At 74.0% G+C, this 57671-nt stretch carries 42 protein-coding genes and 1 pseudogene (1 of these 43 running past the window's edge); 18 read left to right on the forward strand and 25 right to left on the reverse strand.

Annotation, left to right across the window (positions count from 1 at the left end):
- Positions 1-740 (reverse strand): glycoside hydrolase family 27 protein (locus tag ACWEFJ_RS31725; RefSeq protein WP_449715990.1); only part of this gene is annotated, 740 nt, incomplete at its 3' end.
- Positions 741-929: 189 nt separating this feature from the next.
- Positions 930-1958, reverse strand: a complete 1029-nt coding sequence (locus tag ACWEFJ_RS31730) for a LacI family DNA-binding transcriptional regulator (protein WP_378097384.1) — start codon at positions 1956-1958, stop codon at positions 930-932.
- Between the two features lie 170 nt (positions 1959-2128).
- Here ACWEFJ_RS31730 and ACWEFJ_RS31735 point away from each other — a divergent pair, with 170 nt between their 5' ends.
- The 5 genes from ACWEFJ_RS31735 to ACWEFJ_RS31755 are packed head-to-tail and all read left to right on the forward strand — an operon-like array spanning position 2129 to position 10107.
- Positions 2129-4303 (forward strand): alpha-galactosidase, encoded by a 2175-nt coding sequence (locus ACWEFJ_RS31735; RefSeq protein ID WP_449715991.1) that lies wholly within the window; start codon positions 2129-2131, stop codon positions 4301-4303.
- Positions 4300-5190 (forward strand): carbohydrate ABC transporter permease, encoded by an 891-nt coding sequence (locus ACWEFJ_RS31740; RefSeq protein WP_449715992.1) that lies wholly within the window; start codon positions 4300-4302, stop codon positions 5188-5190. The genes ACWEFJ_RS31735 and ACWEFJ_RS31740 overlap by 4 nt, the downstream gene beginning before the upstream one ends.
- Before the next feature lie 10 nt (positions 5191-5200).
- Positions 5201-6091 carry a carbohydrate ABC transporter permease gene (locus tag ACWEFJ_RS31745; protein WP_449715993.1) on the forward strand — a complete coding sequence of 297 codons (891 nt, stop codon included), beginning with the start codon at positions 5201-5203 and terminating at the stop codon, positions 6089-6091.
- A 34-nt stretch (positions 6092-6125) separates the two neighbouring features.
- Positions 6126-7472: an ABC transporter substrate-binding protein gene (locus ACWEFJ_RS31750; protein WP_449715994.1), complete on the forward strand. Its 1347-nt coding sequence runs from the start codon at positions 6126-6128 to the stop codon at positions 7470-7472.
- A 31-nt stretch (positions 7473-7503) separates the two neighbouring features.
- Positions 7504-10107: a hypothetical protein gene (locus tag ACWEFJ_RS31755; protein WP_449715995.1), complete on the forward strand. Its 2604-nt coding sequence runs from the start codon at positions 7504-7506 to the stop codon at positions 10105-10107.
- A gap of 56 nt (positions 10108-10163) precedes the next feature.
- Here the strand turns inward: ACWEFJ_RS31755 and map are convergent, their stop codons facing one another.
- Positions 10164-10934, reverse strand: a complete 771-nt coding sequence (map, locus tag ACWEFJ_RS31760) for a type I methionyl aminopeptidase (protein ID WP_378097830.1) — start codon at positions 10932-10934, stop codon at positions 10164-10166.
- A gap of 82 nt (positions 10935-11016) precedes the next feature.
- Here map and ACWEFJ_RS31765 point away from each other — a divergent pair, with 82 nt between their 5' ends.
- The gene (locus ACWEFJ_RS31765; protein ID WP_378097827.1) at positions 11017-11286 is read left to right on the forward strand and encodes a helix-turn-helix transcriptional regulator; all 270 of its coding nucleotides are present in this window, start codon (positions 11017-11019) and stop codon (positions 11284-11286) included.
- Positions 11287-11387: 101 nt separating this feature from the next.
- On the opposite strand, the gene ACWEFJ_RS31770 is transcribed toward ACWEFJ_RS31765, so the two are convergent.
- The 7 genes from ACWEFJ_RS31770 to ACWEFJ_RS31800 all read right to left on the reverse strand — a co-directional run bounded on the left by ACWEFJ_RS31770 (position 11388) and on the right by ACWEFJ_RS31800 (position 22718).
- Positions 11388-12440 (reverse strand): lytic polysaccharide monooxygenase auxiliary activity family 9 protein, encoded by a 1053-nt coding sequence (locus ACWEFJ_RS31770; protein ID WP_449715996.1) that lies wholly within the window; start codon positions 12438-12440, stop codon positions 11388-11390.
- A 504-nt stretch (positions 12441-12944) separates the two neighbouring features.
- Positions 12945-15605, reverse strand: a complete 2661-nt coding sequence (locus ACWEFJ_RS31775) for a hypothetical protein (protein WP_449715997.1) — start codon at positions 15603-15605, stop codon at positions 12945-12947.
- 311 nt (positions 15606-15916) lie between these two features.
- The gene (locus ACWEFJ_RS31780; RefSeq protein WP_378097160.1) at positions 15917-16879 is read right to left on the reverse strand and encodes an anti-sigma factor RsbA family regulatory protein; all 963 of its coding nucleotides are present in this window, start codon (positions 16877-16879) and stop codon (positions 15917-15919) included.
- On the reverse strand, positions 16876-17997 hold the full coding sequence (locus tag ACWEFJ_RS31785) for an MEDS domain-containing protein (RefSeq protein ID WP_449715998.1): 1122 nt from the start codon (positions 17995-17997) through the stop codon (positions 16876-16878). Before ACWEFJ_RS31785 ends, ACWEFJ_RS31780 begins: the two co-directional genes overlap by 4 nt.
- Before the next feature lie 316 nt (positions 17998-18313).
- Positions 18314-18823 carry a general stress protein gene (locus ACWEFJ_RS31790; protein ID WP_449715999.1) on the reverse strand — a complete coding sequence of 170 codons (510 nt, stop codon included), beginning with the start codon at positions 18821-18823 and terminating at the stop codon, positions 18314-18316.
- Between the two features lie 91 nt (positions 18824-18914).
- A complete protein-coding gene (locus ACWEFJ_RS31795; RefSeq protein ID WP_449716000.1) occupies positions 18915-19361 on the reverse strand; it encodes an Hsp20/alpha crystallin family protein in 447 nt (148 codons plus the stop codon).
- 174 nt (positions 19362-19535) lie between these two features.
- Positions 19536-22718: a LamG-like jellyroll fold domain-containing protein gene (locus ACWEFJ_RS31800; RefSeq protein ID WP_449716001.1), complete on the reverse strand. Its 3183-nt coding sequence runs from the start codon at positions 22716-22718 to the stop codon at positions 19536-19538.
- Between the two features lie 294 nt (positions 22719-23012).
- Between ACWEFJ_RS31800 and ACWEFJ_RS31805 the strand changes: the two genes are divergently transcribed.
- Both ACWEFJ_RS31805 and ACWEFJ_RS31810 read left to right on the forward strand, forming a co-directional pair.
- Positions 23013-23630, forward strand: a complete 618-nt coding sequence (locus ACWEFJ_RS31805) for a flavodoxin family protein (protein WP_378097174.1) — start codon at positions 23013-23015, stop codon at positions 23628-23630.
- Positions 23631-23672: 42 nt separating this feature from the next.
- Positions 23673-24080, forward strand: coding sequence for a four-helix bundle copper-binding protein (locus ACWEFJ_RS31810; RefSeq protein WP_378097176.1), 408 nt, complete (start codon positions 23673-23675; stop codon positions 24078-24080).
- Between the two features lie 69 nt (positions 24081-24149).
- On the opposite strand, the gene ACWEFJ_RS31815 is transcribed toward ACWEFJ_RS31810, so the two are convergent.
- The 4 genes from ACWEFJ_RS31815 to fdh all read right to left on the reverse strand — a co-directional run bounded on the left by ACWEFJ_RS31815 (position 24150) and on the right by fdh (position 31051).
- Positions 24150-25511 carry a sensor histidine kinase gene (locus ACWEFJ_RS31815; protein ID WP_449716002.1) on the reverse strand — a complete coding sequence of 454 codons (1362 nt, stop codon included), beginning with the start codon at positions 25509-25511 and terminating at the stop codon, positions 24150-24152.
- Between the two features lie 280 nt (positions 25512-25791).
- Entirely contained in the window at positions 25792-26805 is a 1014-nt protein-coding gene (gene nrfD, locus ACWEFJ_RS31820; RefSeq protein ID WP_449716003.1) for an NrfD/PsrC family molybdoenzyme membrane anchor subunit, read from the reverse strand.
- On the reverse strand, positions 26805-27701 hold the full coding sequence (locus tag ACWEFJ_RS31825; protein ID WP_378096049.1) for a 4Fe-4S dicluster domain-containing protein: 897 nt from the start codon (positions 27699-27701) through the stop codon (positions 26805-26807). The genes nrfD and ACWEFJ_RS31825 overlap by 1 nt, the downstream gene beginning before the upstream one ends.
- Before the next feature lie 29 nt (positions 27702-27730).
- The gene (gene fdh / locus ACWEFJ_RS31830) at positions 27731-31051 is read right to left on the reverse strand and encodes a formate dehydrogenase (RefSeq protein WP_449716004.1); all 3321 of its coding nucleotides are present in this window, start codon (positions 31049-31051) and stop codon (positions 27731-27733) included.
- 273 nt (positions 31052-31324) lie between these two features.
- On the opposite strand from fdh, the gene ACWEFJ_RS31835 reads away from it, so the two are divergent.
- From ACWEFJ_RS31835 to ACWEFJ_RS31845, 3 genes are all read left to right on the forward strand, one after another.
- Positions 31325-32104, forward strand: a complete 780-nt coding sequence (locus tag ACWEFJ_RS31835) for a CPBP family intramembrane glutamic endopeptidase (protein WP_449716005.1) — start codon at positions 31325-31327, stop codon at positions 32102-32104.
- Positions 32105-32401: 297 nt separating this feature from the next.
- The gene (locus ACWEFJ_RS31840; protein ID WP_378096038.1) at positions 32402-33301 is read left to right on the forward strand and encodes a DUF6801 domain-containing protein; all 900 of its coding nucleotides are present in this window, start codon (positions 32402-32404) and stop codon (positions 33299-33301) included.
- A 279-nt stretch (positions 33302-33580) separates the two neighbouring features.
- Positions 33581-34006, forward strand: coding sequence for a hypothetical protein (locus tag ACWEFJ_RS31845; RefSeq protein WP_378096035.1), 426 nt, complete (start codon positions 33581-33583; stop codon positions 34004-34006).
- 10 nt (positions 34007-34016) lie between these two features.
- On the opposite strand, the gene ACWEFJ_RS31850 is transcribed toward ACWEFJ_RS31845, so the two are convergent.
- Positions 34017-36506, reverse strand: coding sequence for a hypothetical protein (locus ACWEFJ_RS31850; protein ID WP_449716006.1), 2490 nt, complete (start codon positions 36504-36506; stop codon positions 34017-34019).
- A gap of 359 nt (positions 36507-36865) precedes the next feature.
- Between ACWEFJ_RS31850 and ACWEFJ_RS31855 the strand changes: the two genes are divergently transcribed.
- A complete protein-coding gene (locus ACWEFJ_RS31855) occupies positions 36866-38326 on the forward strand; it encodes an RICIN domain-containing protein (protein WP_449716007.1) in 1461 nt (486 codons plus the stop codon).
- Positions 38327-38467: 141 nt separating this feature from the next.
- Here ACWEFJ_RS31855 and ACWEFJ_RS31860 read toward each other — a convergent pair whose 3' ends face one another.
- On the reverse strand, positions 38468-39778 hold the full coding sequence (locus ACWEFJ_RS31860) for a poly(ethylene terephthalate) hydrolase family protein (RefSeq protein ID WP_449716008.1): 1311 nt from the start codon (positions 39776-39778) through the stop codon (positions 38468-38470).
- Positions 39779-40136: 358 nt separating this feature from the next.
- On the opposite strand from ACWEFJ_RS31860, the gene ACWEFJ_RS31865 reads away from it, so the two are divergent.
- A complete protein-coding gene (locus tag ACWEFJ_RS31865) occupies positions 40137-41123 on the forward strand; it encodes a PaaX family transcriptional regulator (RefSeq protein ID WP_378097741.1) in 987 nt (328 codons plus the stop codon).
- Positions 41124-41420: 297 nt separating this feature from the next.
- On the opposite strand, the gene ACWEFJ_RS31870 is transcribed toward ACWEFJ_RS31865, so the two are convergent.
- The gene (locus ACWEFJ_RS31870; protein ID WP_449716009.1) at positions 41421-43910 is read right to left on the reverse strand and encodes an ATP-binding protein; all 2490 of its coding nucleotides are present in this window, start codon (positions 43908-43910) and stop codon (positions 41421-41423) included.
- Positions 43911-44013: 103 nt separating this feature from the next.
- Between ACWEFJ_RS31870 and ACWEFJ_RS31875 the strand changes: the two genes are divergently transcribed.
- Positions 44014-45234, forward strand: coding sequence for a hypothetical protein (locus tag ACWEFJ_RS31875; RefSeq protein WP_449716010.1), 1221 nt, complete (start codon positions 44014-44016; stop codon positions 45232-45234).
- Positions 45235-45685: 451 nt separating this feature from the next.
- Here ACWEFJ_RS31875 and ACWEFJ_RS31880 read toward each other — a convergent pair whose 3' ends face one another.
- The 6 genes from ACWEFJ_RS31880 to ACWEFJ_RS31905 form a co-directional block, all read right to left on the reverse strand.
- Complete coding sequence (locus ACWEFJ_RS31880) at positions 45686-46798, reverse strand: ARPP-2 domain-containing protein (protein ID WP_449716011.1); 1113 nt, start codon at positions 46796-46798, stop codon at positions 45686-45688.
- Complete coding sequence (locus ACWEFJ_RS31885) at positions 46798-48201, reverse strand: hypothetical protein (protein WP_449716012.1); 1404 nt, start codon at positions 48199-48201, stop codon at positions 46798-46800. Before ACWEFJ_RS31885 ends, ACWEFJ_RS31880 begins: the two co-directional genes overlap by 1 nt.
- 168 nt (positions 48202-48369) lie before the next feature.
- Complete coding sequence (locus ACWEFJ_RS31890) at positions 48370-48957, reverse strand: TetR/AcrR family transcriptional regulator (RefSeq protein ID WP_378096881.1); 588 nt, start codon at positions 48955-48957, stop codon at positions 48370-48372.
- 31 nt (positions 48958-48988) lie between these two features.
- Entirely contained in the window at positions 48989-50365 is a 1377-nt protein-coding gene (locus ACWEFJ_RS31895) for an MFS transporter (protein WP_449716013.1), read from the reverse strand.
- 104 nt (positions 50366-50469) lie between these two features.
- Positions 50470-51699 (reverse strand): amidohydrolase family protein, encoded by a 1230-nt coding sequence (locus tag ACWEFJ_RS31900; RefSeq protein WP_449716014.1) that lies wholly within the window; start codon positions 51697-51699, stop codon positions 50470-50472.
- On the reverse strand, positions 51696-51962 hold the full coding sequence (locus tag ACWEFJ_RS31905) for a hypothetical protein (RefSeq protein WP_449716015.1): 267 nt from the start codon (positions 51960-51962) through the stop codon (positions 51696-51698). Before ACWEFJ_RS31905 ends, ACWEFJ_RS31900 begins: the two co-directional genes overlap by 4 nt.
- A 122-nt stretch (positions 51963-52084) precedes the next feature.
- On the opposite strand from ACWEFJ_RS31905, the gene ACWEFJ_RS31910 reads away from it, so the two are divergent.
- Both ACWEFJ_RS31910 and ACWEFJ_RS31915 read left to right on the forward strand, forming a co-directional pair.
- Positions 52085-54256: a putative bifunctional diguanylate cyclase/phosphodiesterase gene (locus ACWEFJ_RS31910; RefSeq protein WP_449716016.1), complete on the forward strand. Its 2172-nt coding sequence runs from the start codon at positions 52085-52087 to the stop codon at positions 54254-54256.
- A gap of 64 nt (positions 54257-54320) precedes the next feature.
- Positions 54321-55631 (forward strand): APC family permease, encoded by a 1311-nt coding sequence (locus ACWEFJ_RS31915; protein ID WP_449716017.1) that lies wholly within the window; start codon positions 54321-54323, stop codon positions 55629-55631.
- A gap of 207 nt (positions 55632-55838) precedes the next feature.
- On the opposite strand, the pseudogene ACWEFJ_RS31920 reads toward ACWEFJ_RS31915, so the two are convergent.
- A pseudogene (locus tag ACWEFJ_RS31920) lies at positions 55839-56378 on the reverse strand (DUF488 domain-containing protein); the annotation flags it as partial.
- 25 nt (positions 56379-56403) lie between these two features.
- Between ACWEFJ_RS31920 and ACWEFJ_RS31925 the strand changes: the two are divergent.
- On the forward strand, positions 56404-56784 hold the full coding sequence (locus tag ACWEFJ_RS31925) for a hypothetical protein (RefSeq protein ID WP_449716018.1): 381 nt from the start codon (positions 56404-56406) through the stop codon (positions 56782-56784).
- A gap of 198 nt (positions 56785-56982) precedes the next feature.
- Positions 56983-57147 carry a hypothetical protein gene (locus ACWEFJ_RS31930; RefSeq protein ID WP_449716019.1) on the forward strand — a complete coding sequence of 55 codons (165 nt, stop codon included), beginning with the start codon at positions 56983-56985 and terminating at the stop codon, positions 57145-57147.
- A gap of 67 nt (positions 57148-57214) precedes the next feature.
- On the opposite strand, the gene ACWEFJ_RS31935 is transcribed toward ACWEFJ_RS31930, so the two are convergent.
- Positions 57215-57671, reverse strand: the 3' end of a protein-coding gene (locus ACWEFJ_RS31935) for an SPFH domain-containing protein (protein ID WP_449716020.1). The gene runs 503 nt beyond the window's last position; only the last 457 of its 960 coding nucleotides appear in the window; its start codon lies off the right edge, out of view — the gene reads right to left on this strand; it ends in the stop codon at positions 57215-57217.

The following is a 57671-nucleotide window of genomic DNA, read 5'->3' on the forward strand; positions in this document are numbered from 1 at the left end:
ATCGGGTAACTGTTGACGTTCCCGTTCTGCCAGATGTCCAACAAGTCCTCGGTCGTCCGCCACAGATCGGCGACCTCACCCCAGTTGTACTTGTCGCCGGTGATGGCGTGCAGGCTGTTGGGGTTGATGCTGTAGACGATCGGCCGGCCGGTGGCCCGCAACGCGTCGCGCATGGCGGTGAACCGGGCGACCTGCTCGTCGCGCGTGCCCCAGGGGTTGCACCAGTCGTACTTCAGGTAGTCCACGCCCCAGGACGCGAACGTCCGGGCGTCCTGCGCCTCGCGGCCCCCGCTGCCGGTCGAGCCGGGGTAGGTGCCGACCCGCTGCGCGCAGGTGCGGTCGGTCGGGGCCATGTAGATGCCGAACTTGAGGCCCCGGGCGTGGATGTAGTCGCCCAGCGCCTTCATGCCGCTCGGGAACCGGCCGGCGTGCGCGCGCAGGTTGCCCGCGCCGTCGCGCTCCGGCTCGTACCAGCAGTCGTCCACCACCACGTACTGGTACCCCGCGTCCCGCATCCCCGAGGACACCATCGCGTCCGCCGCCTGGCGGATCAGGCCCTCGTTGATGTTGCAGCCGAACGAGTTCCACGAGTTCCACCCCATCGGGGGCGTCAGCGCGGGGCTGCCGGGAGCGGCCGCGGCGGTGTCCGGGGCGGGCGGCGCGGTGGTCACCACGGCCGCCAGGGCGGCGGCGGCCGTGAGCAGGTGCAGGAGTCGCCTCCGCGGTCGAGTGGGCGTCATTGCCTCTCCTTGACTCTCGTCGCCCGGTGCGGGCAGGAGGTCTGCGGTGTTCTGTTAGCGCTAACAACCACTGCCGACCGGTCGGGCGACTCGACCGGTGCGCCGGGTGATCAGGTGGACATTGAACGTTACATTAGAGAGCGCGCCCGGCGGTGTCCAGGCTTGGGCCGAAGCCGACCGGGCCGCCGGTCAGGCGCTGCCGCCCCGCACGAGGTCGGTGGGCAGGAGCAGGCCGGGCTCGTCGTCGTGACCGTGCTCGACCTGGCGCAGGCAGCGGGCGACGAGTTCGTGCGAGATGCGCTCGACGGGGATGCGGGCGCCGGTCAGCGTGGGCTCGGTGACCAGGCCGACCGCGCCGCCGTCGAAACCCGTGATCGCCACGTCGTCGCCCACCCTGAGCCCGAGCGAGTGCGCGACGTTGACCACGACCGCGGCGACCGCGTCGCTGCCGGTCACGATCGCGCTCGGCGGGTTCTTGCCGGTCAGCAGTTGCCGCGCGCGGCGGCGGACGCCGCTGTCGGGGCCGCGGAACACCGAGGTCTTGGGCAGGCGGATGCCGTGGTGGGCCAGGCGCCGCACGACCCCGTCGAGCCGGTCGAGCTTCCAGTACTGGTCGCCGTCGGCCCCGAGGTAGGCGAACCGCCGGTGGCCCTCGGTGACGAGCAGGTCCACGATCTCGCGCATGCCGGCCGCGTTGTCGACGTCCACCCAGCGCTGCGGCAGGTCGGGCGCGAGGCGGCCGAAGCAGGCGAACGGGATGCGGCTGTCGGCCAGGAAGCGGGCCCGCTCGTCCTCGACGGTCGACTCCGACAGGATGATCGCGTCCACGGCGTGCCGGGCGACGAGGTCCTTGAACACGCCCAACGGGTCGTCCCGGCGGTGGGTGAACACCAGGACCTGGTGGTCGACGTCGGAGGCGGCCTTCACCAGGGACTGCAGGAAGTGCAGGGTGAAGCCCTGCGCGCGGTCGAGCTGCTCGCCGAAGATGTGGTAGCCGAGCTGGTTGGTGCGGCGCGAGCGCAACGTCTGCGCGGCCCGGTTCGGCTGGTAGCCCAGCGCCCGCATGGCGCTGGTGACCTTCTCGTACGTGGCGGTCGAGTAGTACTCGTCCCGCCCGTTGAGGACGTTGGACACGGTCTGCCGCGAGACGCCCGCGGCGGCGGCCACGTCCACGATGCCGACGCGCCGCCTCTCCTGATCAGCACCGCCTCGGGACACCGGTCCGCCCTCCTGTCGTCACCCGCCATCTTTCACCCTACGTGACGGGCTCGACACATTGAACGATCAATGTTGCCGACTCGTTACCGCGGTCGCCGTTGACCGCGTCGGGGTGCCGCTGACATCGTCCATGGAACGTTCAATGTGATGCCAACCCCCTGGAGGGCTGTGTGTCCACCGCGCCACCGGTCACCGCGCCGGCCGCCGACCACCCCGATGCCGCCGACCGGATCGTCCACCTGCGAGCCGGGGGCGTGAGCCTGGTGTTGCGCTGCAAGGACTCCCGGCTGCCGCACGTCCTGCACTGGGGCGCCGATCTCGGTCCCGGGGCGGATCCGGACGCGGTCGCGGCGGCGTCCGCGCCGGCCGTGGTGCCCAACGCGACCGACGTCCCGAGCGCCGTGGCGGTGGTGCCGGAGCACGCGACGGCCTGGCCCGGCCTGCCCGGCCTGCGCGGCCACCGCGACGGGCGCGACTGGTCGCCGCTGTTCACCGTCGAACGGGTCGCGGAGAGCGGTGGCACGTGCCTGGTCGCCGCGGCCGACGCGGAGGCCGGGCTCGCGCTCGACCTGGAGATCGGGCTGACCCCGGCTGGCCTGGTGCGGATGCGGGCCACCGTGCGCAACACCGGCGACACCCCCTACACCCTGAACGGGTTGGCGCTCACGCTCCCCGTGCCCGCCCGCGCGAACGAACTGCTCGACCTCACCGGGCGCTGGGGCCGCGAGCGCACGCCGCAGCGCAGGCCGTTCGGCGTGGAGGCGCACGTGCGCGACGGCCGGCGCGGCCGGACCGGGTCGGACGCCACGCTGGTCCTGGTGGCGGGGGAGAGCGGCTTCGGGTTCCGCCGGGGCCGGGTGTGGGGCGTGCACGTCGCGTGGAGCGGCAACCACCGCACCTACGCCGAGCGCGTGCCCACGGGGGAGGCCGTGCTCGGCGGCGGCGAACTGCTGCTGGACGGCGAGGTCCGGTTGGGGCCGGGGGAGACCTACACGACGCCCGAGGTGTTCGGCTCGTGCGGCGACGGCCTGGACGAGCTGTCCGCCCGCTTCCACCGGCACCTGCGCTCCCGGCCGCACCACCCGGCCGGCCCGCGGCGCGTGGTGCTCAACACCTGGGAGGCCGTGTACTTCGACCACGACCTGGACCGGCTGCGCGACCTGGCCGACCGGGGCGCGGCGGTCGGCGCGGAGCTGTTCGTGCTGGACGACGGCTGGTTCCGGGGCAGGCGCGACGACACCGCCGGCCTGGGGGACTGGCACGTGGACGAGCAGGTCTGGCCGGACGGCCTGCACCCGCTGGCGGACCACGTCCGGTCGCTGGGCCTGGAGTTCGGCCTGTGGGTGGAACCGGAGATGGTCAGCGCGGACTCGGACCTGCTGCGGGCGCACCCGGACTGGGTGCTGGCCACCGGCGGTCGCCGCCCGCCGCTGGTGCGCGGGCAGTACGTGCTCGACCTGACCCGCCGCGAGGCGTGGGAGCACGTGCTCGCGCGCCTCGACGCCCTGGTCGACGAGTACCGGCTGGCCTACCTCAAGTGGGACCACAACCGGGACCTGGTCGACGCGGGCGACTCGCGCACCGGCCGCGCCGCCGTGCACGCCCAGACGCTGGCCGTCTACCGGCTGTTGGACGAGCTGCGACGCCGCCACCCCGGCCTGGAGGTCGAGTCGTGCTCGTCCGGCGGGTCGCGGGTGGACCTGGGCATCCTGGAGCGCACCGACCGGGTGTGGGCCAGCGACTGCATCGACGCCCTGGAGCGCCAGGGCATCCAGCGCTGGACCGGCCTGCTGCTGCCGCCCGAGCTGGTGGGCGCGCACGTCGGCGCCGACCGGTCGCACACCACGGGCAGGCGGCACGGCTTGGCGTTCCGGGCGGCCACCGCGCTGTTCGGCCACCTGGGCATCGAGTGGGACCTGGCCGCCGCCGACGAGGCCGAGCTGGCCGAGCTGGCGCGCTGGGTGGCGTTCTACAAGGAGGTCCGCGGCTGGTTGCACCGCGGCCGGGTGGTGCGGGCGGACTCCCCCGACCCGGCCGTCCTGGTGCACGGCGTGGTGGCCGACGACGACGCGCAGGCGTTGTTCGCCGTGGTCGCGATCGCCTCGGGGACGACCACCTCGCCGGGTCGGGTCGCGGTGCCCGGCCTGCCACCCGACGTCCGCTACCACGTCCGTCCGGTGGACCACGGCGGCCTGCCGCCCTCCACCGCCCTGGTCCAGGTGCCCTGGCTGGCCACCGGCGTCCGCCTGTCCGGTCGGGAACTGGCCGAGGTGGGGGTGCAGGCCCCGCCGCTGCACCCCGAGCAGGCCCTGCTGCTGCACCTGGTGCGGGAGGAGCGCGCATGACCGCCGCCCACCCGGTCCGACGCCGCGGCGACCTGCGGGCGGCCGTGCTGTTCCTGCTGCCCGCGGGCTTCGGCTTCGCGCTGTTCTACGCGTGGCCCGCGCTGCAGACGTTCTACCTGAGCTTCACCGACTACAGCCTGCTGGCCACGCCGAACTGGGTCGGGGCGCAGAACTACCGCGACGCGCTGAGCGACCCGAAGTTCGGCAACGCGCTGCTGGTCACCGCCGAGTACGTGGTGATCAACATCGGCGTGCAGACCGTCGTGGCGCTGCTCATCGCGGTCCTGATGCACCGGTTGACGAAATCCTCGCTGGTGCGGGGACTGTTGCTGCTGCCGTACCTGATCGCGAACGTGGTGGTGGCGCTGGTCTGGTACACCATGCTCGACGCCCAGCTCGGCATCGTGAACGCGATGCTGTCGTGGGTCGGGATCGACCCGGTGGCGTTCTTCGGCGAGACCTCCACGGCCATCCCGACCATCGCGCTGGTCAACGTGTGGCGCCACATGGGCTACACCGCGCTGCTGCTCTTCGCAGGGCTCCAGGCCATCCCCAAGTCGGTGTACGAGGCCGCGGCCATCGACGGCGCGTCGGAGTGGCGGGTGTTCCGCAGCGTCACGTTGCCGCTGCTGCGGCCCGTGCTCGCGATGGTGCTCGTGCTGACGGTGATCGGGTCGTTCCAGATCTTCGACACCGTCGCCGTCACCACCCGCGGCGGCCCGGTCGACGCCACCCGCGTCATCTACTTCTACATCTACGAGAAGGCGTTCCAGCAGTTCGACTTCGGCTACGCGGCCGCGCTGTCGGTCGTGCTGTTCCTGATCCTCGCGGGCCTGGCGGTGGCGCAGCTGCGCCTGCTGCGCGCGGGCAGCTCGGACCTGGACTGAAGGAGCCGTGATGACCTCGACGACGATCGGCCCGCGGTGGCGGCGGGCGCTCGGCTGGGCGGTGCTGGCCCTGCTGGTGCTGATCACGCTGTTCCCGTTCTACTGGATGCTGCGCGTGTCGCTGTCGGACAACCGGGCGCTGGCCGCCAACGCCGACTCGCTGCTGCCCGCCGGGTTCACGTTGGGCGCGTACGAGCGCGTGCTGGGCCTGGCGTCGCTCGCGGAGGCCCGCGCCCAGGGCGGTTCCGGCGCGTCGATCGACTTCTGGCGCTACCTGCTGAACTCGGTGCTCACCTCGACGGTCATCACCGCCGGGCAGGTGCTGTTCAGCTCGATGGCCGCGTACGCGTTCGCGCGGTTGCGCTGGCGCGGGCGGGAAGCGGTGTTCTTCGTCTTCCTGACCGCGCTGATGATCCCGCCGATCTTCACCGCGCTGCCCAACTTCGTGCTGATGCGCGACCTCAAGCTGCTCAACACCTACGCGGCGGTCGTGCTGCCGTTCTTCTTCATGACCCCGTTCGCGGTGTTCTTCATGCGCCAGTTCCTGCTCGGCCTGAGCCGCGAGGTCGAGGAGGCCGCGCGCATCGACGGGGCCGGGCACCCGAGGATCTTCTTCCGGATCGTGCTGCCGATGAGCCGGGCGCCGCTGGCCACGGTGGCGCTGCTGGCCTACATCACCGCGTGGAACGAGTACTTCTGGCCGCTGCTGGTCGGCCAGGGTGAGGGCGTGCGCGTCCTCACGGTGGCGCTGGGCGTCTTCCGCTCGCAGACACCGCAGGGCAGCCCCGACTGGGCCGGCCTCATGGCCGCCACCCTGCTCGCGGCGCTGCCGGTCATCGCGCTGTTCGCCGCCTTCGGGCGCCGGATCGTCGACTCCATCCAGTTCTCCGGCATCAAGTAGCCGTCCGGACACGGGTGGGACAAAGGAGTTCACCGTGCACAACAAGTTGTCCAAGCCGGCCGCCCTGGCCGCCGCCGTCTCGTTGGCGCTCGCGGGCTGCGCGGGCGCGCCGGGTGGGGGCAGCGGCTCCGACGAGATCACCTACTGGCTGTGGGACGCCAACCAGCTGCCCGCCTACCAGGCGTGCGCCACGTCGTTCCAGCAGGCCAACCCCGGCACCACCGTGAAGATCGAGCAGTTCGGGTGGGCCGACTACTGGAACAAGCTGACCACGGACCTCGTGGCGGGCACCGCGCCGGATGTGTTCACCAACCATCTCAACTACTTCCCGACCTACGCGGCCAAGGACCAGCTCCTGCCGCTCGACGAGTTCGTGGCCCGCGACGGCGTGCCCACCGACGTCTACCCCAACGGCCTGGCCGACCTGTGGACCACCCGGGACGGCAAGCGCTACGGCCTGCCCAAGGACTTCGACACCGTCGCCCTGTTCTACAACAAGAAGATGCTCGCCGACGCCGGCGTCGCCGAGGCCGACCTGGCCAACCTCACCTGGAACCCGCAGGACGGCGGCACCTACGAGAAGCTCATCGCGCGGCTCACCGTGGACGCCAACGGGGTGCGCGGCGACGAGCCCGGCTTCGACAAGTCGAAGGTGGCGGTGCACGGGCTGGGCCTGGACGAGAACAACGTCGCGGGCGTGGGCCAGCAGATGTGGAGCATGTACGCGCTGAGCACCGGCTGGACCTACACCGACGAGAACCCGTGGGGCAGCCGCTTCAACTACGACGACCCCCGCTTCCAGCAGACCATGGCCTGGTTCCGCGGCCTGATCGACAAGGGCTACCTGCCCAGCCTGGCCACCGCGCGCTCCGGCACGAGCGTCAACGACGGCTTCGGCGCGGGCAAGTACGCGCTGAGCACGAACGGTTCGTGGATGATCAACAGCTACTTCGGCTACGACGGCGTCGAGGTCGGCGTCGCGCCGACCCCGACCGGCCCGTCCGGCAAGCGCGCCACCATCTTCAACGGCCTGGCCGACTCGATCTACACGGGCACCGACAACCGCGAGGGCGCCTGGAAGTGGGTCAGGCACCTGGCCTCCGCCGAGTGCCAGAAGGCCGTGGGCGAGCACGCCGTCGTGTTCCCGGCGCTGCCCGAGGCCCTGGCCGTGGCCAAGGAGCGGTTCGCGGCCAAGGGCGTGGACATCACCGCGTTCACCCGGCCGCTGGAGGAGGGCGCGACGCACCTGTTCCCGATCACCGACCACGCCCCCGAGATCTCCGCCGTCATGGGCCCGGCCATCGACGCGGTGCTGGCCTTCCAAGCCGACCCGTCCTCGTTGACCCAGGCCAACGAGCAGGTCAACGCGCTGTTCCGGTAACCACCCACCCCGGTAACCCTGTGGAGCGACGATGCGACACCGACCGGCAAGACCCCGACTCCCGATCGGCGCGGTAGCCGCCGCGCTGCTGCTGGCGACCCTGTCGCCGACGACCCCGACCGCCGCCGCCCGGACCGAACCCGCCGCCGAGACCCTGCGCGTGGACCTCGCCGCCCCCACCGGGGCGTTCCGCGGCGGCGCGACCGGCATCCTCTACGGCCTGGGCGACCCCGGCGTGCCGTCGCGCGACCTCATCGCCGGCATGAAGCCCCGCACCATCGCCCAGAAGCCGCCGGACGGCGAACAGCACCCCAACGGCGACGCCCTCGTGGTGGCCGACGACCTCTTCGCCGCCGGCGGCGCGGACGTCTTCATCAACTCCCAGGACATCTACAGCGCCTGGCCCTACCAGGACCTGGGCATCGACGACTACATCGCCCGGCTGCGGCCCCAGCTGGAGAAGGTGGCCGCGCGACCGGACCGCGACCGGTTCGTGTGGACGATCTTCAACGAGCCCGACTGGATCTGGTACGGCGACTGGGCCACCAAGAAGGACAAGTTCCTCGCCGACTGGACCAAGGTCTACCGGACCGTCAGGTCGGTGCTGCCCACCGCGCGCATCGACGGGCCCGGCGAGGCGAGCTACAACCCGGGCAGGCTGCGCGACTTCCTCGCCTACGCCAAGGCGAACGACGTGCTGCCCGACATCGTCACCTGGCACGAGCTGAGCCCGGACTCCCTGAACCACTACCGCGCCCACTACGAGGACTACCGGGCCCTCGAGAAGTCCCTGGGCATCGGACCGCTCCCGATCAACATCACCGAGTACACCAACCGCCGCGACACCTCCGTGCCCGGTCAGCTGATCCAGTGGATCACCATGCTGGAGGACACCAAGGTCGACGGGCAGATGGCGTACTGGTCGCTCGCCGGCAACCTCAGCGACCAGGCCGTGCGCACGGGCCGCGCCAACGGCGGCTGGTGGCTCACCAAGTGGTACGCCGACCTGTCCGGCGACACCGTCCGCGTCACCGCGCCCCGCCCCAGCACCCGGGACACGTTGCAGGGCCTGGCGACGCTGGACCGCGCCGACGCGAAGGCGACCGTGCTGCTCGGCGGCACGGCCAACCCGGTGGACGTCGCCGTCACCGGTCTGGACCGGCGGTTGTTCGGCGGTCACGTCGACGTGCGCGTGTCCAAGACCACCTGGTCCGGCTACGAGGGCGACGCCGGGCAGCCACCGGTCGTCGCGGCCTCCCGCGTCCGGGTCTCCGACGGCGAGCTCACCGTCAAGGTGCCCGGCGGCGACCCCCTCGCCGCCTACCAGGTGATCGTCACCCCGGCCGGCCTCGCCCCGGCCCCGGTCGCCGACGCGCCCTGGACCTCCCGCCACGAAGCCGAGTCCGGCCTGGTGGAGAACGCCTCCGTGGTCGACCAGTCGGACCCGTCGGGTTGGCGGTACACCACGTCCGGCGGCAAGGACGTCGGCTACATGAACAACGCCGGCTCGCGGGTCACCGTCGAGGTGGACGTGCCGCGCACCGGGACGTACCGGCTGGGCGTCCTGTACGGCACCAACGGGTTCGTCGGCAGGCAGGCCCTCTACGTGGACGACGCCCACGTCACCACGCTGACCTTCCCGGCCACGCTGAACTGGCAGTACCGGGGCAGGCTCGACACGCCGGTCCAGCTCGCCGCCGGCCGGCACCGCATTTCCCTGCGCACCAGCGACCCCACCGGGTTCCTCGGCCGCCCGGCCGACATCGCGCTGGACCGCATCGACCTCACCGAGGTCACCGGTCCGGAGAAGGCGAGCTACCCGTTGGCCGACGCGCGCCGCACCGGTGGTTCGGTCGACCGCGGGGTCCGGGCCCTGCGGGCGCTCGTGCCGAACGCCGTGGTCCTGCGCCCCGGTGACGCCGTGACCGCCTACGTGTCCGCCGCGGAGGACGGCTACTACGCGTTGTCCACCACCTGGTTCGGCACCGGCCACAGCGCACTGGGCCTGACCCTGTCCGGCCGCCGCGTCGCCGGCGGCGACCTGACCGCCGACCGGGCGGGCGCGTGGACCGGCCGCGCGACGGTGCACCTCAAGGCCGGGATCACCGAGGTCGTGCTGTCCAACGAGGGCCGGAGCCCCCTGGTCGTCGGCACGCTCGACCAGGTGCGCGCCCAGGACGCCGACCGGCGTGCGGTCCGCGTCGAGGCGGAGACCGGGCGGCTCGGCGGGGGAGCGGCGACGGCGACGGGCCCGTGGGCCTCCGGCGGCAGCTACGTCGGGTGGCTGGGCAACGGCGGCACGCTCACCGTGCCGCGGCCCGAGGGCGTTCGCGGGGCGGGCCAGTACAACCTGACCGTCGCCTACGCGCAGGCGGAGAAGAACACCGGGCACCCGTACAACACCGACGCGATCACCCGGTACCTCGACGCCACCGAGGCCGGCGGCGGCACGACCCGCGCGCCGTACCGGCACAACTACACCTGGGACGGCTTCTGGCCCGAGACCTCGCCGCTCGACCTGGTCACCGACGACGGCGACCTCACCTTCGGCAACGCCGGCGGCTGGGGCCCGAACGTGGACTGGGTCCAGCTCGCCCCGCTCGTCGCCGGGAAGGCGGTGACCTCGCGGGGCTGACCGACGCGGTGTCCCGGCCGGGCGCGAACCCGGCCGGGGCACCCGCCTGTCCGGCTCTACGCCTCGTGCCGGGTGAGCACGAGAGGTTCGTCGTCCGTGATGGCGATCGTGTGCTCGGAGTGCGCCGTGCGCGAGCCGTCGGCCGAGCGGATCGTCCAGCCGTCGTCGTCGTAGACGATCCGGTCGGTCGTGCGGGTGAACCACGGTTCGAGCGCGAGGGTCAGGCCCGGCCGCAGCACGAGACCCCGGCCGGGCCGGCCCTTGTTGGAGACGTGGAGGTCCTCGTGCATCGTGCGGCCGATGCCGTGGCCGCCGAACTCGGTGTTGACCGGGTAGCCGTGGTCGCGGGCGACGGACCAGATGGCCGCCGAGATGTCGCCCAGGCGGTTGCCCGGCCGCGCGACCGCGATGGCCGCCTCCAACGCCTCCTCGGTGGCCCGGATGATCCGCAGGTCCTCCTCGGCGGGCGTGCCGACGACGAAGGTGCGCGCCGAGTCGGCCACCCAGCCGTCGATGCCGACCGCGAGGTCGGCGCTGAGCACGTCGCCGTCGCGCAGCACGTAGTCGTGCGGCAGGCCGTGCAGCACGGCGTCGTTGACGGACAGGCAGATGACGTTGCGGAACGGGCCGCGCCCGAACGACGGCGCGTAGTCCCAGTAGCAGGACTCCGCGCCGCGCCGCGCGATCATGCCGCGCACGTGGTGCTCCAGGTCCAGCAGGTTGACGCCCACCTCGGCGAGGCGGGCGACCTCGGCGAGCGCCTCGGCCACGAAGCGCCCGGCGACGTGCATGCGTTCGATCTCCGCAGGCGTCTTCAGCTCGATCACGAGTACCTCGCGTCCCATCGGTATAGTAATACCGAAACGCTAGCACTTGTCGGTATAGTAATACCAACCTTATCCTGGGCGCATGGTCCGCCAACCCCTCACGCCCGAGCAGGTCGAAGCCGGCAGGCGTCTCGGCGCGCTGCTGCGCCGCGCGCGAGCGGGGCGTGACCTGGCGGAGGTGGCGCGGGCGGCCGGCGTGTCGCCGGAGACGCTGCGCAAGATCGAGACCGGACGGCTGCCGTCGCCCGGGTTCGGCACGATCGTCTGCCTCGGCGAGGCGCTCGACGTGCCGATCGAGGAGTTGGCGGCGACCTGGCGCGGCACCGGCCTGCCGCTGGAAGCGGCCTCCTGACCAGGGCCTGTGCCGCCTGTCGGCCGGCCACGGCTGTGTCGCTGGAAGCGGACTCCCGACGACCGCCGGCCGCCCGTGGCGGGCGGCCGGCCGGTCCGCGGTCAGGACGCGGTGCAGCTCAGCGTCGGGGTGCCGAGCGTGCCGGAGGCGACGAAGCCGAACGTGGTGCTCGCCCCGGCGGCCAGTGAGCCGTTGTAGCCGACGTTGCGCGCGGTGACGGACGTCCCGCTCGTGGTCGCGGCGGCGCTCCAGATCGAGTTGATCCGCTCGCCGTTGGCGAACGTCCAGGTCACCGCCCAGCCGGTGATGGCGGCGGACCCGGCGGTCACGCGGACCTCGGCCTGGAAGCCGCCGTTCCACTGCGAGGTGGTGCGCAGCGTCGCCGAGCAGCCGCGTGCCGGGACGTCGGTGGTGGTGGTGGTCGTGGTCGTCGTCGTGGTGGTGGTGCTGGTGGGCGTGGTCGTGGTGGTGGTCTGCCCGCCGTCGGTGAAGTTGACGTCGCTGCAGAAGTAGTAGGACTGGTCGAGGTGGCTGGCCTGCCAGACCGTGTAGAGGACGTGGTGGCCGGTGCGGCCGGGCGCGTTGACCTCGACCGGCGTGGTGGTGCCGGTGGCGATCCGGCCGGTCTGCCCGACCAGTTCCAGGTCGCTCCACTTGAGCTTCTGGGTCTTGGGGTCGAAGCCCTGCCGGGTGGCGTAGACCCGCATGTAGTCCGCGCCGTGCGACGACTGGTCGTGCAGGTTCAGCGTGAACCGGCTCGGCCGGTCGACGGTCTTCCAGTTGCCCGGCTCGTCGAACGCGGCGTAGCGCCCGTTGTGCGCCAGGCCCGCGCTGCACAGCTGGCCGTCCGGGATCGCGGCCTGGTGGTTGCCGGCGACGCCCTCGCGGAACAGGCCGTTCCAGTTGTACATCGCGGACGCGTCGGCCTGCCAAGCCTTGTAGCACATGGGGTCTTCGGTGGCCATCTGCTGCGTGGGGCCGTTCGGCCACCGGTGGTAGCAGGCGTACTGGCGCGCGGGCGGGTCGCTGACCGAGCCGTGCGCGGACGCGGTGCCCGCGCTCAGCGTCACCAGGAGGGTGGTCAACAGCGCCAGGCACGCGCCGAGTGCCGCCGCAGCCCGCCACAGCGCGCCGGGGCGCGACGGCACCCGCACGGACAGCGCTGCTCGCGGCTGGTTGGGAGCGCTCCCAGAGTGAAGCATGTGTACCGCCAAATCTTCGTTGATCGACGACGTGGACTTCGACGGCTCCGCACTGCGGTGGGAACCGGTACCGCTCGGACTCCTTGCCGCGGTCGAACGGACCGCGAGGGGCTGCCGGGCCGCTCTGGGAGCGCTCCCAGCGGTGGTCAGTGTTGGGAGGACGCCACCGGCTCGGCATCGGCCATACGGGTGATGTTGCGCAAAGCGTCCGGTCGGTTGGCCGGGGAGTGCGGGAACCGTCGGCGGGCGAGCGGCCGTTCGGCTCCTTGCGCGTGGCCGGTCGTCGTGGTCGCACGAGGGCGAGGGATCGACCCGACCGGCGGTGATCGGGTCCGTCTGGACGGCGAAGCCCACCCCGGCGGTTCGTGGATGACCTGACGTCGGGGCGCGGGCGTTCGCGCGGCCGGGTGTGCGCCGAGCGGGGGGTGCGGACCGGTGGCTCCGCACCCCCGGTGCTCAGGGCGCGTTGTCGGTGACCGTGCCGACGACCGTGACGGTGTTGGCCCCGGGTTGCAGGTTCGCCAGGTCGAAGCGGACCTGTTCGGCCGGCTCGGCTTGCCCGTCCGGCGCCGTCAGCACGAACACCTCGCGGTTCACCTCGCCGGGCGTGAAGTAGGCCGTCACCGACACGCGGGTGCTCGACAGCGGCCGGGAGGGGAGCGGCTCCTCCTGGGAGACGCGCTGGCGGAACCAGGTCTCGTCCACGTCCGTGGTGGACAGCTCGACCCCGCCCGGGGCGACCGCCCGGCCCTGGACCGTGACGTTCGAGTCGGCGGCCGAGGACAGGGTGATCCGCCACGCCAGCGTGCCGCCCTCGGTGACCGCGTCGGTGACCGGAGTGGCGGTCAGGGTCGGCAGCGGGTCGTCGTTCGGCACCGTCAGCCGGTTCACGAAGCGGCCGACGACCGCGCCCCCCACGGCCTTGGCCAGCACCGGACGCCTCGCGTCGAAGCTCCAGCGGGTGTTGCCGGTGATCTGCACCGGCACCTCGACCTCGCGTTGCCCCGGCTCGATCGCCACCGCGTGCTCGGTGTACGTGCGGCCGTCCGCGTTCTGCACGAACACCCACACCGAACCCGTGCCGCGGCCGGTGACCGAGACCGGGAACCGGGCGGTCCGGGTGCCCGAGTCGCCCTCCTCGACGGTCAGCGCGCCCACGTCCACCCGCGGCAGCGCCACCGGGCGCGGGTCGGGCAGGCCCGGGGACCAGCCGTGGGCGTCGATGAGCCACGCCTCCCCGACGCCGCCCTCCGGCACGAGTTCCAGCTCGGCGACGCGGCCCAGGTCGATCCCGCGCGCCGGCAGCGGCACGCGGACCTCCTGCGCCCACCGGGCGGAGATCCGCTCGGTGGCGGGCAGCCCGTCCAGCGCCACCGTGCCGAGCCGGGCGCGGCGACCGGCGGCGTCGGTGACGGCCACGGCGAAGCGGTTGCCGGCGGTGTTCGGCGGCACGATCAGCCGCAGCGCCAGGTGCCGTGCCCCGGCCAGGGACACCGGCGCACCCGGCCGCACGGTGGCGGCCTGCCCCTCGGCGGTCCACCGCAGCGCCACGGCGAACCGGCCGGGCTCCGGGACGATGCGGCTGAGCCGGGCGAAGTGCGGTGACGGGCGGGTGGCGGCCGGGTCGACGCACGCCGCGGCCGGGTCGGCCGACACCTGCGCGCAGACCTGTGCCGACCCGCCGGCGGAGGTCGCGCCGTCGGGCACGACGAACGGGGAACGCGCGCCGCCGACCGCGTGGGCGAGCACGCGCGCGGGGTCGGCCGAGGGCGCGCGGACGCCGGAGCCGTCCAGCAGCGGCAGCACGCGGCGGTCGCCCGCGACGAACAGCCGTGCCGCCGCGGCGATGTAGGTCGCGCCCGCGGTCTGCTGCTGCTCGGCCGTGAGCCGGGTGGCGGTGCCCGGCGAGCACACCGCGTCGACCCAGGTGTCGCGGAAGTCGTCGTTCGCCGGGGCTTCCGCCTGACCGGGCGTCCACTCGGTGTTGAAGAAGTTGTGGTTCGCGCCGACGAAGTACAGCGCGCTGTGCAACGCGGCACCCCGGCTCACGCCGCGCGTCGCGTCCACGGTCAACTGGCCCTGGAGGTCGGAGACGTCGCCGTCGCAGCCGGGCAGGATCGCCACCGACGGCACGTCCGGGGCCGGGTTGTGGCCGAAGATGGTCGAGCCGATGAGCACGTCGCCCCTGATGGTCCAGCGCACCGGGCCGTCGTAGCCGCTGCCCGGCGGCGGGGGCGAGAGGCTGTCGATCGCGGCCCGGTTGACGCCGTCGCCGCCGCGCGAGTGCCCGACCAGGAGCACCTTGTCGAGGTCGGCGACGGGTGCGGCGCGCACCACGTCGGGCGCGGACCGCCGACCGGCCCCCGCCCAGTCCGCCCACTTCGCGAGGTGCGCGCGGACCAGCGCCGACCGCGCGCCCGCGCCGGATTCGAGGTCCAGGGTGTCGTGGGCGTTGACCGCGTTGGCCGAGACGGACACCGTGACGTAGCCCTGCGAGGCGAGCAGTCGCTGCGCCTGGAGGTAGCCGCGGTGGCTCGGCACCGGCTCGGTGTTCGCCGGGCACGGCCACTCCAGCAGGGCCTGGGGACCGTTGTAGCAGGTGATGTGCCTGCCGTGCAGGAACAGGGCCAGCGGGCGCCTGCCCGGCGCGTCGGTCGGCGCGACGACCACGCCCCGCATCTCCAGTGGCACCGGGTACCCGGGCACGGTGATCGGGTCGAGTTCGTACTCGCCGGTGCGCGTGGCGAACGGGCCGGGCGTGCCGGGGTCGGTGTCGCCGGCGGGCAGCGCCGCGGGCGGGGTCGCGGCGACCGCGGTCGACGGGGGCACGGGCTCCTCGACGTCCAACCGCCGGCCCGACGCCCGCACCTGGAGCCGTTCGGGATCGGCGGTCGCCGCCCCGTCCAGGGTGTACGTGCGCAGGTCGGCCGACGGGCGCGGCACACCGAGGAACCGGTCGCCGTCCCAGAACTCCACCTCAGCCCCGCCCGGCGGCACCGGGGCGGGCGCCGTCCACGCCAGCCGCGAGCCGGTGACCGCCCACCCCGTCGGCGGCGGCTCGGCCGCCTGTCCGGCGTGGGCCGTCGCCGCGACGGGCGTGGCGAGAGCCGCTGCCATCAAGGCGGGCAATAAGAGTTTCAGCGAGCGCATGCGCGATCCCCTCCTGAACCGAGCCGGCGGCCGACCAGTTGTAGCGGTGCCGATCACGGGGTCACAAGCGTTCGCGAAACTGTTGCGGGCCCGAGGCGGGGATACTTCCCGAAAGTCCTTGGTCTCGGCCGGAGGGTGGCCCGAGCGGCCCTGGCGCTCCCGGGCTTGTCGGTGCACCACCCGCTCCGCCCGAGATCAGGGGAGATCGACCGCTTCGGACGTCCGGCCCTGGTGGAACGAGGAGACGTCGGCGGGTACCCCGGCCTGGACCTGCCGCCCTACCGCCGCGGAGAGCCGTCGTCGGGCAGGCGCACCAAGGCGTGCACGGTGGTGCCGTCCGGTCTGGTGTGGGTGCGGACGAGGTCGGCCAGCATGTTCACCACGAGCAGGCCCCGGCCGCCCTCGCGGTCCGGACCCGCCGGGCGTCGGCCGGCGAGCGGGTCGGTCAGCCGGCCGGAGTCCTCGACGGTGCAGACGACGTGGTGGTCGTCCCGCCAGACGGTCAGCCGGCAGCCGCCGTCGGTGTGCCGGAGGCTGTTCGTCACCAGCTCGGTGGTGATGAGCGCGAAGTTGGCGACCTGCTCCGCCGGCAGGCCGTGGCGTTCCGCCTCGCGGGTGGCCAGCCGGCGGGCCTCGCGCACCCCGGTCGTGGCGGTGACGTCGAGCGCGGTCGCGTCCGGGGTCGGGGTGATGGGCCGGTTGTGGCGGTCCACGACGACGTCGGGGGCGAAGTGCTCGCTGTCGTACCGCCGGGTGGCGTCCCACACCAGCGGGTGCGTCGCCAGGGCGTCGGCCAGGACGTGGTCGGCCAGGCGGACGGTGTCGTAGGGGCAGGCGATGGTGAGGTCGCGCCCCGCGAACGCCAGGTTGATCAGCGCCTCGTGCTGGGCGCAGGCCGGGTACTCGGTGTCGCTGCGGCCGGCCCAGATCGGTTCGCCGATGATGTGCACGTGCGTGCCCGGGTGGCTGTCGGCGAAGCGGCGCAGCACCGCGGGGATGATGCGGCCGGGGTTGCGGCCCTCGACCGACATGTCCAGCAGCAGCACGTCGGCGGCGCGCTCGCCGAGGGCCTCGCGCAGCAGCGCCAGCCTCGGCCCGGGCACCGCCGCGGCCACCGGCCGGCCGTGCGCCAGCCCGTCGAGGACGAACGGGACGAGCAGGTCCAGGTACTCCTGGTCGGAGCCGTAGAACACGGCCGGGTGGACGAAGTCGCCCAGGGGCGGGACGTCGGTGATGGTCACGCGGCACTCTCCACGCGGATGTTGGACAGGCCGAGCAGGTCGACCAGGGTGGCCGCGCCCGGCCACGAGGTGCGCAGCACGACGGTCGCCCCGAGGCCGTCGGCGTGCGCGGACAGTCGGGCCAGGGCGCGGTGGTCGATGAACTCCAACGTCCGGCCGTCCACCTCCAGGAGTCCGTCGCGCAGGTGCGGCTCGGACCGCGCCAGCGCGAGGGCGAACAGGTCGTTGTTGGTCGGGTCCAGCTCGCCGCCCAGGACGGCGGCGCCCCCGGCCGCCGCGTGCAGCCGGAAGCCGGGCAGCGCGTCGTTGGCGCTCGGGTGCATGCAGGCGAGCTGCCCGAACGCCGCGTCGCCGACCTCGGTGGAGTACGCGCACAGGGCCGAGAACGGCCGGTCCGCCATGTAGTGGTCGATCGCGTTCTCGTAGCGGGCGAAGGCCGCGAGCTGCTCCGGCGTGCGCACGAGCGGCGTGCAGTCGGCGGCGACGCGCAGGCCGGCGTGCCCCTCGGCCAGCGCCGCCCCGGTGGCCTCGGCGTAGGCGCGCACCTGGGCGGCGGGGTCGAGCACCGCGCCCACCGGGTACGTGGCGTCCAGCGACACGACGCGCGCCGCGCCGGTCCGCAGGCCCCCGGCGAGTTCGGCGGTCCCGCGCAGGTCCTCGAGGAGGTCGGCCGGCGAGCCGGTGGCGACGTACCAGACCTGGAGGTTGCGCGCGAGGCCGTCGACCAGGAACTCGCGGACGCGGGCGCGGAACTCGTCGGGCGCGGGGTACCGCCAGCACACGTGGTCGTGCGGGCCGAGCCCGTCGAGCCGGTTCACCAGGCCGGACGTGCGTGCCGCGGGGCGCGGGTTCGCAGTGCGGGCACCGGTTCCGTTCGCCGGTCCGCTGGGGTGCCCCTCGGTCGCGCCGCGGGGGCCGGAGACGTGCGCCTCGGTCCTGCCCACCGTTCCGGGCGCCCCGGTCCCGCTCGCGAGTCCGGTGTGGCGGTCGCGACGGCGGCGCAACGCGACGGTCCCGGGTTCGGCGGACTCGTGCCGGTCCGCGTCGTGCCCGTCGTCGGCCCGGCCCCGCGCCTCGGCGGCGGGCCGCGCACCGCGATCGTGCGGATCGCGCGTCATCTGTGCACCCTTCACCGCGTCCGTGCCCCGGACGACCGACACGAGACCGGTGGCGGAGCTGGGATCAGGATGCTGCGCTGTTGAACACCCTCGGGCACAAAGGTAGCGCACGTGCCCGCCCGATCGGACCAGTCGTGCGTTCGCGTCGCGGCCGAACGCGCTGCCCGTGCCGCCGACCCGCCGTGGCCGATCGCGCTCGGCGGGCGAGCGTCACGCGCCGGTGGCCGACCGCGCCGCTTGCCTGACGCGCCGCTTGGCTGATCGCGCCGTTGGTGGCGGGTCAGTGGCCGATCGCGTGGCGACGGCCGCCGCGCCGTCAGCGGCCGGACGGCGCGGCCAGGGCGAGCCGGGCGAGCAGGTCGCGGCCCAGTTCGGCGTGGCGCGGTTCGCACAGGACGTCGTAGCGGCCGGCGACGAGCTGCGTCGTGGAGGCGAAGTCGCGCCTGCCCCGCAGCGACGCGTACCCCGCCGCGGCGAAGGCCGTGCCGAAGAGGACGCCGGTGACCAGCCCGGTCAACAGCGGCACCGGGAGCGGGCCGGTGCTGAACAGGCCGAGCAGCAGGCCGACGAACAGGCCGAACCACGCCCCGGACGCCGCGCCGCCCGCCAGCACGCGCCGCCACGTCAACCGCCCGACGACCCGTTCGACGATCATCGGCCCGACGCCGACGATGGTGACCTCGTGCACCGGGAAGTCCCGGCCCGCCAGGTGGTCGACGGCGCGCTGGGCTTCGGCGTAGGTGGCGTACGAGCCGATCGGCCACCCCGTGGGCGGCGTCGGCAGGTCGGCGGGTCGGGTGTGCAGGAGCTGGGTCGCGGACGTCATGGGTGGGACACCTCCGTGGGTCGGGTCGCCACCGGCGGTGGCCGGTGGCGCGGGTGGGCCGGCGAGCCCTCCCGCGAGGGCTCGCCCGGGATCACCTGCCGGTGATGGCGATGCGTCGCGGCCTGGCCGCCTCGCCCTTGGGCGCCCGCACCGTGAGCACCCCGTCGGCCAGCTCGGCCGCGACCGCGTCGGCGTCCACCTCGCGCGGCAGCGTCACCCGGTAGGCGAACCGGCCGGTGCGGCGGGTGCGGTGCCGGAACAGGCCCTGCCGCTCCTTCTCCTTGAACTCGCCGCTGATGGCCAGCTCACCGCCGGCCAGCTCGACGGCGACGTCCTCGCGCCGGACACCGGGCAGCTCGACCTCCACCAGGTAGGCGTCCTCGGTCTCGCTCACGTCGGCCGACGGCGACCACGCGCCGTCCGGACCACCGGACACGGTGTCCATCCAGCGGCCGAGCTGTCGGTAGAGGTCCTCGAACTCCCGGAACGGGTCCCACCGGTCCGGCGAACGGGACGGTCGCACGGCTGGCAGCGTCATGGCTCCTCCTCCCAACGGGTCTTCGTCCTCCGGGGGCGCGTCCGGAACGCGCCCTCACCTCTTATGACGAACTTGCGCCTCCCCGTGTTCCCGAAGTTGAGCCCAGGCGGCTCAAGTGCGCGAAGGGCCGCGGGGTCGACCACCCCGCGGCCCTTCGATCGGGGAGCCGCCCGGTCAGCGGGCGGCGTACTGCTGCGCCACCTCCGCGTCGGTCAGGGCGCGGTTCACGGCGCGGACCTCGTCGACCTCGCCGTGCCAGAAGTCGACGTTCGCGCCCGCGTACCTGGCCCGCCCGATGGCCAGCGGCCCGGTGCTCACCTCGTCCGGCCCGATCGGGATCGCGGCGGCCCGCACGCCGTCGACGTACAGGCGCGTCTCCCCGGCCGCCTCGTCGCGCACGCCGACCAGGTGGTACCAGCGGCCGGGCTCCGGGGTGGCGGCCAGCGTGGCCCGCCTGCCGCCGGGCACGCTGAACGCCCACCTGCCCTGCCCGTACTGGAGGTAGAACGGGTTCTCCACGCGCCGCCCGTCCTGGCTGACGGCGGTGGCGTAGTTGCCGGGCAGCGAGTCCAGCGCCACCCACGCCGACACCGAGTACGAGCCGGTGGTGTCGAGCACCGGCCCCTCGGTCTGGGCGTAGTCCCCGGAGCCGTCGAACGCGAGCGCCTGCCCGCGCACGCCGGTCGTCCAGGCCGCGTCCCCGCTCAGGGCCACGGGGTTCGGCGCGCCGGCGGTGTCGTCGCCGTTGCCGTCGAGCGACCACGAGCCCTGGCCGTCGTAGGTGCGCCCGGCCGCCGCCGCGCCGGCCGCGACGACCCGCCGGTTGACCTCCCGCACGGGACCGGGGTCCACCTTGATCTCGCGCCGGTCGTAGGTCCACAGGCCGTTCAGCTCGGTCTCCACGTCGGTGATCTGCGTGTAGACCGACCCGGACAGCTCCGCGCGGGCCGCGTCGAGGTAGAACGTCTCCGTGTTCGACACGTACTTGGCGGTCAGCGCCGCCTTGTCGGCCACGCCGCTGTAGATCACGGCCGGCGCGCCGGGCCACTGGTGGCCGGGGGTGCGCAGGGTGAACCCGCCGTGCTCGCCGTCCATCGCCACGCGGGTGGCGTCCGGCCACGCCGGGTCGGTGTTGTTGTAGTCGTGGTGGTCGATCACGTCGCCCTTGCCGGAGTCGCCCTTGGAGGCGCAGCAGTTGACGCCGCTGTGCGCGTTGACGACCCGGGACGGGTCGGCGGCCTTGACCGACTCGGCGATGCGGCCGGTCTCCTCCCGGTCCCACTCGCCCCAGCCCTCGTTGAACACGATCCAGCCGATGATCGCGGGCGAGTCGTGCAACTGCTCCATGGCGCGCCTGCCCTCGGTGAGGAACGCCTGCCGCCCGCTCTCGTCCGTGACGTTGACGTTCACGAAGTCCTGCCACACCAGCAGGCCCAACCGGTCGGCGTGGTAGTACCAGCGGGCCGGCTCCACCTTGATGTGCTTGCGCAGCGCGTTGAACCCGAGGTCCTTCTGCGCCTTGATGTCCCACGCCAGCGCCTCGTCGCTGGGCGCGGTGTTCAGGCCGTCCGGCCAGAAGCCCTGGTCCAGCATGGCCAGCGAGAACACGGGCTTGCCGTTGAGGACCAGCTTCGGGAACCCGGCGACGGTCTGCACGCCGATCGAGCGCATGCCGAAGTAGCCGGCGACGCGGTCCTTGGCGCGGCCGTCGCGCAGCGACACGTCGAGGTCGTACAGGTACGGGTCGTCCGGGCTCCACAGGCGCGGGTCGGGCACCGGCAGGGTCAGGTCGGTGTTCGGCGCGCCGGTGACCGTGCCGACCTCCTTGCCCCGGTGGTCGCGCGCGGTGGCGGTGACCCGGGCGTTCGGCGACGCCGTCGAGGACGACACCCGGACGGTGAGCGTGCCCGTGGTGATGTCCGGTGTGGTCTTGACGTCGTCGATCGCCTTGTCCGGCACGGGCTCCAGCCACACGGTCTGCCAGATGCCGGACGACTGCGTGTAGACGATGCCGCCGGGGTTGCGCGACTGCTTGCCGATCGGCTGGTTGTCGCCCGTGGTGTCGGTGACGGCGACGATCAGCTCGTGCCTGCCCGTGCCGCGCAGGGCGTCGGTGATGTCGGCGGTGAACGCGGTGTAGCCGCCGGTGTGCTCGGCGACGAGCGTGCCGTCCACCCAGACCCGGGCGTGGTGGTCGACCGCGCCGAAGTTGAGCTTGAGCCGCTGGTCGCGGCCGATCCGCCAGCCGCGCGGCACCTCGAACTGCCGGCGGTAGAACATGTGGTCCTCGTGCCGCTCCAGCCCGGACAGCTGGGACTCCACCGGGAACGGCACGGTGATCCGCTCCGGCAGCGCGCGGCCGAACACCGGCTGCTGCCCAGCGGTGGCGGCGGAGAACTCCCACTGGCCGTTGAGGTTCAGCCAGTCGTCGCGCCGCTGCTGCGGGCGCGGGTACTCCGGCAGCGGGTTGTTCCTGTCGACCTCCTCGCCCCACTCGGTCTTGAGCCGCCGGGTGGAGTTGTTGGTCGCGGTGCGGATGACCTGCGGCACGGTCTCGCCGCCGACGACCAGGCCGCCGTCGCCGTCGTAGGTGACCCGGACGCGCTGCGGTTCCTGGACGGCCGCGCCGAGCTTCACCACGACCCTGGTGCGGTCACGGCGGTCGACGGCGGCGGACTCGATCGGGAACGGCACGGTGTCCACCTCGACCTTCAGGTGGGCGCGCAGGTCGCCGAGCCGGTCGACCGGCCGGTCGAACGCGGCCTCCAGCGCCCGGCCGTCCGGCGACACGGTCAGCCCGACCGGGTAGACCGGGAAGTCGGCGGGCGGGAGGAACGCGGTCTCCGGCACCACCTGCTTGGCCAGCGTCGGCGTGGACCAGCGCAGCCGCAGGTTCGCGCCGCCGACGTCCTGGAACAGCTCCATCCGGAAGTCGTGCGGCTCGCCCGCGACCAGGCGGACCGGGGCGCTGTGCTGCTCGACGTCCCAGTCGCCGACCCAGTGGTCGATGACCGGCACGCCGTCGAGGAACAGGCGGAAGCCGTTGTCGCCGATGGCGTGGAAGGTGTAGTCGCCGGTGGCCGGTGCGGTGAGGCTGCCGGTCCACCGGGCCGTCGTGTGCTCGGTGCGGCCGGTGAGCTGCTGGAACGTGCCGGTCAGGTCGGCGAAGTCGATGTTCGGGTCGAGCGTGGCGCCGCCGGGCTCGGCGAAGTCGCGGGCGCCGGGTGCGGACATCCGGAAGTACTCGCCCTTCAAGCCGTGCGCGGGCGGCGCGGCGGCGGTGGCGGGCAGGGCGAGGACGGGGGTGAGCAGGAGTGCGAGGAACAGGGCGGACAGCCGGCGGGCGGCAGGGGGCATGAACGGTCTCCTCGGGCTCGACTATGAGGCCCATCACAACGTCGCTCATCTATCCACAGACCTCAGCAAAAGACAACAACAAGCGCCAATATGGGAGCGCTCTCAGAGGCGAACCGCTCAACCGCGGACAAAGGTTCGAACCATGGCGGCGGTGACTCGAAGCCGTCACCGTCGCCGCCCGACGACGTGCGCGGCGACGTGAGGGGAGCCGGACGGCGGCATCGTCCGGACGGCCGGCCGGGGCTTCACCGGGCCGGGACGGTTGAGGTCGCGGTGCGCGGGTAGGTCTGGCCTATGGCTGACACCCCGCTGACCGCGCTCGCGCTGACCTGTTCGCTGAAGCCGTCACCCGAGCCGTCGAGCACGGACAAGATCGCCCGTCAGGTGCTGGACGAGCTGGCCGCCCACGGGGTCCGGGGCGACCTGGTCCGGGTCGTGGACCACGACGTGCGCCCCGGCGTGCGGACCGACATGGGCGAGGGTGACGAGTGGCCCGCGATCCGGGAGCGGCTGCTGGCCGCCGACATCCTCGTGCTCGCCACGCCCACGTGGGTGGGTCACCCGTCCAGCGTCGCCCAACGGGTGATGGAGCGGTTGGACGCCGAGCTGTCCGAGACCGACGACGAGGGCCGCCTGCTCACCTACGGCAAGGTCGCGGTGGTGGCGGTGGTCGGCAACGAGGACGGCGCGCACAAGATCATCGCCGACTGCTTCCAGGCGCTCGACGACGTCGGCTTCACCATCCCGGCCAGCGGCGGCACGTACTGGAACTCCGAGGCGATGAACCCCAAGGACTACATCGACCTGGAGCGGACGCCGGACCCCGTGGCCGCGACCAACAAGAAGTTGGCGAGCAACGCCGCGCACCTGGCGCGGCTGCTCAAGCAGGCCGAGTACCCGCCGGTCGGGTGAGACCGGGCCACCCCAACCGCCACGACGTGAGGAGCGATCGGCGTGACCACGACGACGATGCCGATGTTGGAGACCTACCCGGCGGAGATCAACCTGGACCGGCGGAAGCTGGCCGGGGCGATCGACGCGCTGCTCGCGTGCGCCGAGGCGTGCACGGCGTGCGCGGACGCGTGCCTGAGCGAGAGTTCGGTGGCGGAGCTGACCAAGTGCGTCCGCACGAACATGGACTGCGCCGACATCTGCGGCACGACCGCGCGGGTGCTGTCGCGGCACACCGGGTACGACGCGAACATCACCCGGTCGCTGCTGGAGGCGTGCGCCATGGCGTGCCGGGCGTGCGGTGACGAGTGCGAGGCCCACGCGACCATGCACGAGCACTGCCGGGTGTGCGCCGAGGCGTGCCGGGCGTGCGAGCGGGCGTGCCGGGACCTGCTGGCCGCCATGGGCTGAGCGGTCGCGCGCGGGGGTGGCCGCCGTCGGCTGAGCGGTCACGTGCGGGGGTTGCCGTGGCGGTGGGCCTCACCGTTGCGCCTCCGGGATCTCGACCACGAACCGGGCCCCGCCGCCGGGGCGGTCCTCGACCCACACCGACCCGCCGTGCCGCTGGACGTGCTGGGCGACCAGGGCCAGGCCGAGGCCGCTGCCGGTGTCCGCGCCCCGGCTGCCCGCCCGCGTGCCCCGGTCGAAGCGGTGGAAGATGCGGTCGCGCAGCTCGGGCGGCACGCCCGGCCCGGCGTCGTCCACCTCCAGCCGGGCGCGGCCGTCCCGGGCCAGGACCGCGACCCGCACCGCGCCGCCGGCGTGGCGCTCGGCGTTGTCGAGCAGGTTGTTCACCACCCGGTCCAGCCGGCGGCGGTCGCCCAGCACCCGGGGCCCGGGGACACCGGTGCGCACCGGGACCTCCGTGCCGGGCCGGGAGTCCAGCACGTTGTCCACCAGCGACGCGAGGTCGATGACCTCCGGCTCGGCGTCGTCGGCCCGCTGGTCGGAGCGGGAGATCTCCAGCAAATCCACCACGGTCCGGGCGAAGCGGTCCACCTCGGACGTGAGCAGGTCCACGGCCCGCCCCGCGGTGCCGGGGATCTCCGCGCGGCGGCGGCGCAGCACCTCGGCGGCGTTGACCATGGTGGTCAGGGGCGAGCGCAGCTCGTGGCTGACGTCGCCGGCGAAGCGCGCGTCGCGCAGCACCCGTTCCTCCAGCGCGTCGGCGGTGGCGTTGAACGTCGTCGCCAGGTGCGCCAGGTCGGGGTCGGTCTGGGTCGGCAGGCGCGCCGCCAGGTCGCCGCCCGCCACCCGGGACGCGGCCTCGGTCAGCTCGGTCAGCGGGCGCAGGGCGCGGCGGCCGGCCCACGACCCCAGCGCGACGCCGAGCAACCCGCTGACCACGGCTCCGCTGATCAGCAGGACGCTGAGGAAGCGGAACGTGCGGTCGAGCTGCAGCAGCGGCGCGAGTTCGACGTAGGCGGCGTCGGTGGAGCTGATGGGCAGGCTGACGGCCAGCACCGGGATGCCGTCCACGACGAGCCGTTGCGTCGCCGGCGTGCCGCGGCGGCCGAGTTCGACCAGCCGGTCGGGCAACGCCCGGGGGTCGACCTGCCGCCCGCTCGTCAGGACCTGGCCGGACCGGTAGAGCACGACGGTCGAGTCCGGCCCGGTGGTCAGGCCGGTCAGCAGCTCCTCCAGCGCGTCGGAGCCGGTGCGCAGCGCCTCGTCGACGAGCCGGACGTTGACCTCGGCCTGCCGGATGGCGCTCTGCTCGCGCTGGCGCAGCATGTACCCGGAGGACAGGTTCCACACCAGCACCGCCACCGCGCTGGTCAGCAGCAACGAGCCCGCGCCCAGGACCAGCGCGACGCGCCAGCGCAACGACAGCCGGGGCATCAGGTTCTCACCTCGCGGTCCGCGCGGCGCACGACGGCGGCCGACCCCGGGTCGGCCCGTGGTCCGGCGGCTGGTCCCGGGTCGGTGCGTGGTCCGGCGGCCGGTCCCACACCGGCCCCTGGTCCGGCGGCCGCGTCGATGGCGGCGGGTCCCTCGTCGTCCTCGACCGGCGGCGCGGAGAGCGTCATGCCCGGATTCTCGGGTGGAGCCGCCGGCCGCGCCTCGTGGTGGTCGGCCGCGCCGGCGGGATGCAAGCCGATCGCAAGGTCGGGCCCCGCGTTCACATCGCGGCGGTCGGCGCTCCCCGGCTCGCCTGCCGCTCCCGCTGGGGCCGGACCACGTACTTCGGGTCCTCGGCCGACGCCACGCCCGCGTGGAAGACGCCGAACCGGGTGCACGCCGACCCGGCCAGCGACGCCAGCCCGCCGAGCACCGCGGCCGCGCGGGAGCGCCTGCCCAGCACGCCCCCGAGCACCGCGCCGGTCGCGGTGAGCGCGGCGGCGGCCTTCACCAGCCTCCCGCCCCGCCCGGTGCGCAGCGGCTCGGCGGCCAGGCCCATCCGCCGCACCATCACCTCCGTGGCCACCAGCTCGACCGCACCGCCGACGAGCGCGGCCCGCCGCGCGGGACCCGCCTGGTCCACCGGGGCCACGAGCAGGCCGAGACCGCCCGCCGCGCTCGCGGCCGAGCCGACGAACACGAACGGCATCTCGCGGTGGCCCTCGTGCCACGACGGCACGGCGGTGTCGCAGATCAGCGCCGCCGTGTAGGAGGCGACCGCCGGGCCGACCAGGGCCGCGCCGAACGTGGCGACCCGGCCGAGCACGCTGAACCGACCGGTCAGCGCGGTGACGGCGGCGAGGCCGGCCTGCGGCCCGTAGGCCACCAGCAGCCACGAGCCGACGCTCATCGGCGAGCTGGGCTTCACCACCCGCAGCATGTTGAGGAACCGCGCGGGCCGGCCCAGGTCGTGCACGAGGGCGTACAGCGAACCGGAGATGGCCACGAGCGCGCCCGCCTTGCAGCCCTTGGCCAGCGCGGGGCGGCCGGTCAGCTCGGCCCCGGCGGCCAGCACCGACGACGCGCCCGCCAACCCGCCGAGGAACAGGTAGCCCGCGATGTCGCGCGCCGCCCAGGTCGGCTTGTTGAGCACGGGCTTGCCGTAGTAGGAGGTGAAGCGCGCGTCGGGCACGACGGCCCGCTCCCCGCGCCTGCCCCGCCGCCGTCGGCGCTCGCCACCGGTGACGGCGTCGCGGTCGGGCGGCGCGACCGGGTCGGCCGGCACGTCGGTCATCACGACCTCCCCAGGAAGGCGGCCGCGAGGCCGGTCAGCAGGGCGGCGGCGGCGATCCCGACGTGCTTCCACATGGCCGGCAGGTCACGAGTGGTGACGACCGGGTCCGGCGGCAGGCCGTAGACCTCGGGCTCGTCCAGCAGCAGGAAGAACGCGCCGGCGCCGCCCACGCCGTCGTCGGGGTCGTGCCCGTACAGCCGGGCGTCGGCGATCCCCGCCTCGTGCAGCCGCTCGACGCGCCGGGCGGCGCGTTCCCGGAGTTCGTCCAGCTCGCCGAACTGGATGGAGTCGGTCGGGCACGCCTTCGCGCAGGCGGGCTCCTGGCCCGCGCCGAGCCGGTCGTAGCACAGCGTGCACTTCCAGACCCGCCCGTCGTCCCGGCGCTGGTCGATCACGCCGTACGGGCAGGCGGGCACGCAGTACCCGCAGCCGTTGCAGATGTCCTCCTGCACCACGACGGTGCCGAACTCGGTGCGGAACAGCGCCCCGGTGGGGCACACGTCCAGGCAGGCGGCGTGGGTGCAGTGCTTGCACACGTCCGAGGCCATGAGCCAGCGGAACTCCGACCGGTCGCCGTCGCCCCGCTCGCCCGGCGTGGTGAACGCGGGCATGCCGAGGTCGGCGGTCCCGGCGGTCCGCGCGCCCCCGACCTGCGCGCCCAGGGGCTTGCGCTGCTCGACGAAGGCCACGTGCCGCCAGGTGTCCGCGCCGAGGCCCTGCGTGTTGTCGTAGGACATGCCGGTGAAGAGCAGCCCGTCGTCGGGGACGTGGTTCCACTCCTTGCACGCCACCTCGCACGCCTTGCAGCCGATGCACACGGTGGTGTCGGTGAAGAACCCGTAGCGCGGCGGCGGGTCGTCGTAGCCTCCCGCGCGCGGCGGGTCGTCACCGGTCAGCAGGTCCCGCAGGTCGAAGTCCACGGTGCTCACACCTCCGTCCCGGTGCGTTCGGTGATCCCGGCACGCCGCCGGTAGGCGCGCACCAGCGCGGGCAGCGCCGGGCCGCGCGGCCGCCGGCCCGGCCGGATGTCCGCGCTGAACGCCTTGACCTCCTGGATGTGGGAGCTGGGGTCGAGGCTGATCGAGGACAGCTCGTTGGCCGCGTCGCCGGCGCTCAGGCCGTTGGGACCCCAGTGGTAGGGCAGGCCGATCTGCTCCAGCACGCGGTCCTGCACCCGCAGCGGCGCGAGGCGGTCGGTCACCAGGACCCGGGCCTCGATGGCGCCGCGGGCCGTGACGATCGTGGCCCAGTCGCCGTTGACCAGCCCCTTGGCCGCCGCCAGCTCGGGGGAGACCTCGCAGAACAGCTCCGGTTGCAGCTCGGCCAGGTACGGCGTCCACCGGGACATGCCGCCCGCCGTGAAGTGCTCGGTGAGCCGGTAGGTCGTCACGACGTACGGGAAGACCTCGCTGCCCGGCTCGCCGCCGCCGGGCTGGTAGCGGTTGTGCTCGTGCGGGTAGACCAGGCGCGCGGGGTTGCGCCGCTGCCCGTACAGCGCGTTCGGGAACGGCGAGTCCTGCGGTTCGTAGTGGGTCGGCATGGGCCCGTCCACGACGCCCGCCGGCGCGTACAGCCACGCCTTGCCGTCCGACTGCATGATGAACGGGTCGATGCCCGAGAGCGCGGCCACGCCGGTGTCGCCCGGCGCGGGCCGGTAGTCCGGCGGCTTGCGCTCCTCGAAGTCGGGCACGTCGTAGCCGGTCCATTCGCCGGCCTCGGCGTCCCACCACACCAGCTTCTTGCGCTCGCTCCACGGCGTGCCGTCGGGGCGGGCGGAGGCGCGGTTGTAGAGGATGCGGCGGTTGGCGGGCCACGCCCAGGCCCACTCCGCCGCGATCCAGTCCTGCTCCCGGCCCGGTTTGCGGCGCGCGGCCTGGTTCACGCCGTCGGCGTACACGCCGCAGTAGATCCAGCAGCCGCACGTGGTGGAGCCGTCGGCCTTGAGCTGGGTGTATGCGCTCAGCGGCGCGCCGTCGGCGTCCCGCCCGTTGATCTCCGCCAGCACCGCTTCGGCGACCGGCTCGTCCAGCGGGCCCTCGGTCGGGTAGTCCCAGGTGAGGTCGAGGACCGGCCGGTCGCGGCGATCGGTCGACCCGGCCAGCTCGGCGCGGATGAGCCGCCCCAGGTGGTACATGAACCACAGGTCGCTGCGCGCGTCGCCCTTCGGCTCGACGGCCTGGTGGTGCCACTGGAGCATCCGGTTGGTGTTGGTGAAGCTGCCCGCCTTCTCGGTGTGCGCGGCGGCGGGGAAGAAGAACACCTCGGTGCCGATGTCCTCGGTGCGCAGCTCGCCGGTGCGGACCTCCGGTCCGTCGCGCCACCACGTCGCGCTCTCGGTCAGGGTGAAGTCGCGGACGACCAGCCACTCCAGGTTGGCCATGCCCTCGCGCTGCAACCGGGCGTTCGCCGAGCCGACGGCCGGGTTCTCGCCGAGCAGGAAGTAGCCCTTGCACGTGCCCTTGACCTGCTCCAGCACGGTGTCGTAGGTGCTGTGGCTGCCGGTGAGCCGGGGCAGGTGGTCGAAGCAGAAGTCGTTGTCCGGGGTGGCGGCGTCGCCCCACCACGCCTTGAGCAGGCTGACCGCGTACGCGTCCATGTCGGCCCAGAAGCCCTTGCGCGCGGCGTCGGCGCGCAGGAACGCGGCCAGGCCGTGCTGGTGGTGCGCGTAGGGCATGGGGATGTAGCCGGGGAGCAGGTTGAACAGCGTGGGGATGTCGCTGGAGCCCTGGATGCTCGCGTGCCCCCGCAGGGCCTGGATGCCGCCGCCGGGGCGGCCCATGTTGCCCAGCAGCAGTTGCAGGACGCACGCCGCGCGGATCATCTGGGAGCCGGTGGTGTGCTGGGTCCAGCCGACCGCGTAGACGAACTCGCTGGTCCGCTCGGGGCCGGAGTTCTCGACCAGGTGGCGGCACACCTCCAGGAACGTCTCCCGGGGGATGCCGCAGATCCGCTCGACCGCCTCGGGGGTGTAGCGGGCGTAGTGCCGCTTGAGGATCTGGAACACGCACCGGGGGTGTTGCAGGGTCTCGTCGCGTCGCGGCTCGCCCGCCATCGAGGTGCCGCCCGAGCCGTGCACCTCGCCGCGGCCGCTGGCCTGGACCTCGCCGGCGTGCCCGTGGTCGCCCTGCCCGTCGCCGCTGTGGTCGTCGCCGTCGTGGCCGTTGTCGGTGTGGTCGTTGTCGGTGGGGTCGCCCGGGGTCCGGTCGCGTTGCCCGGAGGCCGGCGCGACGTCCACCCCCTCGTACGACCAGGTGTCGAACGCGTAGTGCCGGGTGTCGTGGTCGAAGCCGGAGAACAGGCCGTCGAGGTCCTCGGTGTCGCGGAACTCCTCGGACACGATCGTGGCGGCGTTGGTGTAGTTGACCACGAACTCGTGGAAGTGCGCGTCCGTGCTCAGCACGTGGTTGATGATCCCGCCGAGGAACGCGATGTCGGTGCCCGCGCGGATCGGCACGTGCAGGTCCGCCAGCGCGCTGGTTCGGGTGAACCTGGGGTCCACGTGGATGACCTTCGCCCCGCGCGCCTTCGCCTCCATCACCCACTGGAACCCGACCGGGTGGCACTCGGCGAAGTTCGAGCCCTCGATCACGATGCAGTCGGCGTGCTGGAGGTCCTGGAGGAACGTCGTCGCGCCACCGCGCCCGAACGACGTGCCCAGGCCGACCACGGTGGAGCTGTGGCAGACGCGGGCCTGGTTCTCGACCTGCACCACGCCGAGGGCGGTGAGCAGCTTCTTGATGAGGTAGTTCTCCTCGTTGTCCAGCGTCGCGCCGCCGAGGCTCGCGATGCCCATGGTGCGGTTGACGGGGCTGCCGTCGTGCTCGTCCTGCCAGGTCTCGCGCCGGGTGCGCAGCACGCGCCGGACGACCATCCGCATCGCGGTGTCGAGGTCCAGCTCGCGCCAGTCGGTCGCGTACGGCGGGCGGTACAGGACCTTGTGCAGGCGGCTCGGGCCGGTGGTGAGCTGGAGCGTGGCCGAGCCCTTGGGGCACAGGCGACCCCGGCTGACCGGCGAATCGGGGTCGCCCTCGACCTGCACGACCTCCCCGCCGCGCACGTAGACGTCCTGCCCGCAACCGACCGCGCAGTACGGGCAGACCGACTTGACCACCCGGTCCGCCGTCGCGGTGCGCGGCCTCAGCGTTCCGCTGCGCCGCGACTTCGCCGCGGCCGCCTTCCCGGCGCGGTCCTCGCCGCTGAGCTGGCGGTAGACCGGCCACGACCGCAACCACCGGCGCGCGTCCATCCCACACCCCTCGCCTCGGGCGGGATCCCGTCCCGCCGCTCCGCCGCGCCCGCCCTGCCCGCCGGCACGCCTCCGGCCGCCTACCCGTGGCGGTGGGCGGCAAACGCGGCGTCAGGCCACCGCACGGGCGGTTCACCGGGGTGGGTTACGGCCGTGCCCCGCCTTGCGGTTACCTGTCTTTTCCCCCGCGATGCGGCGAAGGGTCCCGCGCGTGGGTAAGGACAGGGCGGGAGCCGTGTCGCAGACGACGGCGCGGGCGACAGGAGGTGCCGGGTGCTGCCTCAGCGGTCGACCGGGGTTCACGACGCCGTCGCCGTCCCCGGTGGCGTGCGCGCGGGACTGCGGCTGGTCGGCGTGTTCGTCCTCGCCCAGCTGGTCATGCTCGTGGCGGCGTCGCTGGTGCTGGTGCCGTTCGCGCTGGCGGACCCGGACCTGCTGGCGGGCGTGCGGCTGCCGGCGTGGCCGCTGCTGGCCCTGCTGGTGGCGCCCGCGGTGGCGGCGGCGGTGACCGCGGTGCTCGGCACGGCCTTGGCCGGCGGCGGGCCGAGGGCCGGGCGGGTGCGGCGGGAGCTGGCGGTGCGCTGGGACTGGTCGGTCGTCGGCACCGGCCTCGTGCTGGGTCTCGGCGGCCTGCTGCTGACCGTGCCCGCGGCGGGCCTGTGGGCGGCGTGGGTCGGCGACGACCGGGCCGGTTCCGCGGTGGGTGACGCGTTCACCGGCCTGCGCCTGGACCCGCTGCCGGCCGCGCTGGCGTTCGTCGCGGTGTGGCTCGTCGCGCCGGCGGCGGAGGAGGTGCTGTTCCGGGGCGTGCTGTGGCGGGCGCTGGAGCACTGGCGGTGGCACCGCTGGGTGATCTTCGCGGTGACGACCGCGCTGTTCTCGGTCGCCCACTGGGAACTGCTGCGCACCCCGCTCCTGCTGGTGCTGTCGATCCCGATCGGCCTGGCGCGCCTGCTCACCGGCAACCTGCTGGCGGCCGTGGTGGCCCACCAGGTGAACAACTTCCTGCCCGCGGTGGCGATCCTGCTCGCCACCACCGGTGTGGCGGGCTGACAGCCGGGCACGGAACTTCCGGCGAAGTGTCCACAGTGGACCTACCCGGTCGGTGGCGGCACCCGCTGGTCCGGGCCGGTCGGCGCACCGGGTGAAGCGCCGGGAGCAGTGCGCGGGACGGCGGTCGGCGCAACGGGATTGCCCCGTCCCGGCACGGCTTCGGTGAACCCGACGCCGAGGTTCGGTGGCACGTTGCCGGGGCGGGCGCGGCGCGGGGACGATCGGTCGGGACACCGCCAGTGTTGCGGTGGGGGCGCCGTTCTCCACGACCCTCCCACCACGTACGAGGGGAACACCATGCGACTGGACAGGAACCTGCGCCGTGCCGCCGTCGGGACGGCGGTGGCGGCGTTGCTCGGCGCCGGCGTGCCGACGGGGAGCGCGCACGCCGCGCCGTCGAGAACGGTCGGGTTGGAGGTGGACTACACGTGCGCGGTCGCGTCCGGGCCGCGGGTGGCGGTCGCCGCGGACGTCACGTTCGTCCTGCCGAAGGAAGGGATGTCCGGCGGGGACGTGCCGCACTTCGAGGCCGCGTTCATCGACGTGGACCTGGAGTTGGACGTGGACCGGGCCGGGCTCGGCGGGCACGGCGGGGTGCGGCTGGACGGTGACAGCACGGCCACGCTCGCGGCGAGCTTCTCCGGGCCGGTCACGGTGCAGAGCCAGGCGGCGTTGACGTTCGCGCCCACGTGGGTCTCCGCGTCCGGCGGCGGGCTGCCGGTGACGGCGGCCGGCGGCTTCCCGGCGCTGTACCTCCAGCAGGCCGGCGCCTACGCCATCGACCTCGGCGACCTGGCGCTGTCGTTGCGCCCCGAGAAGGCCGACGGCACGCCGCTGGGGACGATCGACGCCACCTGCTCGCCCGACCCGGCGCAGAGCCGCCGGATCGGCACGCTGACGTCGGAGTCGAGCATCGTCGAGCACCCGGTGCGGCCGTCCCAGCTGCGGGTGACGGCGGTGACGCCCACCAGCGTCTCCCTGGCCTGGTACGCGACCTCGTGGTGGTTCGACACCCGCGGTTACGAGGTCTACCTCGACGGGGTGAACGTCGCGTTCGTGACCGACAAGCAGGCGACGATCACCGGCCTGGCGCCCGACGCGCAACACCGGGTCAAGATCGTCACGCGGGACGCGTACGGCTTCTCGTCGCCGCCGAGCCAGGGCCTGGTGTTCGCCACGCCACCCGCTCAGGGCTGATCGGCGACACCGGCCGGTACGGGCCCGGACCGGCCACGGCGGTCCGGGCCCGTACCGATCGAACCCGGCCGGGCGAGCGCGCACCCCCCCGCGCTCCACCCCTTCGGCGGAATTGTCGTCACTGTCCGTCTTTCCAAGCCCAGCATCACCCGATCGAGATGATGCTGGTGTCCGCCAATAGTGGGACCATGGGTGCCGACGGCGAGGCGCTCGTGTCGGCAGGGGAGTGGCGACAGCGAGCAGGGCCGAACGTCGTCGCATCGCACCGAGGGGGAAACGATGAGGAAGACGATGAAGGTCGCGGCCGTCCTGGCGACGGCCGCCACGTCCGCCGCGCTGATGACCGGCACGGCCGGGGCCGCCGCGCCGCCGTGGCTCAGCGACCCGGCGACGTGCGCCAACCCGCTCACGGCGGTCCAGCGCACGGTGTCCGACCGGGTGGTCCAGGTCCGCTACGGCAACTGCGGCGGCGTGCAGTACGGCTGGGGACGGATCCTGAACTACACCGGGCCCGAGTTCATCCGCTTCGAGGTCGACCTGAACGGCGACCGGGTCGCGGACGACTTCTCCACCTACACCGCGGGCGACCGCAACTACACGCAGGCGTACCCGACGAGCACGAGCCCGAACCGCGCCTTCCGCGCGTGCTACGTGGTCGACCCGAACGGCACCTGCACCGCGGGCAACTCCACGGCCTGGTGGTGACCGCGGCGCCTCACGGCGCGACCGCGGCGAGCAGCGCCGGGAGGAGCACCGCGTTCGGGCTCCCCCACGACGCCACCACCGCGGGCCGCGCCTCGCCGGCCCGGTGGATCGAGACCTGACCACCGGCGACCCGGACCTCGCCGACCTCGGACCACGGCAGGGGACCCACCCCGCCCCGGTGCACCCGCACGCCGCCGACCTCGACGGTCTCGCCACTGCGGACCCGGTCGGCGAGGCGGGCGACCAGCCGTGGTTCGAGGTGGCGGCGGGACAGCTCGACCAGGAACGCCCACGCGTCCGGCGGCGGCGCGTCCTTGCCGTCGGTGGGGAACTCCACGTCGATCGCGGTCTCCCGGCCGACCGGGTACGTGCCGACCGAGAAGTGCCACCGCGCGTGGTGCGAGCTGGGGGCGAGGAACCGCTTGGTCGTGGTGTGCACGCTCCCGTAGCGGACCCAGTCGACCCGGTCGAGCGGGATCGTCAGGTCGCCGTGGGCGATCTCCCGGGCGTCCGCGTGCAGCCGCCGGAGGCCGACCTTGGTGTCCAGCACCTCCGGCGTGTCGTCGGCGAGGTAGTCGGCGAGCCAGGCCGGCACCTCGCCGCGCGGGTACGCGGCCAGGTCCGCCCGGTAGTGCTCGGGCGGCAGCAGGTCCTCGCGGGGGAACGGCCGGTCGCCGTAGTCGTACTCCACGGCCGTCTCGCCCTGGTGCGTGACGGACAGCAGCAGGCGCCACCACGGCCCGGCGGGCATCCGGGCCGCGATGTCGCGTTGCCGGCGGACCAACGCCATGATCGCCTCCGGGACCGGCGCCGGGTCGTTCGGCCGGTCGGTCCGGAACCGCACCCGGCCGATCTCGGCGGACACGGTGACGGCGAACACCGCGTCGAACCGCCGCCACCCGGGCGGCCCGAGCCGGGCGAGCTGCTGCACGATCGGCTCGATCAGCTCCGACGCCTCGGCGGCGATCGCCTCCTCGGGAGGCGTGTCGACGATCGTGAAGCTCTGGATCGCCCCCTCCTCCCGGAGCCTCAGCGCCGCCCACTCCAGGTCGATCATGCCGTCCGCCGCGCGCTCCTCGGCGATGAACTCCTCCTCCGCCTGCCCGGGCGGGACGGAACTCGACGTCTCCTTGATCCGCCCGGAGTCCCCGACCAGGAACACCGACCGGCCCACCGGCAGGTCCAGGAACGCCATGGGGTCGCTCTCGTCGACCTCCACCGGCGCGTACACGCTCCACCCCGCCTCGAAGCGCTCCGCCACCAACCCCTCGGTGGGGTGGTCCAGGCCGCGCGACCGGATCCACTCCACCACCGACGCGATCGCGTGGCGCTCGTCCGTGACGACCGCGCCGTCCCGGGCCGGGTCGACAGGGCGCACGGCGGGGCGCTCGCGCTCCGGCGGCACGTCGAACGGGTCCGGGTCCCCGAACGCCATCCCGAACCACTCGGGGGAGCCCAGGCCGAGGCGGTCGAGGAAGCGGCGGTACGCGGCCGTGGCCGCCACGTCGAGGTGGACCACGTCCCGGTGGTTCCGGTCGGCGTCGATCGCGTACCGCAGCAACGCCTCCACGTCGGCGTCGTCGGACCACGACGTCCCCGTCAGCATGTCGAAGAAGTCCTGTTCCTCCTCCTCGACGGCGAGCCGGCGCAGCTCCGCCAGGTCGGCGTCCACCCGCCCGTCGCGGCGCACGGCCACGAGCGCCGGGACCAGCTCGGCCACGCCGCAGGCCAGCCACGCGGGAGCCCGCCGGGTGCGGTCGGCGACGAGGCCGGTCAGGCGGGCCGCCGCGGTCGTCCCGGCGCTCAGCGACTCCAGGTAGTCGCGCGCCGCGTCGCCCGGGACGAGCAGCCAGCCCGAGGTGTCGACGTCGGGCAGCCGCGCCGGGTCGACCGGCGGCCAGGACTCCCACATCGCGTCAAGCGGTTCGTCCTCGGCGACGTCCTGCTCCAGGAACTCCAGGAACTGCTGGGACGACCAGGCGTCCGGGCGGCGGGCGACCAGGTGCCCCGTGCCGCCGAGCAGGTCGCCCAGCTCGCGCAGGCGACCGGTCAACCAGCCCGCGAAGTCCTTCTCGTGCCGGAGGGCACGGGCGAATGCCTCCACCGCGAGGCGGTCGTGGGCGGCGGTGGGCCGCGGTCCGCGCGGGCGGGCGAACCGGTCGAAGTCCGGGTGGGAGGGCGCCGAGAAGGCGTCCTCGCCGTCGGGCCGCGGCTCACCCGCGCCGAACCACAGGCACGCCTCCGCGAAGTGGGACCGCGCGTCCTCCGCCGGCTCGCTGGAGGACACCACGTCGATGTGCCCGGAGGCGCCCACCAGGAACACCGACCTCGTCATCGGCCGGTCCACGTCGTCCTCCGGGGCCCCGTCGGCGACCATCACCGGCGCGAAGACGCACCAGCCGCCCTGGAAGCGATCAACCCTCAAGTCCTCGGTCGGGTACGCGAGCCCTTCGGCCCGGATCCGTGCCACGACCAGCGAAATCGCCCGTGCCGCGTCCATCGACCAGCCCCTCCGCTCGCTGCGCGCGGTTCGGTGCCGAACCGCGCGGGCCCGGCGCAGGCCAACGTATCGGATGTGCGCCGGGCGTGGGGTGGAACGCGTTCGGCCGGGCGAGTGGCGGGAACCCGGCGTCCGCCCTTTGGCGGGATTCCGCCGTTGCCGGGCCGTGACACGTGTGTCGGCGGTCCACAAAGGACTGGATCGCGGGCTTTCGCGCTCGCGGTCGAATGCGTTCGACGCGATCTTCCATACGAGATGCGGCCGTTGACGGGTCATGGGTGCGGCGCAACTCTTCGCGGCGGAAGGTTCCCCTGCGGCGGCTGGTCCGCCGTGCCGCTTCTGGTGAGGAAGGCACGCACATGACAGTGTCGTCAGGCGTCGCGGTCGTGCGGTCGGCCCTGGTGGTCGTCCTGGGTGTGGCCGCGGTGTCGGCGGTGGGACCGCCGGCGGTGGCCGCGACGGTGGACACCTCGGCCGCCTACGTGCTGGTCGCCCGGCACAGCGGCAAGGCCATGCAGGTCCAGTCGGGCGAGGACGGGGCCGCGGTGGTGCAGGCGACCCGGACGGACTCGGTGGCGCAGCAGTTCCAGTTCGTGGACTCCGGGGGCGGGTTCTACCGGTTGCGGTCGCGGTTGGGCGGGAAGGTGGTCGACGTCGCGTCGGCGTCCACGGCCAACGGCGCGCAGGTCGTGGCCTGGACCGACCGCAACGCCCCCCACCAGCAGTTCGGCCTGGTCGACACCGACGGCGGCCACGTCCGCCTGGTCAACCGCAACAGCGGCAAGGCGCTGGACGTGTGGGAACGCTCCACCGCCGACAACGCCCGCGTCTCCCAGTACGACATCACCACCGGTGCCAACCAGCAATGGCAACTCGTCCGCCTCGGCGCCGGCGGCACCGGCGCGCCCACCGACCCGAACGTGAAGTTCTTCGGGCGCTGGAACACCGCCGACCCCACCGCGTACGTGTCGGAGTGGGCGGGCGCATACGTGGTCGTCGGCTTCACCGGCCGCACGGTGAAGCTCAAGCAGCGCAACGCCATCGACTTCTTCGTGAGCATCGACGGCGGTCCCGACGTGTCCTACGTCAACCGCAGCGGCACGGTGGACCTCACCCCCACGCCGCTGGCCGCGGGCAACCACACTGTGCGCGTGTCCTACCGGCCGGTCGCCGGTTCCTACCGCGGTGACGCGGTCTACCGGGGCGTCGAGCTGGACCCCGGCGCGGTGACGTTCGCCCCGACCGTGCCGGACGAGGTCGTCGAGTTCGTCGGCGACTCCATCACCGTGGGCCAGCAGTCGTCCAAGCAGGCGTTGACGGCCTACGGCTGGCTGGTCGGCGAGCGGCTGGGCGTGGGCCACACCCAGGTCGCCGTGGGCGGCGCGTGCCTGGTCTCCGCGGCCGACGGCTGCATCGGCATGAGCGACCGGTTCCTCAAGACCGGGATCACGAACAACACCGACTGGGACTTCGCCCGGTACGCCGCGACCGTCGTGGTGATCAACCTCGGCACCAACGACGTCGGCCACAGCGTGTCCGGCGCGCAGTTCCAGAGCGCCTACGTCACGCTGATCCAGCGGGCGCGGCAGAAGTACCCGAACGCCACGGTGCTGGCGATGCAGACCTTCCGCAAGCGCTACATCCCCGAGACGCAGGCGGCGGTGCGCATCGTCAACGACCCGAAGGTGCGGTTCGTCGACACCACGGGCTGGATCGTGGAGGCCACCGACACCACGGACAACGTGCACCCGAACGACCAGGGGCACCGCAAGATCGCCGACCGGCTCGCGCCGCTGGTGTCGGCGGCGCTCACCGGCTGACCGGGCAGACCGCCGCGCCGGCTCCGGCAGCGTCGTGGTGAACCCGACGGGTCGGCGGGAGACCGGCGGGAGTGCCTTCGACCCCCGGCTCGCCGCACGCCCGGGTCCGACCCCTGCCGGACCCGGGCGTGCGGCGTCGCGTCACGGGCTGGTGCAGGAGAGGGGCGAGGTGGGCGGCGTGCCGCCGCCGAGGAAGCCGAACGTGGTCGAGGCGTTCGGGCCGAGCGACCCGTTGTACGAGACGTTCCGGACCGACACGGACGACCCGTCCACGGTCAGCGTGCCGTTCCAGACCTGGCTGATGGACTGGCCACTGGCCAACGTCCAGCGCACGCTCCAACCGCTGACCCCGGAACCGCCCGCCGTCACCGTGACCTCGCCCTGGTAGCCGCCGGGCCACGAGTTCGTGGTGCGGTAGGCGGCGTTGCACGCGCCACCGGGGTCGGGCGTGGTGGTCGTGGTGCTGGTCGTGGTCGTGGTGGTGCTGGTGGAGGTCGTGGTGGTCGTTGTGGTTGTGGTGCTGGTCGTGGTCGGCGGGTCGGACGGCACCAGCGGGCAGGTGCTCAGGTAGGAGCGGATGCCGTTGGTGTCGGACAGCGGGCAGAGGAACTGGGTGTAGCGGGTGTCGCTGTCGACGAAGATCTTGAACCACGGGATGACGTTGCGCATCATCGTGGAGTTGTTGGACGTGGGGAACCCGTGGCCCGCGCCGGAGAGTTCCAGGTACGCCTTCTCGACGTTGGCGGGGATCCCGTTGTAGAGGTTGAGCACGCTGGAGGGCGTGATGGTGGTGTCGTTCTGCCCGGACAGCAGCATCGTCGGCACCCGCGTGGTGGTGAGGTTCTGGGAGAAGCTGGCCGGCGCCAGCCCGACGGAGGTCTTCAGCGTCGGTCGTTGCAGGGAGGCGTAGGCCGCGCCCCCGCCGCCCATGGAGTGCCCCATGACGGCGGTCCGGGTGGCGTCGACCCGGTCGCGGACGGAGCTGCGCTGGGTCAGGTAGTCGAGCGCGGCGAGCAGCTGGGTGCCGCGGGCGGTGTCCCAGTCGTTGCGGTTGTTGGTGTCGATGCCGATCACGACGAAGCCGAACGACGCGAGCCAGTGGCCCATCCACGCGCCCTCGGCGGCCCAGGTGGCGGTGTAACCGGGGACGACGGCGATCGCGCCGAAGGTGCCCTGGCTGGTGTCGGTGGGGTAGTAGATGACGCCGCCGCCGAAGCCGTTGCCGGCGGGGACGGTGACCTGCGCGGTGGCGAAGGTGCCGCGGTTGGCCGACACGCTGGCCGGGGTCGGGTCGGGACCGCGCTGGTACGGGTTGTCCGCACCCGACGCCGTGCGGGACCCGCCCGCGACCGTCAACGCCACCACCATGATCGTCGCCGCCGCGAGGGCGATGCCGTAGCGCCACAGCCCGCTCGCGGGTCGGGCGTGCAGCGCGCTCTCGAGTCTTCTCACGGAAGGACCTCCTGCCGGAACGGGTGGCCGGGGATCGGGCGCGCGGGAGGAGCGGCCGCCCGGCCACGGGGAATGGGTGGAGTCGCCCGGGGCGGGGGTGCGAACGACCGGCGGTGCACGCTCCCGCCACGTGACCGCAACGCCGACAGCAGCCGTCAGGGCGCTGTTCACGCCTGCGCCGGCTCGGCGCGGACCACAGGTGTCACATAGTGTGGCTTCGGCTGTAACAAGTGTCAATGATCGTCTCGATAGGGCTCCACCTGCGGGAACGCGCTGGTCGTGGCGGGCGCACGGCGGTGCGGCGACGAGTCGCTAGAGTCAGGGTCTGCCGCACGCGGACCTGGGACCGGAGCACGCCGTGACAAGCCCGTTCAACGTCGACGAGATCCTCTCGGACGTCGTCCCCGGGTCGGTTCGCCTGCCGCGCAGGCAGAGCGGCAGCTCCCCGCAGGGCCTGGCGATGACGTTGATCGCGGACTACACCGTGCGGACCCGGGCGTGGCTGCCGAGCGCGGCGATCGCGGCGTTGCTGGAGGAGTTCGGCGTGACGGCCGGGGCCGCGCGGACCGCGATCAGCAGGCTGTTCCGCCGGGGCGTGCTCGAGGGCAGTCGCCGGGGCCGGCACAGCCTCTACCGCCTGACCGACGCCGTCGTGGCCGACCTGTCGAACGGCGGCGCGGCCATCGCCACCTTCGCCACCGGGCCGGACTCGTGGGACGGCCTGTGGACCATCATCGTGTTCACCATGCCGGTGGAGGAGAAGTCCCGCCGCAGCGCGTTGCGCGCGGAGCTGCGGTGGCGCGGGTACGCCCCGCTGTACGACGGGGTGTGGGTGTCACCGCACCCCCTGACGGCGCAGGCGCACGCGGAGCTGGTCGCGGTGACCCCGGGCGCGGCGACGGCGTTCCGCGCGCGGCACCTGGAGTTCGCGTCGGACGTCACCCGCGACCCGCTCGAAGCGTGGGACCTCACGGCCATCGCGCAGCGGTACGAGGACTTCATCGCCCGCTGGGAGCCGTTGCTGCCGGGCGTCCGGGCCGGCGAGGTCACCGGGCCGGACGCGGTCCGGGCCCGCACCGAGGTGATGGACACCTACCGCCGCTTCCCGACCCTGGACCCCCTGCTGCCGATCACCCTCATGCCGCCGGACTGGCCGCGCGGCCGGGCGCGTGAGGTGTTCCTCGGCGTGTACGACGGGCTGGCGGAGCCGGCCCAGGACCACGTCCGCTCCGTGGTCGCGCGATTCGCCGACGGCCCGCAGCCGGACCTCCGCGCCCACACCGTGGCCGAGATGGCCGCCGGGTTCGACCCGGCCGGCGACCGGGCCGCGACGGGCGGGCGGTGACTCGGCCGCGACGGGCAGGTGGTGGCTCGGCGGCGATGGGCGGGCGGTGGCTCGGTCACGACGGGCGGGCGGTGACCGGGCCACGAACGATGGGCGGGCGGCGGCTCGGCGGCGATGGGCAGGGCTCGGCCGCGATGGGCGCGGGTGATCGGTGTGGGCTCGGAGGTTCATCCCGGTCGTTCGATTCGCCGGACGGCGGTGGGTTCCACTGCGCGGAACAGGGCCGTCGTGCCCGCCGTGACATGCCGGGCGTCCTCGCCGGCGCGGCGGCGACCCGGCAAGCCCGGCCGAGCGCGGTCAGCGGTGGGCGGCTTCGCCGTCCGGTTCGATCGGGGCCGGTGGTGGGGTCGCGTGCAGCCGGGCGCGCACCGGGCCCGCGTCCGGGTGGCCCAGGTCGTCGAGGATGACGGCGGACCGCAGCCATGCCGACCGCGCGCCCGCCGGGTCGCCGACGGCGTGCCGCGCGTCGCCCAGGTGCGTCAACGTCGTGGCCTCGAAGAAGCGCTCGCCCGTGTCCCGCCACAACGCCAGCGCCTGGCCGAAGCAGCGGATGGCCTCCCGGTGCCGGCCGAGGTGGTGGTGGGCGGTGCCCAGGCTGTCCCAGATGTGCGCCTGCCAGTAGGCGTTGCCGATCTCCTGCTGGAGCGCGAGCGCCCGCCGGCAGTGCTCCAGGGCGCTCTCGTGGTGGCCGAGCTGGATCTGGTACCAGCCGATGTTGTTCAGCGCGTTGGCCTGCCCGTGCGCGTGCCCCGCCAGCGCGAAGCGGTCGAACGCCTGCCGCGCGTGCTCCAGCGCGGTCGGGTAGTCGGCCCGGTGCTCGGCCAGGATGCCGAGGTTCAGCACCGTCCTGGCGGCCCCGACCTGGTCGCCCAGCTCGTCGTAGAGGTCCAGCGCCAGGCGCAGGTGCTCGCCGGCTTCGTCGTAGCGCTCGTGGCGCAGGCACGCCACCGCCCAGTTCCGCCGGGCACGTGCCTGCGCGTCGAGGTCGGCCTGCCTGGCTCCCGCCGCGACCGCGATCCGCTGCACGGCGCTCTGCTCGGCCCACGCGCCGATCCGGTCGAGGTAGGTGCTCATCGACCACGCCAGCCGCCACGCGTGGGCGTCGAAGCCGTCGCCGGCCAGCTCGACCGCGTTGAGCAGCGCCTGGTGCTCGGCGGTGAGCCACGCCCACGCCTGCTCCCGCCCCGTGAACGTCGGCAGGGCCACGCCGTCCGGGAGGGGCGGCACCGTGATCGGGTCGCGGTGCGGGTACAGCAGCACGTCCGCGGCGTGGGCGGTGTGCACGTAGTGGTCGAGCAACCGGCCGAGGGCGCGGTGCCGGTCCGGCGCGGGCTCGACCGCCTCGGCCTGTTCGGCGGCGTACGCGCGGAGCAGGTCGTGCATCGCGTACCGCCCCGGCGACGGCTCGGACAGCAGGTTGACGTGGGCCAGGACGGCCAGCAGGCGGCGGGTCGCGGCGACGGGCAGCCCGGCCAGGCTCGCCGCCGCGTCCACGCCGAAGCCGCCGCCGGGGTGCAGCCCCAGCAGCCGGAAGACCCGGGCCGCCGGCGGGTCGAGCTTCCGGCACGACCAGGAGAACACGAACCGGATGTCCAGCGCGGGCTCGACGCCCGCGAACCCGTCCAGCCTGGCCGCGTCCAACTCGTCGGCCAGCCGGGAGAGCGGGAAGTCGGGGAAGGTCTGCGCGCGGGCCGCGACCACCGCCAGTGCGAGCGGCAGCCCGGCCGAGGCGGTGACGATGCGCCGCACCGCGTCCGGCTCGGCCGCGACCCGCCGCGCGCCCAGGCGCAGCGCGAGCACGTCGCGCGATTCGGCGTCGGACAGCAGGTCCAGCACGACCGGGTGCGCGCCCTCCGCCGCGACCAGGCCGGTCATCCGCTGCCGGCTGGTGATCAGCACGAGGCAGCCCGGCGATCCCGGCAACAGCGGTCGCACCTGGTCGGCGTCGCGGGCGTTGTCCAGCAGGACCAGGACCCGGCGTCCGACGAGCAGGCTGCGGTACAAGCCGGTCTGCGCGGCGGGGTCGGTCGGGATCCGGTCGGCGGGGGTGCCGAGGGCTTCGAGGAAACCGCGCAGGGCGACGCCGGGGTCCAGTCGTGACGGTGCCGCGTCGAAGCCGCGCAGGTTCACGTAGAGCTGGCCGTCGGGGAAGCGGTCGGCGACCTGGTTGGCCCAGTGGACGGCGAGGGTGGTCTTGCCGACGCCCGCGGTGCCGCTGATGGCGGTGATCATCGTCGGTGTCGGTGTCGGTGTCGGTGTCGGTGTTGGTGCGGGTGCGGGTGTGGGTGTCGGTGTGGAGGGGGTGGCGAGTAGTTCCGCTAATCGGGACAGGGGTCTCGCGCGGCCGGCGAAGTGGGAGATCGGCGGTGGGAGTTGTCGCGGGACCACCCACGCGTCCGGTTCCTGTGACCGGGTTCGGGCTTGGCGGCGGCGCGCTTCGTGCTGCGCGGCGACGGCCAGTCGGTCGGTGGAGCGGTCGTTGTCCATCGCGCGGAGCAGGTCCCAGTGCGCGGCGTCCCAGCGCGCCAGGTCGGCCAGCTCGTCCGGCACGCGCACGCCCGCCTGGTCGGCGTGCGCCAGGCACGCGCGGACGAAGGAGACGACGAAGTCCCACTCCGGCAACGACTTCCCGTTCAGCTTGTCGCTCACCGTCGACCGGGCGAGCGGGTGGCCGATCGCGTGCGCGGACGACGTGATCCGGTTCAGGGACGGCGCGCCCGCGTGCCGCCGCAGCCGGTTGAGGTCGTCGACGAACGCGTCCAACGCCTGCCTGGAGTTCTGCGCCATGGTCCCGCCCCGGGGTCGCCGACCGTCACTCCACCCGATCTCACCGCAGCCGTCCGCGTCCCGGAAGCGGCCGGACAGCGCAGGCCGTTCCTAGCGTGGGCGCATGACGTCCACGAACAGCGCGTCCGCCGGTCCGACCCGGCGCGACCTGCTTCGAGCCGCGGTCGCGTCCGGCGCGATCGCGGCACTCCCGGTCGGCCTGGCCGGACCGGCCTCGGCCGCGCCGGCGGCCGCGAGCGCCCCGGTCGGCGGCTTCTTCATCGGCGGTGACGGCCGGCTCTGCGGTGCCGACGCCGGCTCCACCGGCCCGCTCGTCGGCTCGGCCATCGGACCGCCCGGCGGCGACCTCAGCGTCGTCCGGCGGTCGGACGGCGGCCTGGCCCTGTTCACCATCGGCAGCCACGGCGGCCTGATCGCCGGGTTCACCAGCGCCACGGGCTCCGGCATGAGCTTCGTCCGCCACCCGCAGGGCGGGCTGGCCCCGCCGGGCGGGCGGATCGTGGCGGTCGAGGGGCAGACCGGCACCCACGTCCACTTCACCGGCAGCAACGGCGCGATTTACCACACCACGTACGGCAGGTCCGGCTCGGTGATCGTGCCGATCGCGCCGGTGGTGCCGGCCGGCACCGTGCGGCCGTCCACGCCGCTGGCCGCGTTCCAGTCGTCGGCGGGGGACCGGTTCGGGGTGGCGTTCGTCGGCGGCAACGGCGGCGTCCACACGTCGGTGGGCCGGCTCGGCAGCGGCTCCGCCGGACCGATCGCGATCTGGACGACCATCGCGGCCACCCCGGCGAACGTGGCCGCGCCGGGATCGCCCGTGGCCGCCGCGTCGGGCAGCGCCGGGGCGTCGGCGTTCTTCACCGGCACGGACGGGCGGTTGTGGCGGATCCCGTTCGCGAGCCTGACGCCGCAACCCCTGGTCGCGCTGTCCGGGCCCGGTGCGGTGCCGACGGGCGCGAGCCTGGCCGCGACCCTGGCTCCGACCGGTGAGTTCGTCGTGACGTACGCGGGTGCGGACGGTGCGATCAGGGCGGCCACGGACGCGTTCGGGGCCGTGCCGGACCCGTGGGTGATCGGGCCGCCCGCCGTGCACGTCGCGGGCAACCCGCTGGCCCTGGTGTACGGCGGTGACGACTACCTCTACATCGGTTGGTGCGGCCTCGACCGGTGGTTCTGGCTCATCTGGTGGTGGCTGCGGCGGAGGATCCCACCGCCCCCTCCGCCCCCGGACCCGTACCACGAGCTGCGCCAGATCATCTCGGTGAACCCGACGCGGCCCAACTACAACGTCGGTGTCGCGCTCAGGGGGTTGGTGGGGCGTTGAGTGGGTTGGCGCGGCGCTGACGTCCGGTGATCGGGTCGGAGCACTGGGGGTCGACCCGATCACCGCGTGTCCTACGTTCAGAACGCGTGTGTCCTACGTTGGGAACGCGAGAGTCCAACGTTCAGAGTGCGAGAGTTCAACGTTGGGAACGCGAGAGTTCAAGGTTCAGGGGGTGGGAAAAGCGAAAAGCGTCCTCGCCGGACGGGCAGATCAGCAGGATGACGGGGTTCGGTGGTTCGGTGCGGTTGCGTCGTTGGTCGGGTTTCGTGTCATCCCGCCGACCTCCACGAGGGCTACCGCACGCGTCAAGGGGGCGGTTCCAGCGCAAAGGTGCGGTAGGGCCGGAAATGCCCCCTTGACACGCGCGGTAGGGCTGCGCCAGGTCGGCGGGATGACACGGAACCCTTCTGTTGGGGAAGGGCGGCGTGGTGGTGCACTTGGGGGTGTGTTGTCAGCCGGCGCGGTAGCGGGCGAGGACGTCTTCGCGGAGCAGTGCGCCGAAGCCGGCGGCGTCCAGGCGCAGGCCCAGTTGGGCGTCGGTGATGCCCAGGGCGGAGGCGGCGGTGGGGAGGTGCCAGTCGTGGGCCGCCAGGGTGGTCAGCAGGTGGCCGCGGCGGACTTGGGACTCCGACAGGCGGAACGTCTTCAGGTAGGCCAGGCGGCCGTCGCGGGCGGTGATCAGTTCGCCGATGTGGTTCTCCTGCTTGAGGCCGAACGCCGGCAGGAAGCGGGACAGGGTGTAGTCGCCCAGCCGGTACGTGTGGCGCACGGTGTGGGGTTCGGCCAGGAGGCCGTCCGCCATGGTCCGGTCGTGGAAGCGGGACCACTCGGCTTGTTCGCGGGCGGCTGCCGCGCGGAGGTCGGCCAGTGACGTGATGTCGTCGGGCAGTCGCACGTCGAAAGGTGGCACGGGCGTGGCCAGGGTGGCGTGGCGGTGGACGAGTTCGCCGTACATGTCCTGCAACAGGGTGGTGTGCAGGGCGCGGTAGTCGTCCGGGTGCGGGACGACGAAGGCGGCGGCCGGCGTGTCGGCCACGTACACCAGCACGCCGCACTGGTCCGGGTGGATCTCGAAGTGCTTGAGCGCGTCCGCGAGGCCCTGGACGTCGGCCCCCGTGTACGCCTCCTCGACGCGCGGTGAGAGGCCGCGGCGGACGGCGCGGTGCGACCACTCCTCCCACACCACCGTCGGACCGCCGAAGTGCAGCGACAGGTAGCCCTCGACGGCGAGGTGCAGGGGCAGGAACCGCAGGCGGTCGCGTCCGACCCGCTTGGCCATCCGGCGGTGGAAGCGCAGGCCCATGCCGTGCGCGGGCGGTTGCGAGCCCTTCGTCAACTGGGTGCCGTAGGCGGCGACCGGGCGGTCGTCGCCCCACGTGGCGACGAAACCGTGCGGGATGTAGGACACGTAGTGCCTGCGGCGGTCCAGTTGGACGACGCCGATCTCGTCCCCGTGGACGCGGGCGTGCAGGCGCAGGCCGGTGATGGGCTCGTCCCGGGTCAACGGCACGAGTCGCACGCCGCCCCACACCTGGGCCGGCCGCGTGGTCAGGCCGGTCGGCATCATCCCTCCTCCAGGAAGCGGGCCACCCGGTCGTCGAAGTGCGCCCGCAGGTCCGCGACCCCGGCCCTGCCCTCGGTGAACCGGGCGAACTCGACCAGGGCGGGCACGTCCTCCGCGTCGCGCACGCCCACGGTCGGCACGGCGCGCGCGAGCCGCTTCACGTCGAAGTCGACCGCGTCGTACACCGGGTTGAGGTGGACCGCGACCACCCGGCGCTCCGGGTCGAGCCGCGTCCGCCACACCCGCAGCACCTCGGCCGCCAGCCCGTACGGCGCGTTGTCCCAGCCGTCGGACACGATCAGCAGCCGGTCCGGCGCGTGCTCCAGCGCGTCGAGCACCCGCTCGCCCAGCGGCGTCATCCCGTACGGGTGGGCCAGCAGGGCGTCGGTGCGGCCGGAGGTCCACAACGGGACGTACTCGGACGCCAGCTCGGCCAGCAGGTGGTGGCACGCCAGCGCGACCGCCAGCGGGCGGCGGCGCTTCTGCGCGGACCCCGACGCCGAGAAGCTGTCGTCCAGCACGGCCGCGACCCGGCCCCAGGCGCCCGCGGCCCGCCCGGCGGCGCGCACGGCGGCCGCGCGCAGCGCGTCGGTCAGCTCGTCGCGCCGTTCGACGCGTTCGGCCATCGGCAGGGAGAGCACGTAGGAGGCGAGGCGGGTCAGCGGCATCGAGCCGAGGTCGATCGCCACGTCCGCGCCGCCTCGACGCGCGGCGCCCTGCACCCGCAGCCGTTCCAGCTTGGTCAGGCGGGGCTCGATGCGCTTGAGGAACGTCGCCCGGTCGATGCCGTGCTTGGCGGCGAACCCCTCGGCCACCGTGTACGGCAGCCCGTACACCGACGCCTGCTCGTAGTGCGCCCGCCGCCACGTCTCCAGCAGCGGGGTGTCGTAGCGGCGCTGGTGGCCCGTCGTGAACAGGAACGGGGCCAGCTCGCCCGCCGGCGCGACGTGCGCGTGCCGCAGCGCCCGCTTCAACCCGGTGCGGTACTTCACCGCGTCGAACGCCGGGTCGGGGCGGGCCGCGACCCAGTCGCGGATGATCGCGCGGGTGCGCCGGTTGTTCACCCGTGCCCGCCGCAGCACCCCGAACAGGTCGTACACGCGCTGCGGCGGCAGCAGCCGCAAGCGGCGCGCGATGAGCGCGCCCTCGACCCGCCGCTGCTCCTCGGTGGCGTCGCCGGTGGTCTCCAGCAGCTTGCGGACGATCAGCGCCGCGTTGTGGTCGTTGATGTCCAGCGCGAGCGCCGCCGCGTACAGGTCGCGGTAGTTGCCGATCACGTAGTCGTGCAGGAAGTCCAGCGACAGCCGCTGGTCCGCGGCCCCGCCGTGGAACTCGCCCTGCGCCGTGGACGTCGTCGCCGCGTTGATGAACATCATCATGTCGTCGGCGGTGAGGGCGTCCACGCGTCCACGCTCCGGGGGTGTCGGGGTGCCGACCGGGGAGTGGGGGCACGATCAGCGAATCGTCGCTTCCAAGGCGGGTTCCGGAAGTCGCGCCGGAGTCCCGCGGCCGGCCGGCGAACTGTAGCAACGACCCGCTGCGCGGCGCCCGCCATTTCGACCGACGCCGGCTCAGCGGGCGCCCGCGCGGAACCCGTCGATCAGCAACTCGATCAGCCGCGCGCTGTGGTCCTGCCCCGGCGGCGAGTTCTCGCGCGCCCACGCGGCGGCCGTGATGGCGGTGAACAGCTCCTCGGCGGTCAGGTCCGGGCGCACCCGGCCGGCTTCCCGGGCACGGGCCAGCAACGCGCCGCCGGCGGCGTGCATCTCGACGCACGAGCGGTGCAGGGGCGTGCCCTCGTCGTAGGTGCTCGCCGCGAGGAACCCGACCAGGCCCCGGAACGTGCTGCAGTGCGCGACGGCCCGGTGGATCCACGCGGTGAGCGCGCCGACCGGGTCGTCCGCGGCCGCCTCGGCGAGGCGTTCGGCGTCGGCGCGCAGGTCGTCCAGGCTGTCGCGCACCGACGCCTCGATCAGCGTCTCGCGGGTGGGGAAGTGGCCGTACAGGGTGCCGATGGCGACGCCGGCGGCACGGGCGACGTCCTCCAGCGCGGCGTCGGTGCCCCGGGCGTCGAACGCCTCCCGCGCGGCTTCGAGGATGCGGTCGTAGTTGCGCCGCCCGTCCGCGCGCTTGGGCCGTCGGGCCAGGTAGGCCGTCACTGATCCCTCCAACCGGCTGGTGACGCCCAGGCTACCGGGCGGCGCGGCGCGGGCCGAACCAGAACACCAGCGACACCAGGACCGCGAGCACGGCGATCCCCGCGCTCCAGGCGAACACCGAGGAGACCGCGTCCGCGCCCCCGTCGCCGGCCGAGAACGGCAGCAGCAGCACGGCGAGGCCGATCGCGCCGCCGACGGTCAGGGCGGTCTGGAGGATGCCCGCCGTGATCCCGGTGTCGGCCGGGTCCGAGGAGGACAGCACGATCACGTTGACCGGGACGATCGCCAGGCCCACGCCGACGCCCAGCACCACGATCGCGGGCAGCACACCGGCGGTGTACGTGCTGTCGCCGTCGAGCCGGGACAGCCACCCGAAGCCCGCGGCGACCAGCACGAGCCCGGCGACCGCCCGGACCTGTGGGCGCACCTTCGCCACGCGCCCGGCGAGGACCTGGGTCGCGACCAGCAGCGCCAGCCCGAACGGCAGGATCGCCAGGCCGGTGCGCAGCGGGTCGAAGCCGAGCGGGCCCGCGAGGTACAGGCCGGTGTGGAACAGGAAACCGGTCAGCACCGAGGCCAGCAGGAGCAGGGTGGCGAACCCGCCGACGCGTTCCCGGCCGGCGAAGACGCGGCGCGGCAGGAGCGGCTCGGCGGCCCGCCCGTCGACCACGACCAGCACGGCGACCAGCGCCGCCGACACCGCCAGCGGCACGAGCGCCCCCGGCGCGAGCCACTCGTCCTCGGCGGCGCGGACCAGCCCGAGCACGCCCGCGGCGAGCGCGAGGGTGACCAGCACCGCGCTCGGCGCTCCCAGCGAACGCGCCCGAACGCCCTCGTCACGGGTCCCGACGGCGCGCAGCGCGACCGCGATGACGAGCACGCCGACCGGCACGTTGACCAGCAGGCTCCACCGCCACTCGCCGACCGCCGTGAGGAGCCCGCCGAGGATCATGCCGGAGGCCGCGCCGAGCCCCGTCACGGTCGAGTACAGCCCGAACGCCCTGGCCTGCCGCTCGCCCCGGAACAGCGCGGCCAGCAGGGCGAGGCCGGCGGGACCGGCGATCGCCGCGCCCGCTCCCTGGAGCACGCGTCCCGCGATCAGGACCTCGAACGCCGGCGCCAGGCCCGCGACGAGCGACGCGACCGTGACCAGGCCGATCCCGGCGAGGAACACCCGGCGGTGGCCGAGCACGTCCCCGAGCCGCCCGGCGGGCAGCAGGAGGCCGCCGAAGGCGACGAAGAAGGCGTTGAGCACCCACGACGCCGCGGCCACGTCCACGCCGAGGTCGGCGCGCAGGGACGGGAGGGCGACGGTGACGATCGTGCCGTCCAGTTGCAGCAGGAACTCGGCGCCGACGATGGCCGCCAACGCGAGACCCAACGGGCGGGACCGGGCCTGGGTGGTCATGGGACTGCTCCTCAAGTCGAGATGGCCTCGGGATAACGGCGGGAGTTAACCCGAGGCAGCCTCGACCTGGCAAGCGCGTCCACTCCGTGAGCGCGTGGGCGCCGTCAGAGCCGGGACACGCCGCCGGCGCGGTGCAGCACGACCGAGCCCTCGCGCATCACGAAACCGACCTGTCCGGTGACCTCGATGTCCTCGAAGGGGTCGCCCGGCACGGCCACCAGGTCCGCGGTCGCGCCCGGCGCCACCCGGCCGAGGTCGGGGCGGTCGAGCAGGTCCGCGGCGACGCTGGTCGCGGCGCGCAGGGCGCGGACCGGCTCGACGCCGAGCCGCGCCATGGTGGGGAACTCCCGCCAGTTGTCCTCGTGGGGGAACAGGCCCGCGTCGGTGCCGAAGGACGGCACCACGTCGGAACCGGCCACCAGGGCGGCGGTCGCGCGCAGCCCGTCCGCGTGCCCGCGCAGCTTCTCCCGGACCTCCGGCGGCCTGCCGGCCCGGAACTCCTCGTCGTCCACCCGGTCGAGGAGGTGTTCGACGCAGTACCACGTCGGCACCAGGGGCACCCGCCGCCGCACCAGCAGGTCGAGGGTGTCCCGGCCGATCAGGCTCCCGTGCTCGACCGAGCGCACGCCCGCCCGCACGGCCCGCACCACGGCCTCGTCGTTGAAGGCGTACCCGGCGCAGGGCAGGCCGAGATCCGAGGCGGCGGCGACCAGCGCGTCCACCTCGGCTTGGGAGTAGCCGACGTCGGTGGGGCTGTCGACGGCGGAGCTGAACCCGCCGCTGCCCGCGAACTTGATCCAGTCGGCCTTCGCCCCGGCCTGTTCGCGGACCCGGCGCACCACCTCGGACGCGCCGTCGGCCACCACGCCGACCTCCACGCCGAACCGGGCGGTCAACTCCGGTTCCTTGTCGCCGTGCGAGCCGCGCGCGGACAGGATGTTCGGCGCGACGACCATCTGCGGGCCGGGGAGGACGCCGTCGGCGACCGCGTCGCGCAGGGCGGTGGTGATCGGCTGGTCCGAGCCGCCGAGGTCGCGCACGGTGGTGAACCCGTTGGCCGGCAGGGTGCGCAGCGGCGGGATCGCGCGCACGGTCTGCTCCGCGACCGGCGCGGTGTTCAGGCTTTCGTCCACGACGTGCACGTGGCAGTCGATGAATCCGGGCAGCAGCGTGTGCCCGGCCAGGTCGACCACGTCGGCCCCGGCCGGCGCGGTCACGCGCTCCCCGACCTCGGCCACGCGCCCGTCGCGGACCAGCACGCGCGAGCGCGCGACGGGCCGGTCGCCCACGCCGTCCCACACCCGGTCGGGCACCGGCAGGACCTCGCCGCTCACGACCCGCTCCCCGTGTCGGCCGGCTCCTCGCACAGCCGGTCGATGTGGCGGGTGGTCACGTGCGGCATGACGACCAGCTGCGCGCGGCTCCCATCGGTGATCATGTGCCGGCGCCGGCACAGCGGCTCCGGCGGGGCGTCGAACAGCACGATGGTCGAGTGCGGGGCCCGTTGCGGGTCGCGCCCCGCCTCGGCCGGCCGCCGGTAGGCGTAGTCGGTCGTCTCGAAGCACCGCCGGACCCGGTCGGCCCGACGGGTGCTCACGGTGTGTAGCCGGATGTCCCCCGTGAGGGCTAGGATCACGCGGCGCTTGGCGGCGTGGTATCGACGCCAGGCGCCATCGTCGGGTTCCGGTGCGCGGCTGTCGCGCTTTGCCTGGGAGGGGTGTGGCACGTCGGGTCGGCGCGGCCGTCGCGCTCTCTGATGACGCCTTCGACGTGCGGGCGGGTCTCCGCCGCGTCCGACGGTGGACCACCGCGTTCGCCTGGGTGGGGGCGGTCGTGTTCGCGGCGCAGGTGGCGTTCACCGGACCCGCGCCCTTCGGCGCGGCCGTCGCCCTGGTCGTCGTGGTGGTGACCGGCGGGTGGGTGCTGCGGCCCGGCCGGGACGGGTGGGGCGTCGTCTCCGCCGAGACGGCCGCCATCCTGGCCGGGGCCTTGCTGCTGTCGGCCCCGCAGCCGGTGCTCGGCTTCCTCTTCGGCGTCACGGTCCGCCGGGTGCTGCTCGACGGTGACTACCGGTTCCCGGCGCGGGCCGTTTTCCCCGTGCTGGGGTACCTCGTCGGCGTGGGGGTGACGGTGCTCAGCGGTCGCGTCCACCCCGGACCGGAGGCCCTCGCGCCGGTGCTGATGCCGTTGGTGGGCCTGGTCGTGGGATCGGTGGCCCTGTACGAGACCGCGCGGGCCGCCCGCCTGGCCGACGCCGCCCGCGACCGCGCCGACCGCGCGCACCGGACGGCGGAGGCCGCGGTGCGCGCCAGCCCGGTGGGCCTGGTGCTCCTCGACGGCGGCCGGCCCGAGCTGTTCAACGACCGCGCCGCCGACCTGCTGGGCTGGGACGAACCGGGCGCGGTGCCGTGCCCGCACGGCGCGGACCTCACCGCGTGCGACCGGGGCTGCGCCCGGCCGGGGCCGGAGCCGGTGGAGCTGCGGCTGGAGCGGCCCGGCGCCACGCTCGCGCTGCACCCCGTCGCCGTCCGCGACGGCGGCCGGGGCGGTCGGGTGATGGTGGCCGTGGTCGACGTCACCGCCCGGCGGCGGTGGGAGGACGAGCTGCGCGAGCGCTCCGAGTGCGACGAGCTGACCGGGCTGGTCAACCGGCGGCACTTCCTCGACCTCGCGGACCGGGCGCTCGGCGAGGGCCGCGACGTCGCGCTGCTGCTGATCGACCTGGACCACTTCAAGGAGGTCAACGACGTCGAAGGGCACCAGGCGGGCGACCGGCGGCTGGTCGAGGCGGCCCGGCGGCTGCGGACCGTGACCGGCGGCCCGGACGTGGTGGCCCGCCTCGGCGGCGACGAGTTCGCCGTGCTCACGACCTCCGCCGACGACGCCGCCCACCGGGCCGGCCAGGTCCTGGCCGCCCTCGCCGCGCCCGACGCCACCGGCGGCGACACGGGCATCCGGTCGAGCATCGGCGTCGCCGTCGCCGGTCGGGACGGCACCGGCCGCACCGCCGAGGACCTGCTGCGCGACGCGGACGTGGCGATGTACGTGGCCAAGCGCGAGGGCGGGGGACGGGTGCGGTCGTTCCGCCGCGCGATGGGCGAGGACGTCGCCGCGCGGCAGCGGGACCGGGGCGACCTGTCCGCCGCGCTGGCGAACGACGAGCTGGTCCTGCACTACCAGCCGATCATCGACCTGGCCTCGGCGCGCACCACTCACGCCGAGGCGCTGGTGCGGTGGCAGCGACCCGGGCACGGCCTGCTCGGCCCCGACCGGTTCATCGGGTTGGCCGAGGAGAGCGGGCTCATCGTGCCCCTGGGCAGCCACGTGCTGCGCACCGCGTGCGAGCAGGCGGTGCGCTGGCAGGACCGCGGCCTGGCGCTCGGCGTGGCGGTCAACGTCTCACCCGGCCAGTTGGCCGGCGACCGGTTCCCCGCCGAGGTGCACGAGCTGCTGACGGCCACCGGGCTCGCGCCGGGGCGGCTCACGGTCGAGGTCACCGAGTCGGTCTGGGCCGACGAGGACGCGATGCGGGTGCTGAGGGACGTCCGCGAGCTGGGCGTGCGGGTGGCGCTGGACGACTTCGGCACCGGCTACTCGTCGCTGAACTACCTGCGCTGTTACCCGTTCGACCTCGTCAAGATCGACAAGTCGTTCACCGACGGCCTGGGCGGGGACCGGCGGACCGAGGGCGTGGTGCGGTGCATCATCGACCTCGCCGCCGCGCTGGGCGCCCGGACGGTCGCGGAGGGCGTCGAGACGGCGGCGCAGGAGCGCTGGCTGCGCGACGCGGGCTGCGACTACGTGCAGGGATACCTGTTCGGCAAGCCCGACCTGCTGGAGAACTGGCGCCCCGACCTGCTCGCCGCCGTGAACCCGGTGTCGCCTCCCTGACCCCGCGTGCCGGGGCGGCCCGTCGTCCTGGCTTCGGCGTGCGGCGAACGGGGTACTGGACGGCATGGTCTCCTCGCTCAAGCGGGCAGTGAGCACGCCCCTGCTGTACTTCTTCATCCTGGGCGACATCCTCGGCGCGGGGGTGTACGTGCTGGTCGGGTCGGTCGCGGGCGAGTCCGGCGGCGCGGTCTGGCTGCCCCTGCTCACCGCCCTCCTGCTGGCCGCGCTGACCGCGGGCTCCTACGCCGAGCTGGCGACGAAGTACCCGCGGGCGGGTGGCTCGGCCCACTACGCCACCAAGGCGTTCGGCCCGGCGGTCGGCTCGTTCACCGGGTTCTGCATGCTCGCCGCGGGGGTGGTGTCGGTCGGCGCGCTGGCCAGGGCGTTCGCCGGCGACTACCTGCGCGAGCTGGTCTCGTTGCCGACCGCGCTGGTCGTGGTGGTGTTCCTGGGCGCGCTGGCGCTGCTCAACATCCGCGGCATCAAGGAGTCGCTCGGCGCGAACGTCGTGGCCACGGTGATCGAGGTCGGCGGCCTGCTGCTGATCATCGGCCTGGGCGCCTGGGTGGTGCTGCGCGGTGACGCCGACCTCGGCCGGCTGACCGAGGTCGGGACGGGGGACCGGGGGGTCCTGGGCGCGACGCTGGCCGGCGCGGTGCTCGCCTACTACTCGTTCGTCGGGTTCGAGACGTCGGTGAACCTCGCCGAGGAGGTGAAGGAGCCGCGCCGGTCCTACCCGCGGGCGCTGTTCGGCGCGCTGCTCACCGCCGGCGCGGTGTACCTGCTGATCGGCGTGGTGGCCTCGGCCGCGGTGCCGACCGACCGGCTGGCGGCGTCCAGCGGTCCGCTGCTGGAGGTCGTGCGCCTGGCGGGCGCGGTGCCGGAGGGGCTGTTCAGCCTGGTGGCGCTGGTCGCGGTGGCCAACGGCGCGCTGCTCACCGGCATCATGTCGTCCCGGCTGGCCTACGGCATGGCCCGGGACGGCCTGCTGCCCGCGCCGCTGGCCCGGGTGCTGCCGGGCAGGCGGACGCCGTGGGTGGCGGTCCTGGCCACGACGGCCGTGTCGCTCGCGCTGGCGTTGACCGGCGAGGTGGCGGCGCTGGCCGAGACGCTCGTGCTGTTGTTGCTGGTGGTGTTCCTGGCGGTGAACGCCGCCGTGCTCGTCCTGCGCCGCGACGAGGGCGAGGCCGACCACTTCCGGGTGCCGGTCGTCGTCCCGTGGCTGGGGCTGGCGTCCTGCGTGCTGCTGTTCACCCGGATCGACGGCGAGGTCTGGGTGCGGGGTCTGATCCTGGTCGGCCTGGGAGTCGTGCTCGCGGCGGTGAACCTGGTGCGCGGGAGGCGTTCGGCGCCGGCCACCGGACGAGCCGCCTGACCGGCGCGCCGCGCCCGGCGGTCGGCTTCCCGCGTCGTACCCGAGCAGGCCGTCGTCGCGCAGGCGCACGCCCGGCGTCGGCTCGTGCGCGGTGAGGCGTCCGTCGTGCATCAGGTGGTGCACGCGCAGGCCGCGCGCCACCACGGCGAAGTCGGCGATCAGCCGTCGGTGGCACCGCCACCACACCGACTCGCTGCACATCACCGCCGTGCGCTCCCCGCTTGCCTGCCCCACCAGCGCGTCCATCGCCGTGACGAACTCCGGGGTGCGGGTGTGGGCGGCGTACCCGCGGAACGACGCGTTGCGCCACACCGTGTCCGGCGAGTCGGGCGGTGGCTTCCGGAAGCCGCCCAGGCGCTGCTCCCACCGGTAGCCGATGCCCTCCTCCGGCAGCCACCGCGCCACCCGCTCCCGCGCGAGGTCGGGGTCGCGGCGGCTGCCGGGCGCGGTTCGGACGTCCACGACGGACGTGACGCCCGCGCCCCGCAGGAGGTCCGCCAACGCGGCCCGGTCCGCGGTGCCGTGGCCGAACGTCACGAGGTCGGGGTTGGCCGCGGGAGCGTTCCGGTCGGGGGCCATGACCCCGATTGCAGCAGCTCCCGGCGCGCACCGCAGCACACCGCCCGGACCGCGGTGCCGGTGGAGTCCCGCGCACGGCGCCGGTTCCAGGGCCGCGGAGTGCCGCCGAGGGAGCGGTACCGCGGTGCGGTGCGGCGCACGTAGGCTGTCCCACGCCCGGAAGGGCATCGGTGCGGTGAGGAGAGTCGGGCAGGTGCGGACAGCAGCGCGGGCGGGCCGGTTCGGGCTCCTGCCTGCCTTGCTGTTGGTGCTGCTCGGGGTGGGCGTCGTCGTCGCCCCGCACGTCGCCGACGGCTACGCGGCCCCGTACCCGGTGTCGGACCGGCCGGTGCTCGGCGAGTCGGCATCCGCCGCGCCCTCGGTGGACGACGACCTCCACGACTGGCTCCGGCTGTCGCTGGCGGCACGGCAGGCGCCGGCCGCGGACCTGGCGCACACCTGGTGGGCCGTGCTCGGCCGGACCGGTGACGCGCACGTCGCACCGGGACGCCCGGTCGTCGGCACGGTCGGCGGCGAGGGGAAGGCGGCCGCCGAGCGGACGCCGTGGACCAGCCGGGCGCCCCCGCGCGGCTGAACCGGACGACCCGCAACCGCTCCGACGCGCTGTCCCGCGCACCTCGCACGAGGTGACGCGGTGGACGGCGCGCGGGCGTCGACACCCCGAAACCCCCCCGGCCCCGTCGGGCACGTCCCGCACCGCCACCACCGTGGACCGTGGTGGCGGCGGACGGGCTGCGCCCGGCGCGGCCGACACTCCACTGAGGACTGACCCATGTACGCAGTCGTGATGGTGCTGCTCGCCGCCATGCTCGTGGCCGCGATCGCTTTGATGGCGAGGATGTTCGCCAAGGACGAGCCGCTCTACGGCGCCGTGGCGCTCGGTGTCCTGGCGGGACCCGGCGCGCTGCTGGCCCTCGCGCACGCGGCGGTGGCCTGAGCCCGGGTGACCGGACCGCCCGGGAGCGGCGCCCGGACCACCGGGCGCCGCTCCCGGGGCGCCGGGGTCACGACACCGGCCGGTCGCCGTTGGTGGCGGCCGTCGGCCGGACGGGGGTGGCCTCGGCGTCCCGGGCGGCGGGCGAGGTGGGCAGGTGCTCGCCGAACGCGCGGGACACGCTGCTCAGCGCGGTGGTGACCTCGCTGGGGATGACGAAGAACGTGTTGCCCGGCCCCTCGGCCAGCTTGGGCAGCGTCTGGAGGTACTGGTAGGCCAGCAGCTTGGGGTCCGCGTCGTTGCGGTGGACCGCCTGGAAGACCTGCTCGACGGCCCGTGCCTGGCCCTCCGCCTTGAGGATCTCGGCGGCGCGGTCGCCCTCCGCGCGCAGGACGGCGGCCTGCTTGTCGCCCTCCGCCGTGAGGATCTTGGCCTGGCGCTCGCCCTGGGCGGCGAGGATGGCGGCGCGCTTGGCCCGTTCGGCGCGCATCTGCTTCTCCATCGCGTCCTTGATCGTGGCGGGCGGG

The organism is Actinosynnema sp. NPDC004786, from assembly GCF_053601135.1.

Excerpts from the sequence above, each read along its gene's own strand:
- nrfD (WP_449716003.1), bottom strand. The coding sequence starts at position 26,805 with ATGACCGACGTGCCGGCCGACCCGGTCGCGCCGCCCGACCGCGACGCC.
- ACWEFJ_RS31800 (WP_449716001.1), bottom strand. The coding sequence starts at position 22,718 with ATGCCCCCTGCCGCCCGCCGGCTGTCCGCCCTGTTCCTCGCACTCCTG.
- ACWEFJ_RS31880 (WP_449716011.1), bottom strand. The coding sequence starts at position 46,798 with ATGCCGACCGGCCTGACCACGCGGCCGGCCCAGGTGTGGGGCGGCGTG.
- fdh (WP_449716004.1), bottom strand. The coding sequence starts at position 31,051 with ATGGACGCGCGCCGGTGGTTGCGGTCGTGGCCGGTCTACCGCCAGCTC.
- ACWEFJ_RS31805 (WP_378097174.1), top strand. The coding sequence starts at position 23,013 with ATGGCTGACACCCCGCTGACCGCGCTCGCGCTGACCTGTTCGCTGAAG.
- ACWEFJ_RS31765 (WP_378097827.1), top strand. The coding sequence starts at position 11,017 with ATGGTCCGCCAACCCCTCACGCCCGAGCAGGTCGAAGCCGGCAGGCGT.
- ACWEFJ_RS31875 (WP_449716010.1), top strand. The coding sequence starts at position 44,014 with ATGACGTCCACGAACAGCGCGTCCGCCGGTCCGACCCGGCGCGACCTG.
- ACWEFJ_RS31840 (WP_378096038.1), top strand. The coding sequence starts at position 32,402 with ATGCGACTGGACAGGAACCTGCGCCGTGCCGCCGTCGGGACGGCGGTG.
- ACWEFJ_RS31850 (WP_449716006.1), bottom strand. The coding sequence starts at position 36,506 with ATGGACGCGGCACGGGCGATTTCGCTGGTCGTGGCACGGATCCGGGCC.
- ACWEFJ_RS31790 (WP_449715999.1), bottom strand. The coding sequence starts at position 18,823 with ATGACGTCCGCGACCCAGCTCCTGCACACCCGACCCGCCGACCTGCCG.
- ACWEFJ_RS31795 (WP_449716000.1), bottom strand. The coding sequence starts at position 19,361 with ATGACGCTGCCAGCCGTGCGACCGTCCCGTTCGCCGGACCGGTGGGAC.
- ACWEFJ_RS31740 (WP_449715992.1), top strand. The coding sequence starts at position 4,300 with ATGACCGCCGCCCACCCGGTCCGACGCCGCGGCGACCTGCGGGCGGCC.
- ACWEFJ_RS31855 (WP_449716007.1), top strand. The coding sequence starts at position 36,866 with ATGACAGTGTCGTCAGGCGTCGCGGTCGTGCGGTCGGCCCTGGTGGTC.
- ACWEFJ_RS31745 (WP_449715993.1), top strand. The coding sequence starts at position 5,201 with ATGACCTCGACGACGATCGGCCCGCGGTGGCGGCGGGCGCTCGGCTGG.
- ACWEFJ_RS31785 (WP_449715998.1), bottom strand. The coding sequence starts at position 17,997 with ATGACGCGCGATCCGCACGATCGCGGTGCGCGGCCCGCCGCCGAGGCG.
- ACWEFJ_RS31915 (WP_449716017.1), top strand. The coding sequence starts at position 54,321 with ATGGTCTCCTCGCTCAAGCGGGCAGTGAGCACGCCCCTGCTGTACTTC.
- ACWEFJ_RS31845 (WP_378096035.1), top strand. The coding sequence starts at position 33,581 with ATGAGGAAGACGATGAAGGTCGCGGCCGTCCTGGCGACGGCCGCCACG.
- ACWEFJ_RS31870 (WP_449716009.1), bottom strand. The coding sequence starts at position 43,910 with ATGGCGCAGAACTCCAGGCAGGCGTTGGACGCGTTCGTCGACGACCTC.
- ACWEFJ_RS31930 (WP_449716019.1), top strand. The coding sequence starts at position 56,983 with ATGTACGCAGTCGTGATGGTGCTGCTCGCCGCCATGCTCGTGGCCGCG.
- ACWEFJ_RS31895 (WP_449716013.1), bottom strand. The coding sequence starts at position 50,365 with ATGACCACCCAGGCCCGGTCCCGCCCGTTGGGTCTCGCGTTGGCGGCC.
- ACWEFJ_RS31815 (WP_449716002.1), bottom strand. The coding sequence starts at position 25,511 with ATGCCCCGGCTGTCGTTGCGCTGGCGCGTCGCGCTGGTCCTGGGCGCG.
- ACWEFJ_RS31775 (WP_449715997.1), bottom strand. The coding sequence starts at position 15,605 with ATGGCAGCGGCTCTCGCCACGCCCGTCGCGGCGACGGCCCACGCCGGA.
- ACWEFJ_RS31755 (WP_449715995.1), top strand. The coding sequence starts at position 7,504 with ATGCGACACCGACCGGCAAGACCCCGACTCCCGATCGGCGCGGTAGCC.